Source organism: Streptomyces sp. NPDC101237 (assembly GCF_044767465.1).
GTDB lineage: Bacteria > Actinomycetota > Actinomycetes > Streptomycetales > Streptomycetaceae > Streptomyces > Streptomyces gramineus.
In genome coordinates, this window is sequence record NZ_JBIWNY010000018.1 from 112,057 (window position 1) to 167,907 (window position 55,851).

Annotated in this window: 47 protein-coding genes and 1 pseudogene (2 of these 48 cut by a window edge); 15 read left to right on the forward strand and 33 right to left on the reverse strand. The window is 73.5% G+C overall.

Annotated elements, in window-relative coordinates; translation table 11 throughout:
- Positions 1-108, reverse strand: a pseudogene (locus ACIRQ9_RS26345) (alkaline phosphatase family protein) (its annotated part extends 1,407 nt beyond the left edge of the window); the annotation flags it as partial.
- A gap of 179 nt (positions 109-287) precedes the next feature.
- The gene (locus ACIRQ9_RS26350; RefSeq protein ID WP_404178252.1) at positions 288-701 is read right to left on the reverse strand and encodes an SsgA family sporulation/cell division regulator; all 414 of its coding nucleotides are present in this window, start codon (positions 699-701) and stop codon (positions 288-290) included.
- Positions 702-1,049: 348 nt separating this feature from the next.
- On the opposite strand from ACIRQ9_RS26350, the gene ACIRQ9_RS26355 reads away from it, so the two are divergent.
- Positions 1,050-2,480 carry a PP2C family protein-serine/threonine phosphatase gene (locus ACIRQ9_RS26355; protein WP_404178255.1) on the forward strand — a complete coding sequence of 477 codons (1,431 nt, stop codon included), beginning with the start codon at positions 1,050-1,052 and terminating at the stop codon, positions 2,478-2,480.
- A gap of 53 nt (positions 2,481-2,533) precedes the next feature.
- Here ACIRQ9_RS26355 and ACIRQ9_RS26360 read toward each other — a convergent pair whose 3' ends face one another.
- Entirely contained in the window at positions 2,534-4,033 is a 1,500-nt protein-coding gene (locus ACIRQ9_RS26360) for a hypothetical protein (protein WP_404178258.1), read from the reverse strand.
- 267 nt (positions 4,034-4,300) lie between these two features.
- Here ACIRQ9_RS26360 and ACIRQ9_RS26365 point away from each other — a divergent pair, with 267 nt between their 5' ends.
- A complete protein-coding gene (locus tag ACIRQ9_RS26365; protein ID WP_404178261.1) occupies positions 4,301-5,440 on the forward strand; it encodes an aminoglycoside phosphotransferase family protein in 1,140 nt (379 codons plus the stop codon).
- A 254-nt stretch (positions 5,441-5,694) separates the two neighbouring features.
- The gene (locus ACIRQ9_RS26370) at positions 5,695-7,683 is read left to right on the forward strand and encodes an N-acetylmuramoyl-L-alanine amidase (RefSeq protein ID WP_404178264.1); all 1,989 of its coding nucleotides are present in this window, start codon (positions 5,695-5,697) and stop codon (positions 7,681-7,683) included.
- A gap of 10 nt (positions 7,684-7,693) precedes the next feature.
- Here ACIRQ9_RS26370 and ACIRQ9_RS26375 read toward each other — a convergent pair whose 3' ends face one another.
- The 8 genes from ACIRQ9_RS26375 to ACIRQ9_RS26410 all read right to left on the reverse strand — a co-directional run bounded on the left by ACIRQ9_RS26375 (position 7,694) and on the right by ACIRQ9_RS26410 (position 16,501).
- Positions 7,694-8,191, reverse strand: coding sequence for a hypothetical protein (locus ACIRQ9_RS26375; RefSeq protein WP_351936193.1), 498 nt, complete (start codon positions 8,189-8,191; stop codon positions 7,694-7,696).
- A gap of 113 nt (positions 8,192-8,304) precedes the next feature.
- Positions 8,305-10,980 carry an ATP-binding protein gene (locus ACIRQ9_RS26380; protein WP_404178267.1) on the reverse strand — a complete coding sequence of 892 codons (2,676 nt, stop codon included), beginning with the start codon at positions 10,978-10,980 and terminating at the stop codon, positions 8,305-8,307.
- Positions 10,981-11,118: 138 nt separating this feature from the next.
- Positions 11,119-12,021 carry a universal stress protein gene (locus ACIRQ9_RS26385; RefSeq protein WP_404178270.1) on the reverse strand — a complete coding sequence of 301 codons (903 nt, stop codon included), beginning with the start codon at positions 12,019-12,021 and terminating at the stop codon, positions 11,119-11,121.
- 151 nt (positions 12,022-12,172) lie between these two features.
- Positions 12,173-12,415, reverse strand: coding sequence for a DUF397 domain-containing protein (locus tag ACIRQ9_RS26390; RefSeq protein ID WP_365802600.1), 243 nt, complete (start codon positions 12,413-12,415; stop codon positions 12,173-12,175).
- Between the two features lie 83 nt (positions 12,416-12,498).
- Positions 12,499-13,665 (reverse strand): thiolase domain-containing protein, encoded by a 1,167-nt coding sequence (locus ACIRQ9_RS26395; RefSeq protein ID WP_404178273.1) that lies wholly within the window; start codon positions 13,663-13,665, stop codon positions 12,499-12,501.
- Complete coding sequence (locus ACIRQ9_RS26400) at positions 13,662-14,738, reverse strand: thiolase domain-containing protein (RefSeq protein WP_404178461.1); 1,077 nt, start codon at positions 14,736-14,738, stop codon at positions 13,662-13,664. The genes ACIRQ9_RS26395 and ACIRQ9_RS26400 overlap by 4 nt, the downstream gene beginning before the upstream one ends.
- Before the next feature lie 8 nt (positions 14,739-14,746).
- Positions 14,747-15,688, reverse strand: a complete 942-nt coding sequence (locus ACIRQ9_RS26405) for a Zn-ribbon domain-containing OB-fold protein (RefSeq protein ID WP_404178276.1) — start codon at positions 15,686-15,688, stop codon at positions 14,747-14,749.
- A gap of 12 nt (positions 15,689-15,700) precedes the next feature.
- Complete coding sequence (locus ACIRQ9_RS26410) at positions 15,701-16,501, reverse strand: crotonase/enoyl-CoA hydratase family protein (RefSeq protein ID WP_404178280.1); 801 nt, start codon at positions 16,499-16,501, stop codon at positions 15,701-15,703.
- 189 nt (positions 16,502-16,690) lie between these two features.
- Here ACIRQ9_RS26410 and ACIRQ9_RS26415 point away from each other — a divergent pair, with 189 nt between their 5' ends.
- Positions 16,691-18,301, forward strand: coding sequence for an acyl-CoA synthetase (locus ACIRQ9_RS26415; RefSeq protein WP_404178283.1), 1,611 nt, complete (start codon positions 16,691-16,693; stop codon positions 18,299-18,301).
- A gap of 49 nt (positions 18,302-18,350) precedes the next feature.
- Here the strand turns inward: ACIRQ9_RS26415 and ACIRQ9_RS26420 are convergent, their stop codons facing one another.
- The 4 genes from ACIRQ9_RS26420 to ACIRQ9_RS26435 form a co-directional block, all read right to left on the reverse strand.
- Entirely contained in the window at positions 18,351-19,187 is an 837-nt protein-coding gene (locus ACIRQ9_RS26420; RefSeq protein ID WP_404178286.1) for an alpha/beta fold hydrolase, read from the reverse strand.
- Between the two features lie 62 nt (positions 19,188-19,249).
- Positions 19,250-19,969, reverse strand: coding sequence for a class I SAM-dependent methyltransferase (locus tag ACIRQ9_RS26425; RefSeq protein WP_404178289.1), 720 nt, complete (start codon positions 19,967-19,969; stop codon positions 19,250-19,252).
- Positions 19,970-19,978: 9 nt separating this feature from the next.
- Entirely contained in the window at positions 19,979-21,517 is a 1,539-nt protein-coding gene (locus ACIRQ9_RS26430) for a metallophosphoesterase (RefSeq protein WP_404178292.1), read from the reverse strand.
- 82 nt (positions 21,518-21,599) lie between these two features.
- Positions 21,600-23,102, reverse strand: a complete 1,503-nt coding sequence (locus ACIRQ9_RS26435; RefSeq protein ID WP_404178295.1) for a fatty acyl-CoA synthetase — start codon at positions 23,100-23,102, stop codon at positions 21,600-21,602.
- A 275-nt stretch (positions 23,103-23,377) separates the two neighbouring features.
- Between ACIRQ9_RS26435 and ACIRQ9_RS26440 the strand changes: the two genes are divergently transcribed.
- From ACIRQ9_RS26440 to ACIRQ9_RS26450, 3 genes are all read left to right on the forward strand, one after another.
- Positions 23,378-24,835 (forward strand): cytochrome P450, encoded by a 1,458-nt coding sequence (locus ACIRQ9_RS26440; RefSeq protein ID WP_404178298.1) that lies wholly within the window; start codon positions 23,378-23,380, stop codon positions 24,833-24,835.
- Positions 24,810-25,835: a (-)-alpha-amorphene synthase gene (locus ACIRQ9_RS26445; RefSeq protein WP_404178301.1), complete on the forward strand. Its 1,026-nt coding sequence runs from the start codon at positions 24,810-24,812 to the stop codon at positions 25,833-25,835. The genes ACIRQ9_RS26440 and ACIRQ9_RS26445 overlap by 26 nt, the downstream gene beginning before the upstream one ends.
- 176 nt (positions 25,836-26,011) lie before the next feature.
- Positions 26,012-28,921 carry an ATP-binding protein gene (locus tag ACIRQ9_RS26450; protein WP_404178303.1) on the forward strand — a complete coding sequence of 970 codons (2,910 nt, stop codon included), beginning with the start codon at positions 26,012-26,014 and terminating at the stop codon, positions 28,919-28,921.
- Between the two features lie 15 nt (positions 28,922-28,936).
- Here ACIRQ9_RS26450 and ACIRQ9_RS26455 read toward each other — a convergent pair whose 3' ends face one another.
- The 6 genes from ACIRQ9_RS26455 to ACIRQ9_RS26480 all read right to left on the reverse strand — a co-directional run bounded on the left by ACIRQ9_RS26455 (position 28,937) and on the right by ACIRQ9_RS26480 (position 37,789).
- Positions 28,937-30,490, reverse strand: coding sequence for an acyl-CoA synthetase (locus ACIRQ9_RS26455; RefSeq protein ID WP_404178306.1), 1,554 nt, complete (start codon positions 30,488-30,490; stop codon positions 28,937-28,939).
- Positions 30,487-31,596 carry an NAD(P)H-dependent flavin oxidoreductase gene (locus ACIRQ9_RS26460; protein ID WP_404178309.1) on the reverse strand — a complete coding sequence of 370 codons (1,110 nt, stop codon included), beginning with the start codon at positions 31,594-31,596 and terminating at the stop codon, positions 30,487-30,489. The genes ACIRQ9_RS26455 and ACIRQ9_RS26460 overlap by 4 nt, the downstream gene beginning before the upstream one ends.
- A 110-nt stretch (positions 31,597-31,706) precedes the next feature.
- Positions 31,707-33,272, reverse strand: a complete 1,566-nt coding sequence (locus ACIRQ9_RS26465) for a phytoene desaturase family protein (protein WP_404178312.1) — start codon at positions 33,270-33,272, stop codon at positions 31,707-31,709.
- A 150-nt stretch (positions 33,273-33,422) separates the two neighbouring features.
- Positions 33,423-35,639: a tetratricopeptide repeat protein gene (locus ACIRQ9_RS26470; RefSeq protein ID WP_404178315.1), complete on the reverse strand. Its 2,217-nt coding sequence runs from the start codon at positions 35,637-35,639 to the stop codon at positions 33,423-33,425.
- Between the two features lie 116 nt (positions 35,640-35,755).
- The gene (locus ACIRQ9_RS26475; protein WP_404178318.1) at positions 35,756-36,601 is read right to left on the reverse strand and encodes an oxygenase MpaB family protein; all 846 of its coding nucleotides are present in this window, start codon (positions 36,599-36,601) and stop codon (positions 35,756-35,758) included.
- A 9-nt stretch (positions 36,602-36,610) separates the two neighbouring features.
- Complete coding sequence (locus ACIRQ9_RS26480; protein ID WP_404178321.1) at positions 36,611-37,789, reverse strand: acyl-CoA dehydrogenase family protein; 1,179 nt, start codon at positions 37,787-37,789, stop codon at positions 36,611-36,613.
- 243 nt (positions 37,790-38,032) lie between these two features.
- Between ACIRQ9_RS26480 and ACIRQ9_RS26485 the strand changes: the two genes are divergently transcribed.
- Positions 38,033-38,533 (forward strand): MarR family winged helix-turn-helix transcriptional regulator, encoded by a 501-nt coding sequence (locus tag ACIRQ9_RS26485; RefSeq protein WP_404178324.1) that lies wholly within the window; start codon positions 38,033-38,035, stop codon positions 38,531-38,533.
- 81 nt (positions 38,534-38,614) lie between these two features.
- Here ACIRQ9_RS26485 and ACIRQ9_RS26490 read toward each other — a convergent pair whose 3' ends face one another.
- Both ACIRQ9_RS26490 and ACIRQ9_RS26495 read right to left on the reverse strand, forming a co-directional pair.
- The gene (locus ACIRQ9_RS26490) at positions 38,615-39,730 is read right to left on the reverse strand and encodes an ABC transporter permease (protein WP_404178327.1); all 1,116 of its coding nucleotides are present in this window, start codon (positions 39,728-39,730) and stop codon (positions 38,615-38,617) included.
- A gap of 186 nt (positions 39,731-39,916) precedes the next feature.
- Positions 39,917-40,702: an SDR family NAD(P)-dependent oxidoreductase gene (locus tag ACIRQ9_RS26495; protein ID WP_404178330.1), complete on the reverse strand. Its 786-nt coding sequence runs from the start codon at positions 40,700-40,702 to the stop codon at positions 39,917-39,919.
- Between the two features lie 258 nt (positions 40,703-40,960).
- Between ACIRQ9_RS26495 and ACIRQ9_RS26500 the strand changes: the two genes are divergently transcribed.
- The gene (locus ACIRQ9_RS26500) at positions 40,961-41,626 is read left to right on the forward strand and encodes a TetR/AcrR family transcriptional regulator (RefSeq protein ID WP_404178333.1); all 666 of its coding nucleotides are present in this window, start codon (positions 40,961-40,963) and stop codon (positions 41,624-41,626) included.
- A 202-nt stretch (positions 41,627-41,828) separates the two neighbouring features.
- Positions 41,829-42,488, forward strand: a complete 660-nt coding sequence (locus ACIRQ9_RS26505; protein WP_404178336.1) for an MSMEG_1061 family FMN-dependent PPOX-type flavoprotein — start codon at positions 41,829-41,831, stop codon at positions 42,486-42,488.
- Between the two features lie 55 nt (positions 42,489-42,543).
- Here ACIRQ9_RS26505 and ACIRQ9_RS26510 read toward each other — a convergent pair whose 3' ends face one another.
- On the reverse strand, positions 42,544-42,918 hold the full coding sequence (locus ACIRQ9_RS26510) for a ferredoxin (RefSeq protein ID WP_404178339.1): 375 nt from the start codon (positions 42,916-42,918) through the stop codon (positions 42,544-42,546).
- Positions 42,919-43,070: 152 nt separating this feature from the next.
- Between ACIRQ9_RS26510 and ACIRQ9_RS26515 the strand changes: the two genes are divergently transcribed.
- Positions 43,071-43,775: a TetR/AcrR family transcriptional regulator gene (locus ACIRQ9_RS26515; RefSeq protein WP_404178342.1), complete on the forward strand. Its 705-nt coding sequence runs from the start codon at positions 43,071-43,073 to the stop codon at positions 43,773-43,775.
- A 96-nt stretch (positions 43,776-43,871) separates the two neighbouring features.
- Here the strand turns inward: ACIRQ9_RS26515 and ACIRQ9_RS26520 are convergent, their stop codons facing one another.
- Positions 43,872-44,297, reverse strand: coding sequence for an SsgA family sporulation/cell division regulator (locus tag ACIRQ9_RS26520; protein WP_404178345.1), 426 nt, complete (start codon positions 44,295-44,297; stop codon positions 43,872-43,874).
- 169 nt (positions 44,298-44,466) lie between these two features.
- Positions 44,467-44,808, reverse strand: a complete 342-nt coding sequence (locus tag ACIRQ9_RS26525; protein WP_404178349.1) for a hypothetical protein — start codon at positions 44,806-44,808, stop codon at positions 44,467-44,469.
- Positions 44,809-45,094: 286 nt separating this feature from the next.
- On the opposite strand from ACIRQ9_RS26525, the gene ACIRQ9_RS26530 reads away from it, so the two are divergent.
- Positions 45,095-45,463: a DUF6479 family protein gene (locus tag ACIRQ9_RS26530; RefSeq protein ID WP_404178352.1), complete on the forward strand. Its 369-nt coding sequence runs from the start codon at positions 45,095-45,097 to the stop codon at positions 45,461-45,463.
- A 3-nt stretch (positions 45,464-45,466) separates the two neighbouring features.
- Here ACIRQ9_RS26530 and ACIRQ9_RS26535 read toward each other — a convergent pair whose 3' ends face one another.
- Both ACIRQ9_RS26535 and ACIRQ9_RS26540 read right to left on the reverse strand, forming a co-directional pair.
- On the reverse strand, positions 45,467-45,922 hold the full coding sequence (locus tag ACIRQ9_RS26535) for an RpiB/LacA/LacB family sugar-phosphate isomerase (RefSeq protein WP_404178355.1): 456 nt from the start codon (positions 45,920-45,922) through the stop codon (positions 45,467-45,469).
- A 9-nt stretch (positions 45,923-45,931) separates the two neighbouring features.
- The gene (locus tag ACIRQ9_RS26540) at positions 45,932-46,861 is read right to left on the reverse strand and encodes an NAD(P)-dependent oxidoreductase (RefSeq protein ID WP_404178358.1); all 930 of its coding nucleotides are present in this window, start codon (positions 46,859-46,861) and stop codon (positions 45,932-45,934) included.
- Between the two features lie 262 nt (positions 46,862-47,123).
- On the opposite strand from ACIRQ9_RS26540, the gene ACIRQ9_RS26545 reads away from it, so the two are divergent.
- The 3 genes from ACIRQ9_RS26545 (at position 47,124) to ACIRQ9_RS26555 (ending at position 49,376) form a co-directional block, all read left to right on the forward strand.
- Complete coding sequence (locus ACIRQ9_RS26545; protein WP_404178361.1) at positions 47,124-47,930, forward strand: class I SAM-dependent methyltransferase; 807 nt, start codon at positions 47,124-47,126, stop codon at positions 47,928-47,930.
- 209 nt (positions 47,931-48,139) lie between these two features.
- Positions 48,140-48,919, forward strand: a complete 780-nt coding sequence (locus tag ACIRQ9_RS26550; protein ID WP_404178364.1) for a hypothetical protein — start codon at positions 48,140-48,142, stop codon at positions 48,917-48,919.
- 190 nt (positions 48,920-49,109) lie between these two features.
- Positions 49,110-49,376, forward strand: coding sequence for a hypothetical protein (locus ACIRQ9_RS26555; protein ID WP_404178367.1), 267 nt, complete (start codon positions 49,110-49,112; stop codon positions 49,374-49,376).
- 139 nt (positions 49,377-49,515) lie between these two features.
- On the opposite strand, the gene ACIRQ9_RS26560 is transcribed toward ACIRQ9_RS26555, so the two are convergent.
- From ACIRQ9_RS26560 to ACIRQ9_RS26580, 5 genes are all read right to left on the reverse strand, one after another.
- Positions 49,516-50,223, reverse strand: coding sequence for an SDR family oxidoreductase (locus ACIRQ9_RS26560; protein ID WP_404178370.1), 708 nt, complete (start codon positions 50,221-50,223; stop codon positions 49,516-49,518).
- Between the two features lie 157 nt (positions 50,224-50,380).
- The gene (locus tag ACIRQ9_RS26565; RefSeq protein ID WP_404178373.1) at positions 50,381-51,409 is read right to left on the reverse strand and encodes an LLM class flavin-dependent oxidoreductase; all 1,029 of its coding nucleotides are present in this window, start codon (positions 51,407-51,409) and stop codon (positions 50,381-50,383) included.
- A 45-nt stretch (positions 51,410-51,454) separates the two neighbouring features.
- Positions 51,455-52,873 carry an MFS transporter gene (locus ACIRQ9_RS26570; RefSeq protein WP_404178376.1) on the reverse strand — a complete coding sequence of 473 codons (1,419 nt, stop codon included), beginning with the start codon at positions 52,871-52,873 and terminating at the stop codon, positions 51,455-51,457.
- Positions 52,873-55,659, reverse strand: a complete 2,787-nt coding sequence (gene lanKC, locus ACIRQ9_RS26575) for a class III lanthionine synthetase LanKC (RefSeq protein ID WP_404178379.1) — start codon at positions 55,657-55,659, stop codon at positions 52,873-52,875. Before lanKC ends, ACIRQ9_RS26570 begins: the two co-directional genes overlap by 1 nt.
- A gap of 109 nt (positions 55,660-55,768) precedes the next feature.
- On the reverse strand, positions 55,769-55,851 hold the final stretch of the coding sequence (locus tag ACIRQ9_RS26580) for a hypothetical protein (RefSeq protein ID WP_404178382.1). It continues 109 nt past the right edge of the window; 83 of the gene's 192 nt are visible here — the last part of the coding sequence; its start codon lies off the right edge, out of view; the stop codon is at positions 55,769-55,771.

A 55,851-nucleotide genomic window follows, 5' to 3' on the forward strand; every position in this document is an offset into this window, starting at 1 on the left:
GGTCAGGCCCGACTCGTCGCCGCCGTCGTAGCTGGCGGAGTCGACCTTGCCGCTCCACAGGTAGGTGCGGTTGGGGCCGGTGGCGCTGAGGGTGGAGCAGAAGTAGGCGCCCAGCCCCACGAAGCCTCTTCGGCTGATCGGTGTCATTCGCCCCGTCCTCGTCACGGGTGTGCCCGGGCGGCACACCACGCGCCAGGGTGCACGAGGCGTCCGTCAGGCTCCGGTCCGCGGCGGTGAGGCGGGAGTGAACACCATTCAACGTGCGTGCCGTGCCCGAGGGACCGCGCTCACACGCCCCCGAACAGAGCGCTCAGACCCCGTTCCACGACTCCCTCGACGTCCTCCTCCCCCGGTGCCACCACCTCGTGGGTGCGCTGCAGGAAACGCACGAGTGCCTGGGTGTCGAACTGGAGCAGGGCGAGCCCGTGCGGCGAGTGGAACTCGACCGCCGTGCGGCCGCGGCCGCACGGCCAGATGTGCACGTCCCCGCGCCCGGCGGGGACGTCGAGCCCCTGGTCCAGGAGCGAGCGGGCGAAGGTCCAGGTGACCTCCTCGCCCCCGAGCGTGACCTCGGCCGGGAAGTCGAGGAACACGGCGAGCGGATCGCCGGAGGTGTACCGGAGCGTGGCGGGCACCGGGACCTCCTGGTCCTCGGCGGTGATCAGCCGGGCGCGGGCGGGTTGCTCGAAAGTGATGTCCATGCCTGTAGGACTCCACATGTGTCCTTCGCATGACGCGAAATCCGGACAGAGTTGCCGCGGTTGGCCGAGACCGCGACACTGGGCGCTCGGACGCCTCGAACAGCCGCCCGAGCGCGACACGGAAAGTCTTGAAAATAGGTCAAGTCGCGTAGTCCGCCTACGTCTTGGCCCACCCGGCCGCGTACGTCTTTCATGGCGGTCCACCTGCCCGAAAAGACTCTGGCATATGCCGGAAGCACCACCGTATCGGGTGTTGCCAAATCCCTTACGACGCGTCGCAGGCTGTGCAACAGTCGTAACCGGTCCCCCGCCCGTCCTGGCCGTACCGTCCCCGCATCGGAGTGCGTCATGCCGTCCCATGTCTCCGCGGACCGCCCCGCCGCCCAGCCGCCCGGACGCGGCTCGGTCGAGGCGTTGATATCGCAGACACGGCGGCTCAAGGGCGAGGTGGACGCCGTTCGGCGGGACGCCCGCGGCGACGGCTCGGACCCCCGGGACCGCTGGCAGCGCGCGCTGTACGACCTGGCACTGCATCAGCTCAACGACCTCGACGAGCACCTGGCGCAGCTGCGGGACGGCCCCGCGCCGCCCGCGCCCGGCCCGGACACCGGACCGGCGGGCCGGCCGGCCGCCTCCGGCATCCCGCACGGCTCCCTGCTCAGCCGGGTCGGCAGCGCGGAGTGGAACCTCCTGACCGACGAGGCCAGCTGGTCCGGCGAGCTGTACCAGATCCTCGGCCGGGACCCGGCCGTGCCCGCGCTCGGCCTCGACGAACTGCCCGCCCTGGTGGTGGACGAGGACCGGCCGGGACTGACCGCGATGGTCACCGCCTGCCTGGTCGACGCCAAGCCGATAGACGGCGAGTTCCGCGTCCTGCGGCCCGACGGCACCGTCCGCACGGTGCACATGATGGGCGAGCCCGTGCTCGGCGGCGACGGCAGCACCGCCTCGATGTGGGCCGTCCTGCGGGACGTCAGCGAACTGCGGCGCAGCCAGCGCACCGTGCGCGAGCGGCGTGACTCGCTGCGCCACCGGCAGCGCGCGGCCCCGGCCGGGCAGCCGCCCGTGCCCGGACCGCGGGAGACCGCGCGGCCGCCGGAGCCGGACCCGCTGCGGCTGAAGCGCTGCGGTCCGGGCACGCTCGACGTCGCCGCCCGCCTCCTGACGTCGGGCACCGGCACCCCGCTCGGCGGCGACTGGTACGACGCGCTGGACCTGCCCGACGGCGACACTTTGCTCGGCATCGGCGGCCTCACCGGGCACGGGGCCGGCGTCGCCTCGGGCATGACGATGCTGCTGGGCGCCGTACGCGGCATGGCGATGGCCGGCTCCGCGCCGGGACAGCTCATGTCCCTGCTGAACCAGCTGATCGACGCGACCGTGCAGCCCGCCCTGGGCAGCGCCGTCTGCTGCCGCTACCGACCCGCGACCCGCACCCTGTCCTGGGCGCAGGCGGGACACCCCGCCCCGCTGCTGTTCCGCGACGGGACGGGGTGCGTACTGAACGCGCCGGACGGCGTCCTGCTGGGTGCCACCACGGGAGCCGGTTACGGGCAGGCCGAAGTGACCCTGGAACCGGGCGACCTGCTCCTGCTGCACACCGACGGGCTGTTGCCCGGGCACAGCGCGGCGGACTCCCTTGACCGTCTCCTCGGCCTGTCCCCGCGGTTCGGGGCGGCATCCACCGCCCAGGACGGTGTCAGGGCCGTGATCGAGGAGTTCGGCGAGACCGAGCGCGAGGACGAGGCCTGCGTGCTCGTCGCCAAGGTGAGTGAATAGGGGCGGCTGCCGCCACCCGGATCAACCAGATTCTGGTGTCGCGCCCAGGCCTTCTACGCCTGTGCGCTGTTGTCCGACCCCCTGTTCCTGGTCTTGGGCAGCGCGAGTTTGATCTCGTCGCGGAGATCCTGGATCTTCGGGTAGCCGGAGTACTCGGCGGTGAGCCGGTACATCTGGCGCAGCCGGTCCCAGGTCCGGTGGGACGAGTTCGACCCCATCGACACCAGCGCCAACCGCGCGTAGTGACCCGCCTGTTCGGGGTCGTCCGCGATGAAGCAGGCGGAGGCCATGGAGAGGAAGTCGAAGATCTTCGACCGCTCCTGCTTGCTGTCGGCCCTGAGGGTCAGCGCCTTCTCGGCGTAGTGCCGGGCGTGCGCGGCCGCGCTCGGGTCGTGATCGGCCAGCGTGCGGTACGCCAGGGCCTGCATGCCGTACAGGTCCGCCTCGTTGAACATCTGCATCCAGCTCGGCGGCGGCACGTCGCTGCGGTCCGAGACGAACAGGCTCTCCGCCTGGCCGAGGGTGCGGCGCATCGCCTGGCCCTTGCCCATGGACGCCTGCGCCCACGCCTCGATGGTGTGGAACATCGCCTGGGTGCGCGGCAGCACCTCCTGTCCCGAGCCGGACTGGGCGAGTTTCATCAGATCGAGTGCTTCGTCGGGCCGGCCGATGTGCACCATCTGGCGAGCCGCCCTGGAGAGCGCCTCCCCGGCACGCGGCCGGTCGCCGCCCTCACGGGCCGCGTGCGCGGCGATGACGAAGTACTTCTGGGCCGTGGGCTCCAGGCCGATGTCGTGCGACATCCAGCCCGCGAGCACGGCCAGGTTGGCGGCGACGCCCCACAGGCGCCGCTGGAGGTGGTCGGGGTGGCGGTAGGCGAGCATGCCGCCCACCTCGTTGAGCTGTCCCACGACGGCCTTGCGCTGCAGCCCGCCTCCGCGGGCCGCGTCCCAGGCACGGAACACCTCGACGGAACGCTCCAGTTCCTCGATCTCCTCGGACCCGATGGGGGCGGCCTCGTAGCGGTCGAACCCGGCGGGGTCGGCGTGCAGAGGGTCGTCGAGGGCGGGGGCGTCGGCCTTCAGGGTGGGGTCGGTGTGCAGCCAGTCGTACATGGCGCTGCTGAGTACGGATCCCGCGGTGAGCGCGGCACCCGCGCCCACCAAGCCGCGTCGGTTGAGCATGAGGTCCATTCCCGTGAATTCGGTGAGGACCGCGGCGGTTCGTTCGGGCGCCCACGGCATGCCGTCGGGATGTTCCGCCATCCCGTCGTCCGGCCGTTTTCCCGCACGCCCGTGCCGTACCAGACCGAGGTCCTCGATGGTCACGACACGGCCGAGACGCTCGGTGAACAGGACCGCCAGCACCCGCGGCACCGGATCGCGCGGGATCTCTCCCGTGTCGATCCACCGCCGCACCCGTGAGGTGTCGGTCGACAGCTGGGGGTGGCCCATGGCCGCCGCCTGCCGGTTGACCAGCCTCGCGAGTTCGCCCTTGGACCAGCCGGCCAGGCCGAACAGGTCCGAGAGACGGGTGTTGGATTGTCCGCTCACGTCAAGCCCCCAGGTTCTCGGCTGAGTTGACAGTAGCCCCGTGCAGGTTGCCGGGCGACTATTCGCCACGGTTCGCCAGGGTGCGCCAGATGGTGTGCCACTGGGCGACGGGTGTCAGGTAGGAAAGCGCCACCCCGACCCGGTCGCCACTCGACGGGCAGACTCCCCAGGGTGTGTCCGGGCGGCCGGGCCGGGTGGGCGCCGAGGACCTCTTCGCAGGACTTCTCAGGCAGGCACCGCAGGTACACGAAGGGATCTGTATCGCCCATGTACGCAGCATCGTCCTCCGTGTCCGCTCCGCCCCGGACGCTGCGCCCCCGCCCGGCGGGCAGCGGACCCTATCTCGACCCGGCGCGAACCGGGGCCGCCGTACCGGTCGTGGGCCGGCCCCGGCGCGCCATGGTTCCCGGCTCCCAACCGCTCAGCGGGAGACTGGACCTGTCCGGCCCGCAGGGCGCGCAGTTGCGCACCGCGATCGCGTCGGTGCACCGGATCTGCCCGGAGTTCGCTCCGGTACAGGTGCTGCGGCGCTCCGGACGGTCCGTGATCCTCGTCGGGACGACGGGACGCAGCACGGCCGTGGCCAAGTGTCTTCTGGACCACTCCCCCGCCTGGGCGGAGCGGATCCGCCACGAAATAGCGGCATACCGTTCCTTCGTACGGCAGCGGCCTCCGATCCGGGTGCCGCGGCTGATCGCGGCGGACCCGGACAACTGCACGCTGGTGATCGAGCGGATGCCGGGCCGGGTGGCGGCGGTCCAGCGCCATCCGGCGGAGGCTCCCCCGCGGGCGGACATCCGGGCCGCCCTGGGCGCGATCTGCCGCCTGAACGCCTGGCGTCCCCCGGCCGGCACCTTCGACGCGCCGGTGGACTACGCGGCCCGCATCTCCCGGTACCACGAACTGGGCCTGCTCACCGACCGGGACATGGGTGACCTGCAGAAGCTGCTGCACGGCATCGCGGTCGCGGCGGGCCGCCAGGGAATGGGCCAGTTCTGCCACGGCGACGCGCTGCTGTCGAACATCCTGCTCTCGCCGGCCGGTCCGGTGCTGGTGGACTGGGAACACGCGGGCTGGTACCTGCCGGGGTACGACCTGGCGACGCTCTGGTCGGTGCTGGCGGACGCCCCGGTGGCGCGTCGTCAGATCAGCCAGATCGCACAGTCGGCGGGGCCCGCGTCCCGGGACGCCTTCCTGGTGAACCTGATGCTGGTCCTCACCCGGGAGATCCGGACCTACGAGACCGCCGTGCAGCGTTCGATGCACGACGCGACCCCGGCGGCACCGGGTACGGCCCATCCGGGGGCCGCGCCGACCGGCGAGGAACAGCGGCTGCTGCTCCGGCGGCTGCACGACGACTGCCAGCTGGCCCGCCGGGCCGTGCGCGCGGCGGTCGGGACTCGCTGACGGGGACGAGAGTCCGCGGTGCGCTCAGGGCAATCGCGCGCCGCGGATTTTCCGGACGGCCCGGCCGTTCAGAGGTGTACGCCACTGACGCCACGCAGGCCGGAAGCCTCCTGCGCGAAACTCCCACGATCATCGGATGACATGGGAATTCTCAGCCTCCTGGGCATGATTGACGGATCGTCGGCAAGCCGGTACCACTGAGCCACGCTCAGCCCCGCACGCCCCGCCGCGCTCGATCGCCCCAGGAGGCCGCATTGCGAGGATCCGTCACCGAGACAGCGCCCACGCCTGGCGGCAGACACCTGCGGAGGGCGGCGGCCGCCGCCGTCGCCTCCGCGGCACTGGTGCTGCCGCTGCTGGGGGCCGCTCCGCCGCCCGGCGAGACCACGTCGTCCGCCGCGCTGCTCCAGCGCGCGTTCGCGTCCGCCGCCGCCGACTACCACGTGCCGCAGAGCGTCCTGCTGGCCGTCTCCTATCTCCAGTCCCGCTGGGACACCCACGGCGGCGCGCCCAGCGTCACCGGCGGCTACGGCCCGATGCACCTCACCGACGCGCGCACCGCACTGGCCACCACCACCGAGCACTTCGCCGACGGCACCGAGGACGCCCGCGGTGACAGCGCCCGCCCGGCCCTGCACCCCCGCGTCGCGGTCCCGGCCGACTCCGCGCTCCCGGCACGGCTCACGACCCTCGTCCGCGCCGCCGGACTCACCGGCATCCCGGCGGCCCGGCTGCGCACCGACCCGTCCTCGAACGTGGCCGGCGGCGCCGCCCTGCTCGCCTCCGCCCAGCGGGCCCTGCACCAGCCGCTCAGCACCGACCCCGCCGACTGGTACGGCGCGATCGCCCGGTTCTCCGGCGCCGACGACGCGGCCACCGCGGCGGCGTACGCGAACGACGTGTTCGACGTCCTGCGCACGGGCGAGCAGCGGGTCACGGACGCGGGACAGGCCGTCGCCCTCGCCGCCCGGCCGGAGCTCAGGGCGGACACGGCACAACTGAGGCTGACCGGACTGCGGACCGTGCGGAGCGACGACACGGAATGCCCGTCGACGGTGTCGTGCGAATGGATCCCGGCGCCCTACGCGCAGTTCGGGGACGACGACTACGGCAACCACGATCTCGCCGACCGGCCGGCCGCGCAGAGCATCAAGTACATCGTCATCCATGACACCGAAGGCGCCTGGGACGGGACCATCAACCTGGTCCAGGACCCGACCTACGTGTCCTGGAACTACACCGTTCGCTCGACCGACGGTCTGATCGCCCAGCACGTCAAGGCCAAGGACGTGGCCTGGCACGCGGGCAACTGGTACATCAACGCCAAGTCGATCGGCATCGAGCACGAGGGCTTCCTCGCCGCGCCGGACGCCTGGTACACGGAGGCGATGTACCGCTCGTCGGCCCGGCTGGTGAAGTACCTGACCGCCGAGTACGGCATCCCGCTGGACCGGCAGCACATCCTCGGCCACGACAACGTGCCGGGACCGACCACCTCCACGATCCCCGGGATGCACACCGACCCCGGCCCGTACTGGGACTGGCGGCACTACTTCGAACTGCTGGAACACCCCTTCAAGCGCACCGCGGGCAAGAAGGGCGGTCTGGTGACGATCCTGCCGGACTACGCGGCCAACCAACCGTCGTACACCGGCTGCGTGACCAGCGGCCGGCCGTGCGCCGCGCACGGGTCCAGCGAGGTGCGGCTCTACTCCGACCACGACGAGAACGCGGCCCTGATCAATGACATCGGCTACGGCAGGCCCCCGACGACCGACGTGAACGATCTCTCCTCGCGGGTCTCCACCGGCCAGCAGTACGCGGTCGCGGACACCTGGGGCGACTGGACGGCGATCTGGTACCTGGGGCAGAAGGCCTGGTTCAGGAACCCGGCGAAGGCGCCGACGGCGGTGAATGCCACCGGCCTGGTGGTGACACCGAAGGCGGGCCTGACCAGCGTCCCGGTCTACGGCCGCGCCTATCCGGAGGCGGCGGCCTACCCCTCCGGGGTACCCGCGCAGGCGGTGTCGCCGCTGCCGTACACCATCCCGGCGGGCCAGGAGTACGTGATCGGTGACGTGCTGCGGGGCGAGTACTACTACGCGGTCACCTTCGACACCGACACGCACCGGGTGGTCGCCGGCAAGGACCTGTACTACGAGATCCAGTACGGCCACCGGATCGAGTTCGTCCGCGCGGCCGACGTGACCGTGGCGCCGGCGAGCCGGTGGGCGCGGCGGTAGCGGCCTGACGTCAGCCCTGCTGGAACAGCTCCGCCGGGAGCGGCTTCAGCAGGGCGTACAGGTCGTCCGTGATCGGTCGGTCCCAGGCGGCGATGGTCACCAGGACACCGTCGCTGCGGTCGAACTGGACGCAGGAGATGCGGCTCTCGGAGAGCTTGAGACGGCGCACGATCAGCAGGTTGTCGCCCTGCAGCACCGGCATGTCCTCGGTGCCCACGACGGTGACGTCCTCGTCGTTCTCCAGCGCGAGCAGGAGCTGGCCCACCTCGAAGGGGACCTCGTCCGCGGCGACCTCGCGGGCCGGGGAGCCCTCGGGGAGGTTGCCGATGATCATCGCGGGGCCGCGGCCGCCGAAGAGGTCGTAGCGCAGGAAGACGCCCTGGCAGGTGCCGTCGGGAGCGGGCAGCAGCCCGGCACCGAGGTTGCCGGGCCAGTCGCCCGGGTCCATGGCCAGGACGTCGAAGTCGGGGCCGGCGGGAGTGGCGCTGCGGCGACGGAGGAACGACATGCGGTCCATGGTACGGGTCGGCGGCACCGTGCCGGGCCGAAGCCGTCGCGGCAGGTGGCGGTGGTGCGGTGGGTGCCGCGCCGCGGTGGCCGTCCGCGCGGTTCCCCGCGCCTCTAGGGAGTCGCGTCCTCCGTCTGCTTCGTGGCCGCGGCCAGTGCGGCGCGCGCTTCCTCGGCCAGGCCGTCGGCGCCGCACCGCTCGGCTGTCTCCAGGCCCCTGCGGAGGTGACGGGCGTCGTTCAGTTCCGTCCCCAGGGCCACCAGGGCGCAGGCCAGTTCGTAGGCGGCGGGAGAGCGATCCAGGTGGGCGACGGCCTCCTTCAGGCAGGCCAGGCGGGCCGGGCCCGTGGTGACCTCGGCCGCGGTGCGCAGGGCCTGGCCGATCGCCGACGGGGCGCCGAACCGGCGGGCCCGGCCGACCGCTTCCAGGGCCGTGGCCGAGGCGCGGTCGGGTGCGTCGTGGCTCTGGGCGCGGGCCAGGTGGAGCTGCCACGGGCACCACGCGGGGTTGCGGATGCCGCGCGGCTCCAGGCGGCGGCCCGCCGCCGCCAGCTCGGCCGCCGCCTCCTGGACGTGGCCGCGCGCGAGCAGCAGCTCGCCGTAGACCGACTGCGCGTCCGGGAAGACCACGGCCGCGGGGAACGGCTCGTGGAAGGAGTGCTGCTCGGCGACGCGGGTGGCCTCGTCGGTGCGGCCGCGGGCCAGCAGGGTCTGGACGAGGGTGCCGACCGCGTACCAGTAGACGGGGGTGCCGGGGCCGACGCGTTCGGCGATCCGCAGTCCGGAGCGGACCAGGTCCTCGGCCTCGGCGAGGCGGCCGCGCCGGTAGCGGACGTACCCGAGCAGGGTGTAGCCGAAGGAGAGGTGCGCGCCGCGCCAGCCCTGGCGTTCGAAGTCGGCGGTGCCGGCGGCGAAGAGTTCCTCGGTGCGGTCGGGCCGGTCGGCGTACATGAAGGCGAGGGCGACCAGCACGGGCACCTCGAAACCGCGGTCCGGCTCGGCCCAGCCGAGGCCGCCGGCGAGGGCGCGCTCGGCGTGGTGGAGCGCGACCTCGGCGGGTTCGCCGCGCTGGACCGCGTCCCAGGTGCGCAGGCCGATGATGTACCGCTCGGTGAGGTCGCGGCCCTGGAGCCGGTCGGCGAGCCGGGACAGCCGACGGGAGCGGGAGGGGTGGTCGGGTTCGTCGGCGCGGAAGGCGTCCCACATGAACTGTTCGGAGAGCATCCGAAGCCGGACCCGGGCGTCGCCGGTCACCCGGATCTCCCGGGCCAGGGTCTCGGAGGCCTCGGCCAGCCGGTCGCTGTGCGCGAGGACCTGGGAGAGCCGGTAGACGATGTTCTGGCGCAGGCCGGGTTCGGCGATGGGTTCGGCGAGGGCCGCGCGCAGGTGGTTGACGGTGGTGGCGGGCTCGGTGAGCAGGGAGGCGCTGCCTAGTTCGTAGAGGACGGCGGCGCGGTCCTCGGCGGTCGGGGGTTCGCGCAGGGCGCGGGCGAGGTAGCGGCAGGCGGCGTCGGGGGCGCCGGCGCGCAGGGTCTCGCCGGCGGCGGCGCGCAGTCGCTGGACGACCCAGGGGTCGCCCTCGGGGTGGGTCTCCAGGAGGTGGCGGGCCGCGGTGGCGGCGGCCTGGCCGTCGTCGGTGACGCACCAGGCGGCCTGGCCGTGCAGGGCGACCCGGAAGCCGGGCGGGATGGCACGGTAGACGGCGGTGGCGATCAGCGGGTGGACGAACTCCAGGGTCTCGGCGCCGGTGAGGACGCGGGCGCCGCGCAGGGCGTCGGCGGCGTCGGCGGCCTCTTCGTGGCCGAGGCCGGCGACGGCGGCGGCGAGCGCGGGATGGATCTCGGTGCCGAGCACGGCGCAGGCCCAGGCGAACCGGACGGTGGAGGGGCCGAGGCGTTCGAGGCGGGCGATCAGTCCACTGCCCTTGACGGCGGCGGCGAGATCGCGCAGCAGCGGCGCGCCGGCCTCGGTGGGGTCGAGGCCGCGGTCGTGGACCTTGGCGGTGAGTTCGACGGTCTCGAAGGGGTTGCCCGCGGTGACGGCCCAGCACTCGTGGCAGAAGGCGTCGTCGGCGTGCGCGCCGAGGCGCTCGCGGACCAGGCCGGCGACGGCGTCGGCGCTGAGTGGTTCGAGGTCGTGCGGGCGGCCGCCGGCCCGGCTGGGCAGGCCGCGCAACGCCTCGGCGTGGTCGGGGAGTTCGTCGGGCCGGTAGGCGACCACGAAGAGCAGCGGGAGCTGTTCGGCGCGGGGCGCGAACGCGGCGAGCCAGCCCAGGGATTCGGGGTCGGCCCAGTGGGCGTCGTCGAGGACGAGGACCACCGGGGCCTGGCGCACCACGAGGTGGGTGAGCACCCAGTCGAGCCCGTCGCGCAGGCCCTGGAGGTCCGGCGGGGCGCCCTCGGTGGGCGCGCACAGACCGAGGGCGGGGCCGACGATGTCGTACCAACTGCCCAGTGAGGCGCGGAGTTCGGCCTCCGGTGCGCCGGCGAGGCGGGGCTGCAGGAGCTGGCGGGCCACGTGGAAGGCGACGCCCTGTTCCTGTTCGCCGCCGCGGGCGGAGAGCACGGTGCAGCCCTGGGCGGCGGCGCGGCGGCGGACCTCGGTCAGCAGCGTGGTCTTGCCGATGCCGGCGCGGCCGGCGAAGGCGAGCAGCGCGCCGAGCGCCCGGTCGGCCGGTGCGGCGCCGTCCGCGCTCAGGCCGGTGAGTTCCGCCAGCGCCTCGTCGACCGTGGCGAGTTCGCCCTCACGTTCGTAGAGCGTGCGCCGGTTGCGAAGGACCCGCTGCCCCATGACCACCCCCCGCCACGGTGATGCGCGAGCGCGGGGAGCGGGCGCGGACCGTGGCTTGCAGGCAGCTCAGCGTACGCCTGATGAAAGTGATCCGCCCCCTACTGACGGTTACTCACCCCAAGCGCTTGACAGGACACTTCAGGACTCTTCGGGCGGCGGCGGAATGACCGCGACCGGGCTCACCGCGTGCAGGAGGACGGCCTGGGTGACCGAGCCCATCATGCGGGCCGGTGCCGACAGGCGCCTGCGGTGCCGTCCCACGACGACCAGTTCGGCGTCCTGGGAGGCGGCGACGAGGGCGCCCGCCGCGTCGCCGGGCAGCGCGAGGGCCTCGGCGGTCACGTGCGGCTGCTCCTTGAGGTACGGGGCGAGGAAGCCCTCGGCGAGCGTGCGGGTCTCCTGCTCGACCTCGCCCTGGTCGACGGTCTGCGGGGCGAGTTCCCCGGCGGTGGCCCAGAACCTCACCGGCCACGGGTAGGCGGCGATCACCTGGAGCCGGGCGCCGCGCCGGGCGGCCTCGGCGAACGCGAACGCCAGGGCGGCCTCGTCGGGGCTGTCCACGTCGACGCCGACCACGACCCGGGGGCCGGGTGCCACGGGCAGCGCGTCGGGGACCTCGCGGCCGGGCCTGGGCACGACGGCCACGGGGCACCGGGCGTCCCGTGCGGCGGCCAGCCCGTTGGAGCCCAGGATGAGGCTGGCGAAGCCGCCGCGGCCCCGGGAGCCGAGCACCAGCAGCTGTGCGTCGGCGCCCAGTTCGGGCAGCAGCGCGGACGGGGCGCCCTCCATGGCGACGTACTCGACGGTCACGTCCGCGGTGTCCGCGGCCAGCCGGTCGCGGACCTCGTCGAGCACGGGGTCGCCGGCCTCCTCGGGCTCCCCGGCCACCATGACGTCCGGCTGTCCCCAGGCGGCGTACTGGCGCACGTGCACCACCCGCAGCGGCGCGTCCCGCCGCCGGGCGGCGTCCAGGGCCCAGTCAAGGGCGCGCAGGCTGTCGTCCGAACCGTCCACCGCGGCGATGACCGGCACAGTGCTCATCGTTGCTCACCTCCGGAATGCGACCTTCCCTGTCCGGGGCCAGCCTGTCTCAGGCGGCGGCCCCGGACGGGCGCTGCAGGTCACGTGTCCGGAAATCCTGGCGGAACACCCCCCGGTTCACCTCTCTGCCGCGCGGCCGGGGGGGTGGCGCTCAGGTCAGGTCGAACTCGCCCTCCCTGGCCCCCGAGACGAAGGCGCCCCATTCGGCGGGGGTGAAGATCAGGGAAGGGCTCTGCGGGCGGCCGCTGTTGCGCATCGCGATGAATCCCTCGACAAAGGCGATCTGGACATCCCCCAGGCCACGGCTGCTGGACTGCCACTCGGCCTCGCTGAGGTCCAGCTCCGGCTTGTCCCAGCCCAGTACCGACTGCTGCTGGATGGTGCTCTCGGCCACGTCCGTGCTCCTCCCGAACTCGTCGTCCGCGGCCAGCCTAGCTTTCGGTCCGGGCACTCAACAGGCCACGTGAGGGGGTCCTTTCAGGAGTCGGGGGCCTCGGCGCCGACCAGCCACATCGCGAAGAACTGGGAGCCGCCGCCGTAGGCGTGCCCGAGCGCCCTGCGGGCGCCGTCCACCTGGTGTTCTCCGGCCAGGCCGCGGACCTGGAGGGCGGCCTCGGCGAAGCGGATCATGCCGGAGGCGCCGATCGGATTGGTGGAGAGCACGCCGCCCGACATGTTGACGGGAAGGTCACCGTCGAGTTCGGTGACACCCGATTCGGTGAGTTTCCAGCCCTCTCCCTCGGCGGCGAAGCCGAGGTTCTCCAGCCACATGGGCTCGTACCAGGAGAACGGCACGTACATCTCGACGGCGTCGATGTCGCGGCGCGGGTCCGTGATCCGGGCCTGCCGGTAGACGTCGGCCGCGCAGTCCTTGCCGGCCTGCGGCGACACGGCGTCCTTGCCCGCGAACAGGGTGGGTTCGCTGCGCATCGCGCCGCCCAGCATCCAGGCGGGCGGCTTCGGCGAGCGCGCCGCCCCGGCGCGGTCGGTGAGGACCATGGCGCAGGCGCCGTCGGAGGAGGGGCAGGTCTCCGAGTAGCGGATGGGGTCCCACAGCATCGGGGACGCCTGGACCTTCTCCAGGGTGATGTCGTGTTCGTGCAGGTGGGCGTAGGGGTTCTTGAGCGCGTTGCGGCGGTCCTTGTAGGCGACCAGCGAGCCGACGGTGTCGGGTGCGCCGCTGCGCCGCATGTAGGCCCGCACGTGCGGGGCGAAGAATCCGCCGGCGCCCGCCAGCAGCGGCTGCTGGAAGGGGATCGGCAGGGACAGGCCCCACATGGCGTTGGACTCGGACTGTTTTTCGAAGGCGAGGGTGAGGACGGTGGAGTGGACGCGGGCGGCGACGAGGTTGGCCGCGACCAGTGCCGTGGAGCCGCCGACCGACCCCGCCGTGTGGACCCGCAGCATGGGCTTGCCGACGGCCCCGAGCGCGTCCGCCAGGTACAGCTCGGGCATCATCACGCCCTCGAAGAAGTCGGGCGCCTTGCCGATGACGACGGCGTCGACGTCGGCCCAGCCCAGCTCGGCGTCGTCGAGGGCGCGCCGGGCGGCCTCCCGGACCAGCCCGGCGATCGACACGTCCCGGCGGGCCGCCACGTGCTTGGTCTGGCCGACCCCCACGACGGCCACGGGCTCCTTGCTCATCGCGGATCCCCTTCCTGGGCGGGGCTCTCCAGCGGGTCCCCTTCGAGTACGGCGACCAGGTTCTGCTGCAGGCAGGGCCCGGAGGTGGCGTGGGCGAGGGCGCGGTCGCAGTCCCCGCGGTGGATGCGGGCGGCGGCCTCGCCGATCCGGATCAGCCCGGCGGCCATCACCGGGTTGGCGGCGAGGGCTCCGCCGGACGGGTTCACCCGTACCTCGTCGCCGAGCCGGAGCGCCTTGCGGAGCACGACCTCCTGCGAGCTGAAGGGCGCGTGCAGTTCGGCGGTGTCGACGGGCCGTTCGAAGGCGCCGGCCCGCTCGGCGGCGAGGCGGGCCGAGGGCGCGTCGGTCAGGTCGCGGACGCCGAGGCCGTGTGCCTCGATCCGGTGGTCGATGCCCCGGATCCAGGCGGGCCGGGAGCACAGCTCGCGGGCCCGCTCCCCGGCCGCGAGGATCACGGCGGCGGCCCCGTCACCGATGGGCGGGCAGTCGCCGGTGCGCAGCGGCCGTACGAGGTAGTCGCCCTGCGGCACCGCACCCCTCAGCTGGGCGTGCGGGTTGGCGGCGGCGTCGGCCCGGCTGCGGGCGCCGACCGCGGCCAGTGCCGGCTCGTCGGTCTCGCCCGCGTCCAGGAGGGCCTGCGCCTGGAGCGCGGCGAGGGCCACCGAGTCCGGCCACAGCGGCGCCAGGTAGTAGGGATCGAGCTGGCGGGTGAGGACGTCGCGGACCGGGCCGGGCGAGGACTTGCCGTAGGAGTAGACGAGCGCGGTGTCCGCGTCCCCGGTGAGCAGCTTGGTCCAGGCCTCGTACAGCGCCCAGGCCCCGTCCATCTCGACATGCGACTCGGAGATCGGCGGCCAGGCTCCGACACCGTCCAGGGCGAGGGTGAAGGAGAAGGCGCGGCCGGCCAGGTAGTCGCTGGAGCCGGAGCAGGTGAAGCCGATGTCGGCGGTGCGCAGGCCGGTCTGTGCGAGGACGTCGTGCAGCACCGGCATGAGCATCTCCACCTCGGAGAGCTCCTCGCTGGTGCGCCGGTGGTCGGTCTGCGCGAAGGCGACGACCGCGATGTCCCTCATCGGTGCGGTCACAGCAGCTCCTTGTAGGTGTCGTAGTCCGCGTCGGGTTCGCCGGTGGGCCGGTAGTGGTCCGGGTAGCGGGCCCCCTCGGTCCACACCGGTTCGACCCTGAGGCCCATCCGCACCTGGTCGTAGGGGATGCCGCCGATCCGGCCGTGCAGGGCGAGGCCGGCCCCGTCCAGCGCGATGTGGCCGTAGACGTAGGGCACTTCGATGTCGAGGTTCTTCGCCTTGATGTTGACGATGCAGAACGTGGTGACCGTGCCGCGGGGGCCCACCTCGACCTGTTCGGTGGTGGCCACCCCGCAGGTGGGGCAGGCGCCCCTCGGAGGGACGTACACCTTCCGGCAGGAGGGGCAGCGCTCGCCGCAGGTCCGCCGGGTGGACAGGGCCTCGATGTAGGCGGCCTGGGCGCGGCCGGGCGAGTAGGTGTAGTCGAGGCGGGCGTGGGCGACGATGCCGTGCACGGCGTCCTCGAACGCGCCGCTGTGGCCGTGGGGTTCGGCCCGCTCCCCGTCGTAGGGCTCGAAGCAGGCGATGTCGGTGATGGCTCCGGACCGCTCCTCGGCCCAGCGCACGCGGACCCGCATGCCGGTGCGGACGGCCGCGGGGCCAGGGGCGTCCAGGGCGTGCAGCAGGGCGGTGTCGGCGCCGTCGAGGCGGACCAGGACCCAGGCGAACGGGGTGTCCAGGGGCTGGCCGCGGCGGGGTTCGTGGTTCCAGGCCCAGGTGGTGACGGTGCCGGTGGGGGCGACCTCGACCAGGTCGCGGATCTCCTCGGCGGTGACGGGGTCGTACTCGACGGGCGGGACGAGGACGCGGCCGTCCCCGGTGCGCACGCCGAGGACGACGCGTTCGCGCAGTCCGGTGAGGAAGGCGCTCTGGACCGGGCCGAGGGAGCGGGTGAAGGGGAACTCGACGACGAGGGGGGCTTTGAGGACTTCGGGCATGCCCGGTCTCCTTCAGTGACGCTGGTAGAGGGGAGTGCGCTTCTCCGCGAAGGCGCGGGCGCCTTCCTTCGCGTCGGCGGTGTCGAAGACCGGCCAGCCGCGTTCCAGCTCCGCGGCGAGTCCGTCGGTCTCGGTCATCTCCGCGGTCTCGTACACCGACGCCTTGACCGCCTCGACGGCCAGCGGGCCGCACGCGTTGATCCGTTCGGCGATCTCCAGGGCCTTGCCGAGCGCGCCGCCGTCCGGGACGACGTGGCCGACCAGTCCGACGGCGGCGGCCTCGCGGGCGGTGTACGGCCGTCCGGTGAGCAGCATCTCCAGGGCGTGGGTGCGGGGGATCTGGCGTTGCAGGCGGACCGTGGAGCCGCCGATCGGGAAGAGTCCGCGCCTGACCTCGAACAGGCCGAACGTCGCGGACTCCCCCGCGACCCGGATGTCGGTGCCCTGGAGGATCTCGGTGCCGCCGGCCACGCAGTGTCCCTCGACGGCGGCGATCACCGGTTTGCGCGGGCGGTGATGGCGCAGCATCGCCTTCCAGTGCAGGTCCGGGTCGGCCTTCAGCCGGTCGCGGTGCCGCTCGCCCGCCATGCCCTCGCCGGCCAGCGCCTTGAGGTCCATCCCGGCGCAGAAGGCGCCGCCGGCCCCGGTGAGCACGACCGAGCGGACCGTGTCGTCCTCGTCCGCCTCGATCCAGCCGTCGTACAGGCCGACGAGCATGGAGATCGAGAGCGCGTTCTTGGCCTCGGGCCTGTTGAGCGTGAGCACCAGTGTGGCGCCCTCGCGCCGTACGGTGAGGTGTTCTGTCCCACCCATGGAACCTCTCCCCTCTGCCGGAACGAGAACAGGTTGCAGGAGGGCGGGAGGCACTTCAAGGGTTTTCTGACAGACAGTCAGATTTCTTCGCGCGAACCCTTCCCACTTGTCGCCCCCTTTGCTCTGATGACCGGCGAACCGACACGTGCGCCTTTTCTTCGCCATGGTCTGCCGGGGTCAGGAGGAGCGGTGGAGTACAACCTTGCCGATCTGTTCGAGTCGGTCGTCGACGTGGCCGCGGACCGCGAGGCGCTGGTCTACCTCGACCACCCCGGCACCGGCGCGGAGCGCCGGCTGACCTACGCGGAACTGGACGCGGCCGCCGACCGCATCGGCCACCACCTGGTCGACAGCGGGATCCGACCGGGCGAGCACCTGGGACTCCACCTCTACAACGGCGTCGAGTACCTGCAGACGGTGCTCGGCTGCCTGAAGGCCCGGGTGGTGCCGGTCAACGTCAACTACCGCTACGTGGAGGACGAACTGGCGTACCTCTACCAGGACGCCGACCTGGTCGCGCTGGTCTTCGATGCGGAGTTCGACGAGCGGGTCGCGGCGGCGCTGCCGCGGGCCCCGAAGCTGCGGCACCTGGTGCGGGTGGGCGGGCCGGGAGCGGGTCCGAAAGCGGTGCCCTTCACGGAGGCGGAGGCGTCCGGCTCCGTCGGACGGGACTTCGCGGCGCGCTCGGCGGACGACCAGTTCATCATCTACACCGGCGGCACCACCGGCATGCCCAAGGGGGTGATGTGGCGTCAGGAGGACCTGTTCTTCGCCGGACTGGGAGGCGGCGCGCCGACCGGCGAGCCGGTGAAGCGGCCTCAGGAGCTCGCGGAGCGGGTCGCGGCGGGCGGCACCGGCATCACCTTCTTCCCCACTCCCCCGCTGATGCACGGCACGTCGACGCTCACCTCCTTCATCGGCTTCAACTTCGGCCAACGGGTCGTCATCCACCGCAAGTTCGTGCCCGAGGAGGTGCTGCGGACCGTCGAAAGGGAGAAGGTCACCAGCATGTCGCTGGTCGGTGACGCGATGCTGCGCCCGCTGATCGACGCGTTGCGGGGGCCGCTGCGGGGCACCGACTGCTCCTCCCTGTTCAGCGTCTCCTCCTCCGGCGCGGTCCTCTCCGAGACCGTGCGCCGGCAGTTCGGCGAACTCGTCCCGAACTGCCTGCTGCTGAACAACTTCGGGTCCTCGGAGTCCGGCTTCAACGGCACCGCGACCGACGACTCCGGTGCCGGCAGCCGGTTCCGGGTGCGCGTGAACTCCCGTACGCAGGTGGTCGATCCGGTCACCCACGAGCCGGTGCCGGCGGGCGGGACCGGCCGGGTCGCGCAGTGCGGCCACGTCCCGCTCGGCTACTACAACGACCCGCGCAAGACGGCCGAGACCTTCTTCGAGAAGGACGGCACGCGCTGGGTGCTCCTCGGCGACATGGGCACGGTCGACGAGGACGGCGTGATCACGGTCCTCGGGCGGGGCTCGCAGTGCATCAACACCGGGGGCGAGAAGGTGTACCCGGAGGAGGTCGAGCAGGCGCTGAAGTCCCATCCGGACGTGTACGACGCGCTGGTGGCCGGGGTGCCGGACGCCCAGTGGGGCAGTCACGTGGCGGCCGTGGTGCAGCTGCGCGAGGGCGCGGAGCGGCCCTCCCTCACGGACATCCAGAACCACTGCCGCGCCCAACTGGCCGGTTACAAGATCCCCCGCCAGCTGGTGATCGCCGAGTCCGTCCAGCGTTCGCCGAGCGGCAAGGCCGACTACCGCTGGGCGCGGGAGGTCGCGGTCGCCGCCGACCGGTAGGCCCCGCGGACCAGCTCGCGACGGCGCGCGCCGGACGGGCCGGCGCGGTTCAGGCGTCGAGGAAGGCGACGGTGCGGCGGACGAACTCGTCGGGGTCGTCGAGCCAGGGGTAGTGGCCGGCGCCGGGCTGGACGGTCACCTCGGCGTTCGGGAAGGCCTCGGCGGCGCGCCGGACCAGCGCGGGTCCGGGACCGCCGTCGAGCGCGCCCGCGTACAGCAGCACGGGAGCAGCGAGAGCGCGCAGGGCGGTCCGGGTCGCCTCGGGCGTGAAGGCGCCGTCGGCGAAGTACCGGTCGGCCGCCTCGTCGTTGGTCTGCTCCTCGGCCGCCGCGTCGTGGGCGCGGGCGGTGTCGTCCCAGCGGCCGTGGAAGAACGGCAGGAACGCCTCGTCGAAGTCGCCGGTGCCGTTCAGCCAGGCGGCGAAGGCGGGATACGCGGCGCCGAACCAGGGCTCCGCCGTCCGCAGCCGGGCCGCCGCCAGCCGGTCCTCGGGGGTGGTCCGCAGACCGAGGGCCGAGGGGTTGCCGGTGATCAGCGCGAGCCGCCGTACCCGGTGCGGACGGGCCGCCGCGTACAGCGTCGCCAGGCTCGCGCCCGCCGAGTGGGCCAGCAGGTCCATGCGGTCGAGCCCCAGCTGGGCCCGGAACGCCTCGACGTCCTCGACCTGCCGGTCGCAGCGGTAGGACGCCGGGTCGGCGGGCGCGCCGGATTCGCCGGTCCCGCGCGGGTCGAGCAGGATCAGCCGGCGGTGGGCCGCGAGTCCCCCGAGGTCCCCGAGGTAGGCGGAGGCGCGCATGGGTCCGCCGGGCAGCACGACGAGGGGTTCGCCCTCGCCCCTCTCGTGCCAGGCGAGGCGGGTCCCGTCCCCGGCGGTGAAGGTGGGCATGGCGTCGATCATCGGGTACGGCGGTGCCGCGCCGCAACGGAGTTCGGCGGACGGCGGCCCGGTCACCCGTGCGCGTGCGGCTTGCTCACCCGGAACGCGAACTGGCCGCAGAAGGTGAGCTTGCGCAGGTTCACCAGGGCGGTGTGGCGTCCGCTGCGGCGCGCCCAGGTGTCGATCTCCGAGTTGAGCGGCGACTCCTGTTGCCAGAACCGGCCGTACTCCTTCTTCCGCGTGGAGTGGTAGGTGCGCATGATCAGGGTCACGCCGTCCAGCGAGGGCCGGATCTCCTCCAGGGCCAGACCGGCCTCCTCGACCAGCACCCGGAAGCCGTACGGGGTGTAGTTCCAGAGGCTGAAGGAGTGGTAGGGCTCGAACTGGGAGGTGCTGCCGATGAACAGGCCGCCCGGTCGCAGCACCCTGGCGACGTCGGCGAGCAGTTCCCTCGGCCGGGCGACGTGCTCGAAGACCTGGTGCGAGTAGACGAGCGGCACGGCGCCGGAGCGGAAGGGCATGTTGACGCCGTCGAAGTACACGACCGGGTCGCCGCCGGGCGTGCGCTGCGCGGCTTCCGGCGAGTCGTGGATGTCGAGCCCCACCCACCGCACGTGCGGGACGTGCTGCCGGAAGAGCCCGGCCGAGGTGCCGCGCCCGCAGCCGAGGTCGACCACCCGGTCCGGCGCCCGCGGCGAACTCATGGCCTCGTCGAGGTAGTAGCGGGAGGTGACCTGGCGGGCGTGGTCGTCAGGGATGCAGTCGTGCATGAGGTCCCACAGGGTCGACATGCGGCCACGCTACGGAGGCGGCGTGCCCCCGGCCACATCCCGGCGGGGGTTCGCCGCGGCCGTCATCCCTTGGGGCGAACGGGACGGCGCGGACGGCTGTGCGAGGCGGCCGACGCCGGACAGGTCGCGCACGGCCACGCTGTTGCGGTCGGCGACGGTGCGGCCGAGCGCGTGGTACGGCCACAGTCCGCCGGCCTGCCGCCGGCTGCGCTCGTTCCACTCCAGGGCCTCGGCGGGGCGGGCCCGGAAGAAGTTGAGGGCGTAGCCGCCGGAGTGGATCCGCAGCAGGAAGAAGCCGCCGGGGTACTCCTTGGCGGCGCCGACCTCCTGGAGGGTGACCTGAGGGGCCTGGGGCACCTGGGACCGCTTGTTGCGGTGGGTGTGTCCGGCGTGGTGGAGGAAGACGCCCGGGGCGGCGGCGTAGGCCCGCAGGATCGCCCGTGCCTGGCGTCGGCCGAGGCGCTGTCCGGGGCTGACCGGGAAGAGGGCGTCCCGGACGGTGAGCGGGTGGTGTCCGAAGACCACCGTGGGCCGGTCCCGGTCGGCCCGCAGGCGGCGGCCGAACCAGGACAGCTGCTCGGCACCGAGTCCGCCCGCGTCGCCGCCGTCGCCCTCCTTGTCGTAGGTGTCGAGGCCGATGATCCGCAGTCCGCCCACGTCGTGCTCGAAGAAGCCGGGGCCGTCCGGGGCACCGAAGGCGCGGCGGAAGCCGGCGCCACCTGCCGCGCCGCGGTCGTGGTTGCCGCGGACCACGAAGTAGTCGCGCCGGTGGGTGCCGAAGCCGTCCAGGATCGCCCGGGCCTCCGCCAGGTCGCGCGGCCGGCCGCCGGCAGAGATGTCGCCGGCGGCCAGCAGCAGCTGGGCGCCGCGGCCGCGGGCCTCGTCCACCACGGCGCGGCTCATCAGCTCCGGGTAGGCGCCCAGTCCGGCCTGCTGGGCCACTCCGCGCAGGAAAGGCACGCCGGCGACCAGTCCGGCGACGGTCTCGCCGATGTGCAGGTCGTTGCAGAGGGCGACGGAGAGCAGGTGGCGGCCGGGCGGGGGCTGCGGGGTGGTGAAGGAGTAAGGGCCGCCGGGCGTGCCGAGGCCGTGCCGGGAGGTGCCGGCGGCGTTGCCGTGCACCAGGTGCAGTGCGGTGGGGGTGGCCGCCACGCCTCGGGAGCGCGCCTGGTAGTAGTACGTCTGGCCGGGTTCCAGGCCGGTGAGTTCGACGTGGTGGTGTGCGGTGGGACGGTCCTCGCCCGCCGTGCGGTTCAGGCGGCCGGGACGGGTGCCGTAGACCACCTCGCCCTCCGTGACGGCCGGCAGCGGGCGGCCGGTGCCGTCGTCGGTGCCGGGCTGTGCGGTGTGCCAGGTGAGGACGGCGCGGTTCTCGGTGAGGGTGACCAGTTCCAGGTGGACGGCGGCCGGGGAGCGGGAGTGGCGGGGCGCGGGGGCGGTGGCCGACCTGAGCAGGGCGGGTGCGAGCAGGAGACCGGAGCGGAGCATCTCGCGGGGTCCGGGGATGCCCGCGAGTGCGCCGAGGGGGACGGGGAGGCAGCAGCGCATGTCTGCTAGGTGCACATCACCGGTGAACGGCGGTGGTGGCGCCGGAAGCCGCGCGGGGTAGGGAACCGGACGTCTTGGGGCATCAGGTGGCCTCGCCGAACCGCTGCCGCAGTTCCCGTTTGAGGATCTTCCCGCTGGCGTTGCGGGGCAGCGCGTCCACGAACAGCACCCGCTTGGGCGCCTTGAAGGCGGGGATCCTCTCGCGCACGTGGGCGATCAGGTCGGCCTCGCCGATCTCGCCGCGGGCCACGACGACCGCCGTGACGGCCTCGACCCACCGCGCGTCGGGCAGGCCGATCACGGCGGCCTCGGCGACCGACTCGTGGGTGTAGAGCGCGTCCTCGACCTGCCGTGAGGCGACCAGTACGCCACCGGAGTTGATGACGTCCTTCACCCGGTCGACGATGGTGAAGTAGCCGTCGGCGTCGCGCACCGCGAGATCCCCGGAGTGGAACCAGCCGTCCCGGAAGGCCTCCTGGGTCTCCTGCGGCTTCTCCCAGTACCCCTCGCACAGTTGCGGTGACCGGTAGACGATCTCGCCGGGTGTGCCGTCGGGCACGTCCTCGCCGTCCTCGCCGACCACCCGGGCCTCCACGAACAGCACGGTGCGGCCGCAGGAGTCGAGGCGCCCCTTGTGCTCCTCGGGCGCGAGCACGGTGGCCAGCGGCCCGATCTCGCTCTGTCCGAAGCAGTTGAACAGGGCCAGGTGCGGCAGGCGTTCGCGCAGCCGCTCCAGGACCGGCACCGGCATGATCGACGCCCCGTAGTAGGCCTTGCGCAGTCCGCCGAGGTCGCGTGCGCCGAAGTCGGGCCGGTCGGCGAGGCCGATCCACACGGTGGGCGGCGCGAAGAGGCTGTCCACGCGTCCGCTCTCGATCAGGTCGAAGAGGGTGTCGCCGTCCGGGCCGTCCAGCACGATGTTGGTCGCGCCGACCGCGAGGTAGGGCAGCAGGAACACGTGCATCTGGGCGGAGTGGTAGAGGGGCAGCGCGTGGGCGGGACGGTCGCCCGCGCTCAGGTCGAGGGCGGCGATCGCGCTCAGGTACTCGTGCACCAGGGCCCGGTGGGTCATCATCGCGCCCTTGGGCAGCGCGGTGGTCCCCGAGGTGTAGAGCAACTGCACCAGGTCCTCGGTGCGCGGTTCGGGGCCGTCGTACGGCGGCGCGTCCGCGAGCCGGTCCAGGAGCGAGCCGTCGGCGTCCCGCAGCGGCAGGACCCGCACCGCGCCGGGGAGCCGGCCGGCCAGTCCGGGGTCGGCGAGCGCCAGGGAACTGCCCGACTGGCCGATGAGGTAGGCGAGGTCGTCACCGGTCAGGTTCTGGTTGACGGGCACGTGCACGAGGCCGGCCCGGGCGCAGGCGAGGAACGCGATCAGGTAGGCGTCGGAGTTGTGCCCGTAGGCGGCGACCCGGTCGCCCGGGGTCAGGCCCTGGCCGAGGAGGACGCTCGCCGCCCGGGAGACGGCGTCGTCGAGTTCCTGGTACGTCCACCGGCGTTCGCCGTACTCCAGCGCGACCCGTGCGGGGGTGCGCCGGGCGCTGCGGCGCAGCACCCCGTCGACCGTGCTGCCCTGTCCGTGCGTCATGACCCTTGATCCTCGGTCCGTCGCCGGGAGAGGTCAAGCGCCGCGGCACCGGGTCCGGCCGCGGCCGGATCCGACGGCTTCGTCCCGGTCGGCGTCTCGTGCCACAGAAGGCGTGCGGGCCTGGCGGGATTCTGCCTCCGCGTGCTTCCGTGCGCCCCTTGGAAGAAGGGTTTCGGAAGACCTCTGAACGTGGAACCTGGGCAGGACTTGTCTCGGGCGCTCAACCCGAAGCAGGTTCAGTCGATTTCACGTGAAGCATCGGGCAGGAGGTTTTCATGAACCGCGCTGCGCCTGAGCAGAAACGGGCATGGACAGCAGGTACTGCTCCCGGCATATTCCCTCTCCTTGGTCACGGTATCGCCTTCTACCGTCGGCCGCTGGCGTTTTTGAATTCTTTACCGGCATACGGAGATCTGGTCGAGTTACGCCTGGGTCCGCAGCGCGCCTGGATGGTGTGCCATCCGGAACTGACGCACGAGATGCTCATGGACCCGCACACCTTCGACAAGGGCGGCCCGCTCTACGACCGGCTCGGGAAACTGATGGGCGACGGTCTGGTCACGTGCCGCCAGCCGGACCACCGGGACAGCCGGCGGCTGCTGCAACCTGCCTTCCGTCCCTCCCGGATCGCCGCCCACACGGACCTCGTCACCGAGGAGGCCGCGGCGGTGTGCGAGGACTGGCGGCCCGGCGGGACCGTGGCCGTCACCGAGGCGATGACGACCCTCACGACCCGGGTGATCAGCCGGGTCCTGTTCTCCGACTCCCTGGACGACCGGACGACCGCCGAGGTGCGGGACTGCCTCGCGGCCGTCGTCCGGGGCCTGTTCCTGCGCACGGTGGTCCCGGTCGACGCCCTCTTCCGCCTCCCGACCCCCGCCAACCGCCGCTACCGGCGGGCACTGGCCCGCCTGCACGCGATCATCGACACGGCGATCGCGCGGCGCGGGCCGGACGCCGGACACGACGACGTGCTCGGCACGCTGCTGGCGGCCGCCGGGGACGACCGGCGGCCGGCACCGGTCACCGACCAGGACGTCCACGACCACCTGATCACCCTGCTGCTCACCGGTGCCGAGACCGCCGCGCTGGCGCTGGCCGCGGCCTTCGGGCTGCTGGCCCGCAGTCCGGAGGCCGAGCGCCGGCTGCACGCGGAACTCGACGCCGTCCTCCCCGGCGGCCGCCGTCCCGGCACCGACGACCTGCCGCACCTCGTGTACACCCGGTGCGTCGTCTCCGAGACGCTGCGCCACTCCTCGCCCGGCTGGCTCTTCACCCGGGTCACCACCCGGGAGACGGAACTCGCAGGCCGCCGCCTGCCCGCGGGTGCCACCGTCCTCTACAGCCCCTACCTGCTGCACCACGATGCGTCGTGGTTCCCCGACCCCGAGCGCTTCGACCCGGACCGCTGGCTGCCCGGACGGCCCACGGCCGCACAACGCCGCGCGACCATGCCGTTCTCCGCGGGCAACCGCAAGTGCCTGGGCGACGAGTTCGCCATGGCCGAGATCACCCTGGCCCTCGCCACCATCGCCGGCCGGGTGCGCCTGCGCCATCTGCCCGGCGCCGCCGACCGGGCCCCGCGCCCCGCGATCACGCTGGGCCCGCGCTCCCTCGTCATGGCCTGCGAGGCCCGCTCCCGCCGACAGCCGGACACCGCGCCCCGGGCCGGTGCCGCCCCGCGCGTCCCCGACTCCCGAACGGCAGGTGATCACGTTGTCGGCAACCCATGAGGACGTCACGGTCGGTGTCCTGGCCGGCCCCCCGGCCGCCGATCTCCGGGACCTGATCGACACCCACCTCCACATGCCCTTCCCCTTCCGGAGCAACCCGCACGAGGCCGAGGCCGAGGCCGCCGTCGACGCCTGGCTGAGCACGTGGGGCCTGACCGGCGAGCCGGGCGTGGCGGCGATGATCGCCCGCACCCGGCCCGCCCGGCTCGCGTCCTACAACGGCCCGGCCATGGACGCCGGCCTGCTGCGCGTCGTGGCCCTCCAGATCGCCTACCAGTTCGTCTTCGACGACCGCGCGGAGGACGTCGGCGGGCGCTCGCCGGGCGGTCTCGTGCCCATGCTGTGCGAGAGCGTCGCGGTCCTGCGGGACGACCGGCCACCCGCCACCCCGCTCGGCGCGGCCCTGGCCGACCTGTACCGCCAGGTCCGGGAACGGTGCACCCCGGGACAGGCCGCGCGATGGTCGTGGACCAGCCGTGAGTACGTGCACGGCCTGCTCTACGAAGCGGTGGCGCAGGCTCAGCCCCGTCTCGTGCGGACCGGTGACTGCACCTCGATCCGGTCGCTGACCGCGGGCGTCGAGCCGTTCTACCCGCTGTGCGAGGCGGCCCAACGGGACGAGCTGTCCGACGCCGAACTCCACCACCCCGCCGTGCAGCGGCTGCGCCGGCTGTCGGCCGACGCGGCGGTGTGGATACCCGACCTGTTCTCCGCGGTGAAGGAGCAGCGCTCCGGCGGCATGATCAACCTGGCCCTGGCCCACCAGCGCGCGCACCACTGCTCGCTGCAGACCGCCGTCCTGCTGGCCATCCGCCAGATCAACGCGACGATCGAGGAGTTCCAGCGCCTGCACGCCGAGGTGAAGCCGGAGCTGAGCCGCGCGGGCGTCGGCTACGTGGAGGGCATGATCGGCTGGATCCGCGGCTGCTACCACTGGTCCCGGACCGTGCCGCGGTACGCGGACACGGTGTCGGTGCCGGCCGTCCCACCGGCCCCCTGACCCGGCCGCCGACGGCACCGCCGGGGACCCGGCCATCGGAGCCCCATACCCGAAGACCGGTCATTATCCCGCCCGCAGCCCGTGATTCACCCTAAGGTGCGCAATCCGGTCGGGCGTGCCTGCTCCGGGCGTACGCTCGGCTCCCCCGGGCCGAACGACAGAAAGCGACACGGCACATGGCGACGGAGCAGCGCCAACCGATCACCGACAGAGGGAGGTTGATCGAACGCCAGCGGGAACTGGAGGCACTCGACGCCGCGTTCCGTGAGCTGCGGGGTACCGCGGACGGTGTGCCGCGGGTCCGGCGCAGGGGAATGCTCGCCCTGACCGGCCGGGCGGGGCTCGGCAAGACCGCACTCGTCACGGAGGCACGGGCCAGGGCCGCGGCGGCCGGTCTCACCGTGCTGTCGGGCCGGGGCGGCGAGTCGGAACAGGGTTCGGCGTTCCGCCTCGTACGGCAGCTGATGCAGCCCCCGCTGGCGCGGATGGACGAGGCGCAGCTGCACGGGTTCCTGGGCAGCTGGTACGACGTCGTGGCCGCCGTGCTCGGCCTGGAGGCGCGCGGAGCCGTCCCGGCGCCGGACCCGACCGGGGTCCGCGAGGGCCTGGACTGGGTCATGACGCGTCTGACCGTGCAGCAGGCGCCCGTCGTCCTGCTCCTGGACGACCTGCACTGGGCGGACACCGAGTCCCTGACCTGGCTCGCCTCCTTCGCCGCACGCGTCGAGGACCTGCCGTTGCTGATCGTCGTCGCCTACCGGCCCGACGAACTGCCGCCCGAGGCGAGCGGCCTCCGCGCCATTCTCGCGGACCACGGGGAGCGGCCGCACGGTCTGGCGCCCCTGACCGCCGACGGCGTGGCGCGGATCGTCAGGAACGAGATCGGCGAGACGGCCGAGGACCGGTTCTGCAAGGAGTGCTGGCTGGCCACGGGCGGGAGCCCCTTCGAAGCGGTGGAGCTGGCCATCGGGCTCGCCGAGCGGAACCTCGGCGGCACGGGCGAGGACCTGCCGACGATGCGGGAGCTCGCCGCGGCGATCAAGGGCCCGGGGCTGATCGCGCGGCTGGAACGGCTGGGCACCGCGACCGTACGTTTCGCGCACACCGCGGCCGTGCTGGGGTCGCCCTTCTCGCCCCGGCTCGCCGCCGCCGTCGCGGTGCTCGGCGAGCAGGCCGCGGCCGAGGCGGTCCGCAAACTGCGCGCGGCCCGGATCCTGGCGGAGGGTCACGGTCCGCAGGGCGAGCTGGAGTTCGTCCATCCGCTGATCGCCACGACGATCTACCAGTCCATCGGCACGGACTTCCGCGCCGGGCTGCACGAAGCCGCCGCGCGGGCGGTCCTGGCCGCCGGGTACGGTGCCGCCGCGGCGGCCCGCCATCTGCTGGAGGTGCCCTGCGACGGCAGTACCGAGACGGTCGAGTCCCTGCGGGAGGCGGCCCGCGGGTACCTGCGCGCGGGAGCCACCGAGGCGGCCGGGCGGCTGCTGGCCCGTGCGCTGCAGGAGCCGCCGCGTCCCGGTGACCGGGCCGCGATCCTGCACGAACTGGCCTGCGCCACCTTCCTGATCGAGCCCACGGCCACCGTCCGGCATCTGCGGCAGGCGCTCAGGGAACCCGACGTCGACCCCGATCTGCGCGCCTCCCTCGTCTTCCGGCTGACCCAGGCACTCGCGCACACCGACCAGATGGCCGAGGCGGAGCGGGTCGCCACCGAGGAGGCGCGGCAGGCCCCGAATCCCCGCGTCAAACTGCGCATGCAGGCCGACCAGTTCGTCTGGGGCATGTTCCGCACCGACGACCGGGACTCGCCGGCCCGCTCCCGCACGCTGACGCGGCTGGCCGGGAAGCTGCCGGGCCGCCGCCTCGAGGAGCGGTACATCCTGGGGCTGCGGGCCTGGGACGCGGTCATGCGGGGCGAGCCCCGGCGGACCGCGCTCGGGTACGCCGAGCGGGCCCTGCGCGGCGGCATGAGCTGGACCGACGAGAACCGGGGCTTCGAGGTGCCCGCCTCGGTCGCGCTGGTCTTCATGTACGGCGACCGGCCGCGCCGGGCCGAGGAGCTGTTCGGCGCGGGGATCGCCGAGTGCGCCGCCAAGGGGTGGTGCGGCTCGCATCTCGCCCTCGGGCAGACCCTCGCCGGCTACATCCGCTACCGGCGCGGCTGCCTCGCCGAGGCCGAGGACCTCGAACTGCGGGGGCTGCGGATCGCGGACCGGGTCGAAGGGGCCGTGCCCGCCCAGTGGTTCGCGGTCGGCATCCTGATCCAGACCCTGCTGGCGCGTGGCCGGGTGGGTGAGGCCCGTGCGCTGGCCGACCGGCACCACTTCGGGGAGACGGTCCCGAACGCCGTCATCTATCCCGACCCGCGCACCGTGTACGCCGAGCTGCTGCTGGCGGAGGGGCGGCACGCGGAGGCGGCGCCGCTGCTGGCCGCGGTCGGGGAGTGGCTGGACGGGCGGGCCTGGCGCAACCCCTCCTGGTGCCCGTGGCAGCTGCGGCTGGCCACCGCGCTGGCCCCGGCCGCCCCGCGGGAGGCGGTCGGGCACGCGCGCGAAGCTGTGCGGCGGGCGCGGGAGTTCGGCGCGGTCTCCACGGTCGGCCAGGCTCTGCACACCCTGGCCGAGGTGACCGGCGGTCCCGCGGCCGTCGAGCTGTACGCGGAGGCCGTGGCCCACCTGGAGCAGTCGCCCGCCGCCTACGAACTCGCCCGCGCCCAGGTCGGTCACGGTGCCGCGCTGTCGCGTGCCGGGCGCGTGCAGGAGGCCGCGGACCGGCTCTACCAGGGGCTGGAGGGAGCCGTGCACTGCGGTGCCGACGCGCTCGCCGCCCGGGCCAGGGGTGAGCTGTCGGCGGCCGGGCTGCGGCCGCTGCCGCTGCGCTACCCGCAGGCGGACACGCTGACCGCCCAGGAGCACAGGACCGCCGAACTGACCGTGCGGGGGCAGTCGGTGGCCGTGGTCGCCAAGGAACTGCACCTGACCGAGCAGGGCGTACGGCAGTTGCTGTCCCGTGTCTACCGCAAGATCGGCACCGACGCCTCCGGTCTCGCCGAGTTCCTGGACGGCGGTCCGGGCGGACTGGTCTGACGCCGCCGCCCGGTGTCACACCTGACGGGTGCGGCCCTCCCAGTACGGGTCGCGCAGCCGTCGTTTGTACAGCTTGCCGTTGGGGTCGCGGGGCATCTCGGTGATGAAGTCGACGGTCCTGGGCCGTTTGTAGCCGGCGAGGCGTTCGGCGCAGTGGGCGAGGAGGGCGGCGGCGAGGGCGGGGCCGGGTTCCTGGCCGGGCGCGGGTTCGACGACGGCCTTGACCTCCTCGCCCCAGTCGTCGTGCGGGATGCCGAAGGCGGCGGCGTCGGCGACGGCCGGGTGGGACAGGAGCGCGGACTCGATCTCGGCGGGGTAGATGTTGACCCCGCCGGAGATGATCATGTCGATCTTGCGGTCGCGCAGGAAGAGGTAGCCGTCCGCGTCGAGGTAGCCGAGGTCGCCGACGGTGAAGAAGTCGCCGATCCGGTTCTTCGCCGTCTTGGCCTCGTCCTTGTGGTAGGAGAAGCCGCCGGTGTTCATCTTCATGTAGACGGTGCCGAGTTCACCGGGAGGCAGCCGGTTGCCGTCGTCGTCGAAGACCGCGAGTTCGCTGATCGGCCAGGCCTTGCCGACCGTGCCGGGCTTCTTCAGCCAGTCCTCGGCGGTGGCGAAGGCGCCGCCGCCCTCGCTGGCCGCGTAGTACTCCTCGACACTGGGCCCCCACCAGTCGAGCATGGCCCGTTTGACGTGGTCCGGGCAGGGGGCCGCGCCGTGAATGGCGTGCCGCATGGAGGAGACGTCGTAGCGGGCGCGTACCTGTGCGGGCAGGGCGAGCAGGCGGTGGAACTGGGTGGGGACCATGTGGGTGTGGGTGCAGTGGTGGGCGTCGATCAGGCGGAGCATCTCCTCGGGTGTCCACTTGTCCATGAGGACCAGCCGGTGGCCTATGTGGAGGGACGCGCCCGCGAACTGCAGGACGGCCGTGTGGTAGAGCGGCGAGCAGACCAGGTGGACGTTGTCGCCGAAGGGCCGGATGCCGAAGATGCCGAGGAAGCCGCCGAGGTAGGCCTCCTCGGGGAGCCTGCCGGGCAGCGGGCGGCGGATCCCGCGAGGGCGGCCGGTGGTGCCCGAGGTGTAGTTCATGACCCAGCCGAGTTCGCGGTCGGCGGGCGCCGACTCGGGCTGCTGGTCGAGGAGTTCGGCGTACGGTCTGAAGCCCTCGATCTCGCCGACCGCGTACCGGTGGCCGGCCGGCAGACCGGCCTCGTCGGCGGCCTGGCGGACGGCGCCGGCGAAGCGTTCGTGGGCGAGCAGCACCTTGGCGCCGGAGTCGGCGACGATCCAGGCGATCTCCGGGCCGACGAAGTGGTGGTTGACGGGGACCAGGTAGAGGCCGGCCTGGCTGGCGGCCAGGTAGGCGGTGAGGAACTCGGGTCCGTTGGGCAGGACCGCCGCGAAGGCGTCGCCGCGTTCCAGGCCCGCGGCGCGCAGTCCGTGGACGAGCCGGTTGGCGGCGGCGAGCAGCCGGCCGGCGGTCCATTCCTCGCCGTCGGGTGCGACGAGCACCGTGCGGTCGGGCTCGGCGGCGGCCTGGGCCCAGAATCCGGCGGGGGGTGTGCTGGTCACGTGGCGCTCCTTCCGGCGATGCGGTTGATGCGGTCGACGGCGCGTTCGAAGCCTCGGGTGAGGTCGTCGAAGACGGCCTGGACGCTGCGTTCCTCGGTCATGCGGCCGACGATCTGGCCGACCGGCGTGCCCAGGAGGGGTTCGACCTCGTACTTCTGGATGCGGGAGACCGCCTCGGCGACCAGCAGGCCCTGCAGCGGCATCGGGAGGGTGCCGGGGCCGTCCGGGTCGTCCCAGGCGTCGGTCCACTCGGTGCGCAGCTGGCGTGCCGGTTTCCCGGTCAGGGCGCGGGAGCGGACCGTGTCGCCGGAGCCGGCGGCGAGCAGTTTGCGGGTCACGGCGGGCGAGGAGAGGTCGGCCTCGGTGACGGTCAGCCACAGGGAGCCCAGCCACACGCCCTGGGCGCCGAGGCTCAGGGCCGCCGCCACCTGGGCGCCGCTGCCGATGCCGCCGGCCGCGAGGACGGGCAGCGGGGCCACGGCGTCCACGACCTCGGGGGTGAGCACCATGGTGGCGATCTCGCCGGTGTGGCCGCCGGCCTCGTAGCCCTGTGCCACGACGACGTCGATGCCGGCGTCCCGGTGTTTGACGGCGTGCCGGGCGCTCCCGGCGAGGGCGGCGACCAGGACGTCCTGGTCGTGGGCGCGGTCGACGACGTCGGCGGGCGGCGAGCCGAGGGCGTTGGCGAGCAGCCGGATCGGGTAGTCGAAGGCGACGTCGAGCTGGGTGCGGGCGACCTGTTCCATCCAGCCGGTGATGCGCCATCCGGAGGCCTCGCCGGCGGCCAGCTCGGGCACCCCGTACCTGGCGAGGGTGTCGCGCACGAACTGCCGGTGCCCTTCCGGGATCATCGCCTCGACCTCGGCCTCGGTGACGCCGTCCACCTTCTTGGCCGGCATCACGACGTCGAGCCCGTACGGCTTGCCGCCGACGTGTTTCTCGATCCAGTCGAGGTCGCGTTTGAGGTCGTCGGGTGCGGTGTAGCGGACCGCGCCGAGCACGCCGAAGCCGCCGGCGCGGCTGATGGCCGCGGCGACGGCCGGGAACGGCGTGAAGCCGAAGACGGCGTGCTCGACTCCGAGGGTCTGGCTCAGCTCCGTCTGCATGGGCGCAGGATGCCGCAGTCGTCCGGCAGGCGGAAGAGATTTCCTGATGCTCCGTCAGATTTCTGCGGCGGCGGTTCGCCCGCGGCCCGGCGTCCGGGGCGGGACGCCCGTCACTCCCCCTTCAGCACCGCCATCGCCGCGTTGTGCCCGGGCACGCCGCTCACTCCTCCGCCGCGCACCGCGCCCGCCCCGCACAGCAGGACGTTGGCGTGCCGGGTCTCCACGCCCCAGCGGCCCGCGCCGTCCTGCGCGTAGGGCCAGGACAGGTCGCGGTGGAAGATGTTGCCGCCGGGCAGGCGCAGGTCGCGTTCGAGGTCCAGGGGGGTCTTGGCCTCGATGCAGGGGCGGCCGTCGGCGTCCAGCGCGAGGCAGTCGACGAGGGGTTCGGCGAGGTGGGCGTCGAGCTGGGCGACGGTGGACTTGAGGAGTTGCGCGCGCACGCCGTCGTTGTCGGCGTCGAAGAGCCGGGCGGGGGTGTGCAGGCCGAAGAGGGTGAGGGTCTGGTAGCCGCGCTCGACCAGGTCGCGGCCGAGGATCGTGGGGTCGGTCAGCGAGTGGCAGTAGATCTCCGAGGGCGGCGCGGACGGGAGCCGGCCGGCCGCGGCCTCGGCGTGGGCGGCGGCCAGTTGTCCGTAGCCCTCGGCGACGTGGAAGGTGCCGGAGAACGCCTCGCGCGGGTCGACGGCGGTGTCACGCAGCCGGGGCAGCCGCTTCAGCAGCATGTTCACCTTGAGCTGGGCGCCCTCGGCGGGCTCCGGGGCCGGATCGCCGGTCAGGGCGGCGAGTTCCTGCGGGGACGCGTTGACCAGGACGTTCCGGGCGCCGACGGTGCCTTCGCCGTCGGCGGTGCGGTAGGCGACCTCGGCGGTGTCGCCGTCCGTCTCGATCCGTACCGCCTCGTGCCCGGTGGCGAGCACCGCGCCCGCCGCGCGCGCGGTCGCGGCCAGCGCGTCGGTGAGGGCGCCCATGCCGCCGACGGGCACGTCCCAGGCTCCGGTGCCGCCGCCGATGACGTGGTAGAGGAAGCAGCGGTTCTGCCGCAGGGACGGGTCGTGGGCGTCGGCGAAGGTGCCGATCAGGGCGTCCGTGAGGACGACCCCGCGGACCAGGTCGTCGGTGAAGTTCTCCTCGATGGCGACGCCGATCGGTTCCTCGAACAGGGCGCGCCAGGCCGCCTCGTCGTCGATCCGGCGGCGCAGCTCCTCGCGCGTGGGCAGCGGCTCGGTGAGCGTCGGGAAGACGCGCTCGGCGACCCGGCCGGTCATGCCGTAGAACCGCTGCCAGGCCTGGTACTCCTCCTTGCCGCCGGTCAGCCGTTCGAACGCCTCGCGGATGCGGCGTTCGCCGCCGCCGACGAGCAGCCCGGTCGGCCGGCCGCCCCGCTCCACGGGCGTGTACGAGGAGATGGTGCGGCCGCGGACCCGGAAGTTCAGGCCCAGATCGCGGACGATCTTCCTGGGCAGCAGGCTGACCAGGTAGGAGTAGCGCGACAGCCGTGCGTCGACGCCGGCGAAGGGGCGGGTCGAGACGGCCGCGCCCCCGGTGCGGGCCAGCCGCTCCAGCACCAGTACGCTGCGCCCGGCCCGGGCCAGGTAGGCCGCCGCGACCAGGCCGTTGTGGCCACCGCCGACGATGACGGTGTCGTAGGTCCGGGATGTTTCGGAGGCAGGGGGCATGCTTCTTCGTAACACATGATGATCTAGTCAGGTAAGAGGCGTGCCGGATCGCCGCGCGGGGAGGGCCGTTCGGAGAGCGCCGGTGGTGTGCGGACGGCCCCGCCCACCCGGCGGAGCGCACCCGGCGGCGCCGCGCGCCGTCGGGGCGGGTCACATCTGTCCGCTCGGTGCGCGCTGTTGCCTCCGTACCGCGACCCCGCGGTACAGCTCCGCGGCCTCCTCGCCCCGGCCCAACCGCTCCAGGCAGTGCGCCTCGTCGTTCCTGCCCGCGAGGGTGTCGGGGTGGTCGGGGCCGAGGACGTGCTCGCGCGCGCGGGCGACGTACCGGTACTCGGCCAGCGCGTCCGGCCACCGGCCCAGCCAGCCCAGGCCGACCGCGACCTCCCGGCGGCTGACCAGGGTGTCGGGGTGGTCGGGTCCGAGGACCCGGGCGCGGGCGGCGCACACCTCCCGGGACTCCGCGAGGGCTTCCTCCCAGCGGGCGAGGCGGCCCAGGTTGACGCCGAGGCCGTGGCGGGCCCGGAGCGTCTCGGGGTGGTCGGGGCCCTGGACGCGGGTGCGGTCCTCGATCAGGGCCCGGTAGACGCCGAGCGCGTCGGCGCAGCGCCCGAGGCGGCCGAGGCTGATCCCCACCTCGTAGCGGGCGGCGAGGGTGTCGGGGTGGTCCGGGCCGAGGGCCAGCGCGCGTGCCTCGGCGACCTCGCGATAGGTCGCCAGGGCCTCCTCCCAGCATTCCAACCGGCTCAGCGCGTAGGCGACTTCGTAGCGGGTGACCAGCGTGTCGGGGTGCCGCGGGCCGAGCACGCGGGCGCGGGCGAGTGCCACGTCGTGGGCCATGCGGTACGAGTCCTCCAGCCGGCCCAGCCGGCTGAGGTTGAAGGCGAGGTTGTGGCGGCAGCGCAGGGTGTCGGGATGGTCCGGGCCCATCAGCCGCCGCCGGTCGGCGAGTACGGAGGTGTACGCCTGGTGGGCCTCGAAGTGGCGGCCCAACTGGCCGAGCACGTAGGCCGTTTCCTGGCGGGCGGCGAGGGTGTCGGGGTGGTCGGCGCCGAGTGCGCGCTCCCGGGCCCTGGCGACCTCGGTGTACTCGCGCAGGGCCTCGGCCGCGCGGCCGGTGCGGCTCAGCGTGAAGGCGATCTCGTAGCGGCTGGCGAGGGTGTCCGGGTGGCCGGGGCCGAGGAGGCGGGCGCGTTCGGCGGCGACCTCCCGGTGCACCTGACCGGCCTCGGTCCAGCGGCCGAGCCGTCCGAGGCCGAGTCCGGCCCGGTGGCGGCCGGCCAGCGCGGTGACGGTCCACGGATCGGGGACGGCGGCGGCGAGGAGGGGTTCGGTGGCGCGGGTGGTCCACTCCCGGGTGAGCCCGGCCGCGGGATCGGGCGGGGTGGAGCGCGGGCCGGTGCCGGTCGCCTTGGGGCCGGTGGTCATGGACCGGGTCCAGGACGGCGGCCGGGGCTCGCGCAGCGCCGGGGACCGCAGCCGGGGTGCGGCGGTGACGACGGTCGGGACGTACCCGGGTGCCGCCCGTCCGGCGGTGATCCGCCGGCTCAGTTCCCGTGCGTCGTAGGGCCGTTGCTCGGGCCGTTTGGCCAGCAGGTCCAGGACGAGTTTCTCGAACCAGCCGGGCAGTTCCGCGCGGAGGGTGCGCGGCGGGGCGGGCGGGGTGTCGCGGTGGCCGATGAGGACCGCCCAGGCGTCGACGAGGTCGAACGGCGGTGCCCCGGTGGCGATCTCGTACAGCACGCAGCCCAGGGAGTACAGGTCGCTGCGCCGGTCGACCTCGGCCCCGCCGATCTGCTCCGGTGACATGTAGTGCGGGGTGCCCATGGCGATGCCGGTGCCGGTCAGCCGGGAGGTGGGTCCGATGTCGTGGCCGAGGCGGGCGATACCGAAGTCGCACAGCTTCACCGTGCCGTCGGAGAGCATCACGATGTTGGCGGGTTTCAGGTCCCGGTGCACGATGCCCTGCCGGTGGGTGTAGGCGAGGGCGGCGGCGACCTGCTCGGCGATGTCGACGACGTCGCCGACGGGCAGCGGACGCTGCCCGTTGTCCGCCATGAGCCGGCTCAGGTCGCGGCCGTCCAGCAGTTCCATGACGAGGTAGAGGACGTCGTCGTACTCGCCGAAGTCGTGGACGACGGTCACTCCGCGGTGGGAGAGGGCGGCGGCCACCCGCGCCTCACGGCGGAACCGTTCACGCAGCACGGGGGCGAGGGCCTGGTCGTGGTGCGGGCCCGGCGGGGTGAGGCACTTGACCGCGACCTGCCGTCCCAGGGACTCGTCGCGGGCGCGCCACACCTCGCCCATCCCGCCCCGGCCGATCAGGTCGAGCAGCCGGTACCGCCCCTGGACCAGCCTGGTGTCAGCCATCGCGCGCCGCCGCCCCCCGTCGTACAGCTCCGCCCTCCCCCGGGGTCGCCGTCAGGATGCGGCCGCGCCGAACCGGCCGTTCCGTGACACACTCCCCCGTCGGCCAGTATGGCGGCCTAACGCCCGATTTTGTACGGTGCCGGGCGCGCGTGCGGACCGAGCCTCGCCATGGCGCGCAGGATGTGTTTGGGCGGGAGTTGCCAGCGCAGACGTGCGGGAACGCAGCGCAGCAGGGTGCCGGTGGCGCGCAGCCGCCGGGTCACGACGGCGGGTTCGGGGGCCGGTCTGCCGTACAGCTCGTGGGCGTACGGCGGCAGGGAGGCGTACGCCAGGTGGGCCACGCGCCGCCACAGCACCTCGCGCGCCGGTATCAGGAGCGGGTGGGCCGGGGGGCGGAGCAGGAAGTCGTCCACCGCGCGCGCGTCCGCTCCGACGGCGAGCTGCGGCCGCACCTCGCGGAAGTAGGCGGCCATGGACGCCCGGTCGCCGGGGACGGCCGCGGGCTCCAGGCCCACCAGGCGGGCGCTGACCCGGTGCTCGGCGAGGTAGCGGTCGGCCTGGGCGTCGGTGAGCGGGAAACCGGAGCGGCGCAGGACGTGCAGGTACGAGTCGATCTCGGCGCAGTGCACCCACAGCAGCAGGTCCGGGTCGTCCACGCCGTACCGTTCGCCGGTGTCAGGGTCGGTGGCGCCGAGCATGCCGTGGATCCTGCGCACCCGGGCCCCGGCACGCTCGGCCGCCTCCGTCGTGCCGTAGGTGGTGGTGCCGACGAAGGACGCGGTCCGCATCAGCCGGCCCCAGGCGTCCTTGCGGAAGTCGGAGTTCTCCATCACGGCGCGCACCGCGCGCGGGTGCAGGGCCTGGAGGTAGAGCGCGCGGATGCCGGCGATCCACATCATCGGGTCGCCGTGCGCCTGCCAGGTCACGGAGTCCGGGGTGAACAGACCGGGATCGCCCGCCATGACCGCAGACTAACGCCGCACCCGCGGCATCCCCAGTCCGATCCACGCGATGATCTCGCGCTGGATCTCGTTGTTGCCGCCGCCGAAGGTGAAGATGACCGCCGAGCGGTAGCCGCGTTCCAGTTCGCCGTGGAGGACCGCGCCGGCCGACCCTTCCTTCAGCGGGCCCGCCGCGCCGGCGATCTCCATCAGCCAGGCGTAGGCGTCACGGCGGGCCTCCGAGCCGTAGACCTTGACGGCGGAGGCGTCCTGCGGGGTGAGGGTGCCGTCCTGGACGGCGGTCACCATCTGCCAGTTCAGCAGTTTCATGGCGTCCAGGCGGGTGTGGGTGCGGGCGAGGTTGCGGCGCACCCAGGGCAGGTCGACGACGCGGCGGCCGTCGGCGAGCTTGGTCTCCACGGCCCAGCGCTGGACGTCGTGCAGGGCGCGGATGGCCATGGTGCCGTGGGCGGCGAGGGTGACCCGTTCGTGGTTGAGCTGGTTGGTGATCAGCCGCCAGCCCTGGTTCTCCTCCCCGACCCGGCGGGAGACCGGGACCCGGATGTTCTCGTAGTAGCTGGCGGTGGTGTCGTGCGAGGCGAGGGTGTTGATCACGGTGCAGGAGTAGCCGGGGTCGGTGGTCGGCACCAGCAGCATGGTGATGCCCTTGTGCGGCGGCGCGGCGGGGTCGGTACGGGTGGCGAGCCAGACCCAGTCGGCGGTGTCGCCGTTGGTGGTCCAGATCTTCTGGCCGTCCACCACGTACTCGTCGCCGTCCCGCACGGCCCGGGTCTTCAGCGCGGCCAGGTCGGTGCCGGCGTCGGGTTCGCTGTAGCCGATGGCGAAGTCGATCTCGCCGGAGAGGATGCGGGGCAGGAAGTACGCCTTCTGCTCGTCCGTGCCGTACCGCATGATCGTCGGCCCGACGGTGTTCAGCGCCATCAGCGGGAGCGGGACGCCCGCCTGCGCGGCCTCGTCGAAGAAGATGAACTGTTCCATCGCGGTCAGGCCCCGGCCGCCGTACTCCTCGGGCCAGCCGACACCGAGCCAGCCGTCGGTGCCGAGCCGGCGGACCGTCTCCCGGTAGAAGCGTTTCTGCGCGGCGGGGTCGGCGTAGCGGGCGTAGGCGTTGTCCGGCACCAGGCCGGCGAAGTAGGCGCGCAGTTCGGTGCGCAGCCGCTGCTGCTCGGGCGTGTGGTCGAGGTGCACGGCGCCTCCAGGCTCCCCACGGGCGGTCCTGACGGCGCACACCGTAGAACGTGTTCCAGAAATTGGGAATGGCGACGCGGGTACGGGCGTCGGAGCCACGCCACGCGGGTGCGCTCGGGCCGGTGTGCGCGGTCGCGCGGTGGGCGCAGCAGGCACCCCCGCCGGTTCGGGGCCCGGATCGGGGCGCGCTTCGCGGCAGCCTCCAGCCGTTCGGTCACCTGCGCAGGTCACGCGAGGAATCCCATGAGCCAGCCGGAGTACGGCGCCGACACCGCGGCACCGGCGGACGTGCACATGCCGGACGCGGTCACGGCCGGGGCGCTCGACCACGCGATCTTCCGGGTGGCCCGCCTGCACCGCATGCTGGCCGGTCAGCTGCTGCGCCGGGTGGGCCCGCATCCGGGCCAGGAACCGGTCACGAGGCAGCTGTGGGACCGCGGCCCGCAGCGGCAGACCGATCTGGTCCGGCCGCTCGGCTCCGACCCCGCCGCCATGACCCGTACCGTCCGGCGGCTGGAGAACGCGGGGTTCGTGCGCCGCTTCCCGTGCGCCACCGACAAGCGGGTCACCGTCGTCGAGCCCACGGCGGCGGGGACCGCCCTGCGGGCCGCGGTGGAGCGGGTCCGGCTGGACCTGGAGGCCGGCGCCACCGAGGGCACGCCCCCCGAGCGACAGGCGGACGCCCTTGAGGTCCTCCGGCGCATCGAGGAGAGCCTCGCCCGCGCCACCTCGCGGCAGACCTGAGCCGGCTCGGGGGCCACGACCGGGGCGGGGCCGCGCGGTCTGCGGCGTCCGGGCCGGGACGGGAGGCCGCCGGCGCGGCCGTCAGCGCGCCGTCGCGAGGTTCTGGGGGCGGGCGGCGAAGCGGTCCAGCAGGTACTGGAGGGCCAGGCAGCCCAGACCCCAGCCGGCCAGGGTCGCGACGGCGCCCGTGAGGTGCGCGTCGTGGAAGTAGGCGGCGCCCCGCAGCCCGCGTACCGCCGCGGCCGGCGGCAGCACCGTGGCGAGCGGGGAGAGCCAGGCGGGCAGGAAGGTGGCCGGCAGGATGCCGCCGGAGGTGGCGTTGCCGAGGATCAGCAGCACCACGGAGGCGACCGGCATGCCGAGCGGGCCGAACACCCGCAGCAGCACCCCGGCGGCCGCGGCGGCGGCCCACGCCAGCAGGCCGACCACGAGGGTGACCACGGCGAACGGCGCGGGCAGCGCGCTCAGGCCGGTGTGCGCGATCAGTGCCACCATCAGGCCGGAGGCGACGGCGAAGACCAGCGTCGAGGCGACGCGGACGGCCAGCCGCAGGCGGGGCGCGATCTGGTAGGAGGAGACGGCGAAGAGGAACCCGGCGAGTACGACACCGAAGGCGGCGTAGAACACCGACAGTCCGCGGGCGTCTCCCGCCGCCAGGGGCAGTATGTCCTTGACCGGGACCGGCTTGCCGACGGCGGAGGTCAGCGCCGTGGCGAGGCTGGACACGGTGGACGGCCCCTCGGCGCCGGCGACCAGCAGGCGCGTGCCCTGGCCGTCCGCGACCAGTGCGGCCGGCACCTGGTCGTGCGCGATGGCCCGGCGGGCGGCAGCGGCGTCCTGGTAGCGGTAGAACGTGTAGCCGTCCGGGGCCGCGTTGTTCAGGGCGAGTTCGGTGCGTGCGGCCACCTTGTCGGAGGCGGCGATGCCGACGGGCTGGTGGCGGGCCGAGGGGGCGTGGAAGGCGGCGAGGTACACGGCGACGAACACGGTGCCGATCGCCAGCGCGGTGAGTACCGGCACGAGGACCGCCTTGCGGGTGCCGGCGGCCGCCGCGAGCACCGGGGCGGGCAGCCCGGGTTCGGAGTCGACCAGTGCGTGCCGGGCGTGCCGCACGTGCGCGACGGGCGGCTCGGTGTCCGGGTCGTACGGGGCCGCGTGGGGCGGGACGCTGACGGAGGGCTGTATGCCGTGGTGCATGGGGCGGGTGCTTTCCGGATCTGAGGGGGGCGCGGGCGCCGGTGCGGTCTGCCGCGGTGGGGTCAGGGGGTGGGCGGGATCATCGGCGGACGTTCCCGGCGGGTGGGCCGGGGCCGGGGCGGCCGCCCGCGGAGGTCCTGGCCGGTGGTCCGGGACCGGGGCTTGCGTCCGGGCAGGGCCGTCGTCCTAGAACATCCCGCCGTCGAGTTCGAGCGTGCGGCCGGTCATGTAGGACGCGTCGGCGGAGGCGAGGAAGGCGTATCCGGCGGCGATCTCGGAGGGCTCGGCGAGCCGTCGCAGCGCGACGCCGACCCGGAGCCAGTCGTCCAGGTCCTGCTTCCCGGCCAGGTCCGGGTGCAGATAGCTCGCGCCGTGCTCGCGGGCCATGTCCGTGGCGGTGCCGCCGGGGGCGATGGCGTTGACGGCGATGCCCCTGCGGCCGAGCTCCGCGGAGAGGTTCAGGACCATCGACTCCACCGCCGCCTTGCTCGCGGCGTACAGCGTGTGCCCGAAGAACGCCCTCGACGCGCTCACCGACGAGGTCAGCACGATCCGGCCGCCCTCGCGCAGGTGGGCCGCGGCGTGCTGGACCGCGAACAGTTGTCCGCGCGTGTTGACCGCGAAGATCCGGTCGAAGTCGGCCGGGGTGATCCTCTCCAGCGCGTCGAAGTGCTCGACACCGGCGCAGGACGCGAGCACGTCCAGCCGGCCGAACGCGCCGACCGCACGCTCGACCAGCGCCCGGGTCTGCTCCGGGTCGGCGACGTCGGCCCGGAAGGCGAGGGCCCGGCCGCCGCCGTCGGTCAGTTCGGCGACCAGCGCGGCCGCGGCCTCCTCGTCGCCCCGGTAACCGACGGCCACCGCAGCACCCTCCTGGACCAGCCGCCTGGCGACGGCCGCGCCGATGCCGCGGCTGCCGCCGGTGACGACCGCCACCTTGCCTTCGAATCGTGCCTGCTGTGCGGATGACACCACTGCTCTCCTCCAAGCAAAGGGGACGGCTGGCTCTGTGGCCTGCGGCCGCGGTGTCCGGTTCCGACGGGAGGTCCGCACCGCGCCCGGGGCGTGGGCGTCAGGACGCCGCCGAGCTGCGGCGACATACCCACCGTAACATCAAGCGCAGGAAATCCTTCGTTTAGCGGGGTACGGGAATCCGGCTGACGTAGTCTCGACGCGTCGGCCCGCGATGATCACGACCGGTCGGCGCGATCGGGAAAGGACGGGCTCACGGTGGCTTCCGGCACGCCTGGCGGCAGCGGCGCACCTCGACTGCGGGCGGACGCGGCCCGAAACCGTGCCCAGATCCTCACCGCCGCACGGACCGCCTTCCGCGAACTGGGCACCTCCGCCCCGCTGGACGAGATCGCCCGGCGTGCCGGCGTGAACATCGCCACGCTCTACCGCCGCTTCCCGGACCGCGAAGCCCTCGTCCAGCAGGTCGTCCTCGACGGGTTCGCCACGGTGGCCGACGCAGCCCGACACGCGCTGGACACCGCTCCGCGGGATCCGCTGGCGGCCGTCGAGGAGTTCCTGCTCCGCCTGGTCGACGAACGGGACACCCTGGTCCTCCCACTGCTCGGCGGACCGGTCGCCTCCAGCCCCGAGGCGATCGACCTCCAGGGCCGCATCGCGCCGCTGCTCGACGAGGTGCTCGCGCGGGCCCGCGCGCGGGGCGCGATCCGGCCCGGCGTCACGCACATGGACCTGATCACCACCGGCGCGATGGTCTGCCGCCCCATGCCGTACCTGCCGACCGAGCAGGCCAAGGCCCTGGCCACCCGTCACGTGCGCATCTTCGTGGACGGTCTGCGCCCGAACGACTCCCGTCCCCTGCCGCCGTCGCCGACGCACGAGGACATCACCGCCCACCTGATCGACGGCACCGAGACCGACTGACACTCTTCCCGCCGGACCAGAAAACCTGTCCGTCGGCGATCGGCCAGGGCTTGGGCGGCCCGTACAGCACCCCTGACAGGTCGAGGAGTTTCGGCGGCGACCACACCGGCCACCCGGCCCTCGGCCGACCCGGCTCCGGAGCCGCCCGGGACGCCTCGCGGTCCATGGCCGGGGGCGTCGGCGGGCGCACTAGGGTCGGGGCATGACGCCACTTCTCGCCGGCAGCGCCTTCGACTCGCTGCGCCTGGACGCCGTGTCCGACCAGGAGACGCTGCGCCGGGTCTACGAACGCCCCAGCGACGCGGCCGTGCGCAAGCAGATGACCGAACTCACCGACCAGACGCGTAGGTTGATCGGTCTCTCCTCGTTGGTGCTGATCGCCAGCGCGGACGCCGACGGCACCTGCGACGTCTCGCCGCGCGGCGGCCCCGCCGGGTTCGTCGCCGTCCTGGACGAACGGACCGTGGCGATACCGGACGCGACCGGCAACAAGCGTCTGGACACCCTGCAGAACGTCATCGCCACCGGGCGGGCCGGGCTGCTGTTCGTCATCCCCGGGCGCGCCACGACGCTCCGGGTGAACGGGCGGGCCTGCGTCTCCGCCCGCCCGGACCTGCTGGCGCAGCTGACCCCGGTCGGCAAGCCGCCGGCCAGCGCGCTGGTGCTGGGCATCGAGGAGGTGTACCCGCACTGCCCCAAGTCGCTGCTGCGCAGCGGCGCGTGGCAGCCGGAGCAGTGGCTGCCGGCGGACGCCCAGCCGACCTCGGCCGAGGTGACGCTGGCCCAGCTCCGCATGCCGGGGCTGACGATCGCCGACATCGAACAGACGGAGGCGGACTCGCTGAAGTACCGGTACGAGTAGAGTCCGTAGGGGCGCGTGAGTGGGGGCCCGTGCGGGCGCGCGACGTTCGCGTCGCTCAGGCCAGGGTCGCCAGGAACTCCGTGCAGGCCACGGCGCACGCCCGGCACGCGGCCGCGCTCTTCTCGGCGCCGGGGCGGGTGTCGAAGGCCTGCGCGCCCTGGAGGCAGATCGTCCGGCACCACTCCAGCTGGACGCGCAGACCCGTCTCGTCCTGGTCGTTCTCCTCGGTCAGCGCCCGGCAGGTCGCGTCGCACACCTCGGCGCACATGATGCCGGTACGGCGCACCCGCTCCCGTTCGGCCGTTCCCTCCTGGTCGAAGACGCCGGCGCCCAGCGCACAGAGCCGAGCACACTCCGTACAGGCCTGGGCGCAGGCGAAGCGGTCTTCCAGGTATCCGTACAGCTCCTGCTGGGAACTCGGCGGCGTCATGGACCCCGGGTTGCCGCGCCACGAGGCGGCAAACCCGGCAGCGGGACCCCCGGCTCCTCAGGAAGGCCGGGGGCGAGGAGGCCACCGCCGGGACGGTCGTGAGCAGGGTCACGTCACCGAATTCGAGGGGCCCCTCATGTTAACCTCGGGGTATGAGCCACCAGCACGTCCTGCCCGCCTCCAAGGCGCCGGCCAAGGCGCTGCGCCGTGACGCGCAGCGCAACCGGGACGCGATCGTGGCCGCCGCCCGGACGGCCTTCGCCGAGCAGGGGCTGGACGCGTCGCTGGAGGGTGTGGCCCGCGCGGCGGGCGTCGCGATCGGGACGCTGTACCGGCACTTCCCGCGCAGACTCGACCTGGTCGAGGAGCTGTTCACCGCGAAGTTCACGGAGCTGCTGGCCACCGCGGAAGAGGCCGCGGCCATGGACGACGCATGGGAGGGGTTCTGCCACTACCTGGAGAAGCTCTGCCAGCTCCAGGCCTGCGACCGCGCCTTCAACGACCTGGCCTCGGCCCGGCTGCCGGTGCACGCGCTCGGCCGCGGCATGTTCGAGCGCTCCCAGGAGCGGGCCGCCCAGATCTTCCGCAACGCCCAGGAGCAGGGCGTCCTCCGCCCGGACGTCACGCCCCAGGACATCGCCTTCGTGATCTGGTCGCAGGCCGGGATCATCCGGGCCACGCGGGCCGTCGCACCCCAGGCCTGGCGCCGCCACCTGCACCTGCTGCTCGACGGCTTCCGGGCCCGGTGCGCCCATGAACTGCCCGAGCCTCCGCTCACCACCCGGCAGGTCGACCAGACCCTCACCACGCTGGAGTGCCCCGAGGAGGAGTGCCGCGAGTGCCAGGAGGACGCCTGAGCCACGGCCGGTGAGACCGCCGGCCGACGGGACGGCACGCGAGCGGGCCCGGTGCCGACGGTCGGCACCGGGCCCGCTCGCGTCCGGAGGCGGCGTTCAGCTTCCCGCCAGCAGCTCGGCCAGCTCGGCGTCCAGGTCGAACCGGTCGGCTTCGCGCCCCGGCCGCACCAGCGACCACGTCTCCCGCAGGAAGGCCCGCACGTCGTGCGCGGGAAACGTGAGCAGGGCCGATCCCTCCGGTGCGCGCAGGGCGACGTACACGACGTCGCGCCCCGCGTCGACGGCCGGCCACATGTGCACGTCCCCGCCCTGCCCGGTCCGCCCGCTCAGCGCCTGGGCGAGCATGTCGCGGCTGAAGAACCACTCGACGGTCACCTCCTGGCCCGGCGGATGGAAGACGGCACGGACGGCGTAGGGGTCCTCCGCCTCGTACCGCAGCGCCGCGTGCATGGGCACCGACACCTCGTGCGACAGGACGAACTCCACCGGGAGCTCGCACGCCACGGTTCTGACCGATCTCACTGTCCCTCACTCCCGCGTCCGGCTCGCCCGGCGCTGCGATCGCTCCCCCGGCACGTCGGACCCGGCCCGACGTCGGCCCGGCCGGCGGCCGGTTCGACGCGTCGCGGCGACGGCCCGCGGGCCGGGGCGCTGCGGCCCGTCGAACCGGCCGTGTCGGCCTGCGGCCGCATCAGTGCTGGTGCAGGTCCCAGGCGACCTGGTCCAGGTACCAGCCCTCGGCGCTGACGACGACCGCGGCGGTGGCCGCTGGCTGCCGCTGCCGGCCGTCGTGGTGCTGCCCGCCGGTGCGGTGCTGGTGGTGCCGGACGTCGTGGTGGGCGCTCCCGGATCCGTCCGCGCGGTGGCCGTCACGGTCACCGCCGTCCGCGAGGGCGGCGGCGGAGGACGTCGCGTGCGCGGAGGATCCCGGGGCCGTGGCCGCCGAGGCGGGGCCGACGGTCCCGAGCAGCGCTCCGCCCGCGAGGGCCGTGGAAGTGACAGCGATCGAGACGCGCCTGGTCCACCTGTTCATGGTCATTCCTTGCCATTTCCTGTGCTGCGCGGCCGTTCCGGTACGGCGGCCGCTGCGATGTCCGTGGGCCGGACCGGGAGGATCCTGAGGGACCCCTCATGTTCGGCGTTGCCCAGCGTACTTGAGGGGGGCCTCATGTTTGCGGTGAAGCCCGTCACAACGGATGGAAAGGACGTCAAGCAGCCGCAAGTCGAGGCGAATTCGCTCGCGCGACGATCGCGGAGCGGATACGACCGAACACGAAAAAAGTCCGGTTCATGCCGTTCTGGGCGGGTATTCACTAGGCATGAGCACGGTATCGACGATGGAGCTGGCCGCTCCCAGCGGCCTCTTGAGCCTCGGGCTGTTCGTGGTCGCCGTGGCCGTCCTGGCGATGCTCGCCGGCGGCTTCTGGCTCGGCAGTCGCGTCAAGTCCCGGGAGTCCCCCCGCCCACGCCCCGACGAGCAGCCGAAGCTGCCGCCGGAGGGCGCCGTCCATGAGATCCGGGAGAACCGCGAGTCGGAGGAGATCCCGGTGATGCCCAAGGGCGGTCGTCCGCTCACTCCCTACGAACTGAGCAACCAGCAGACCAGACCGAGCACGTCGACGGACCGGCCACGCTGGAGCAACGGCAGCAGCGGCTCGTTCGGCGGCGGCGGCCTCGGCGCCCACTGACCCCTAGACCGCTCCCCGGCCCACGTCGAGACGTCCGACGTGGGCCACGTTCTCGAGATCCTCGGCGTCCTGGCTCGGCGTTGCCGCGAACCAGGCGTCGAGGATCTCCTTGAGCAGCGGCTGCGAGGTCAGGCGCAGGCTCAGGGCGAGGACGTTGGCGTCGTTCCAGCGGCGGGCGCCGTCGGCGGTGTACGCGTCGGCGCACAGAGCCGCTCGGACGCCGGGCACCTTGTTCGCGGCGATCGAGGCGCCGGTGCCGGTCCAGCAGCACACGACGGCCTGGTCGGCGGTGCCGGCGGCGACGTCACGGGCGGCCGTCTCCGAACAGACCGCCCACCGCGGGTCGGCCCCCGCTTCGAGCGCGCCGTACGCGCGCACCTCGTGGCCGCGTCGCCGCAACTCCTCCACGAGGAGGCGCGCGACGGGTTCGTCCATGTCGGAGGAGACGGAGATCCGCATGCCCGCAGCCTAGGCCGTGTCCGGGGCGGTGTCCGTACGGGTCTCGGTTCGGGCCTCGATGGCGGTGAGGACCGAGGACATGTCCAGGCGGGCGTTGCCGAGCCGCACGCTCTCGGCGTAGAGGTCGCTGCTGAGGTCGAGGAGCGGGGTGGCGATACCGGCGGCGCGGGCCGCGTCGGCGATCAGGCGGGTGCTGGCGTGGGCGTCGGCCGTGGCGGCCTGCACCGTGAAGTCGTGGGCGGCGAGCATCGGGACCTTCACCCGGGTCACGCCGCTGGCCAGCTGCCCGGAGTCCACGACGGCCCGGAAGGTCTCCAGGTCCAGGTCCTGCCGCGCGGCGAAGTGCACGGCCTCCGCGAGGGCCGCGACGGTCGTGTTCAGGTAGAGGTTGACGGCCAGCTTCATCAGCAGGCCGGTGCCGGGCCCGCCGCAGTGGACGGTCTCCCGGCACATCGGGGCGAGCAGCGGCCGTACCTCTTCCACCGTGTCCCGGTCACCGCCGAGCATCGCGACCAGTTCGCCGGCCTCGGCGGGCTTGCGCGATCCGGAGACCGGGGCCTCGACGAACCGGCCGCCGGCGGCCCGCACGTCGGCGGCGAGAGCGCGCGCGTACTCGGGTGACGTCGAGCCCGTCGACACGACGACACGGCCGGCCACGCGTTTCCCGAACCCGGGACCGCCCCGGCCCAGGACCGTGTCCGTCACCGCCTCGTCGACGAGCATGACGAACACGACTCGCGCCCGGGCGAAGACGTCCTCGGCGCTCGCCGCGACCCGCGCCCCGGCGGCGCGCAGTGCCTCCGCGCGGTCGGGCGTCCGGTTCCACACGATCAGCGGGATACCGGCGCGGGCGAGATTGAGCGCCATGGGCTGCCCCATCACACCGAGCCCCACGAAGCCGCACACGGGGGTGTCGGGGCCGCCGGTCTCTTGCGTCATCGTCGTAACTCCTGCTCGGCGTGCGGAAGGTGAGGACCATCGGCACTGTACGGCGCGCGGGTGCCGGTGCCGGCGACGGGTGGGGCCGATCGGGTCGGGTGCGGCGCGCCTCGGATGTGCGGGTGGCCGTCGGTGCAGGATCGGCCGTGCGGCCGCCTCGGGACGGGCCGCACCACCACGCGCAGAGGTCGGTCATGAACGTCTTCGACATCCTGTTGGCCCGGCGGCCCGGCGGCCGTCCCGGCGGTACCGCGGCGGCGGCATGACCACCGCTCGGGGCGGCGGCCGTTACGGCGAGGACGCCTTCCGTCCCGACCAGGCGGGCGAGGGCGAGCGCATCGACGTCGGTGCCCTCGTCTACGACGACATCACGATGGCCCGGCTGCGGGCGCTCGGGGCCGGGCCCGGCCTGCGCTGCCTCGACGTGGGCGCCGGGACGGGCACGGTCTCGCGGCGGCTCCTGGACGAGGCCGGGGTGGAGAGCGTGCTCGCCGTCGACCGGGACGTGCGTTTCCTCACCGCGAGGCCCGGGCTCGACGTCCTGGAAGCCGACGTCACCACCGCGCTGGACGAGATCCGCGGCCCGTTCGACCTGGTCCACGCCCGCTTCGTGCTGATGCACCTGCCCGAGCACGACCGCGTGATCACCGCGCTGGCCGGTCTGGTGGCGCCGGGCGGGGTGCTGGTGCTCAGTGACGCGGTCGACCTGACGAGCGACCGGACGCCGGACACGCCGTACACGACGGCGATGCGGGCGATGTGGCAGGGACTGCGGACGACCATCGGCACCGACGTCTCCTGGGTGCCGGCCTACCCGCAGTTGCTGCGGGGAGCGGGACTCGTGTCCGTCGCAGCCGAGATCCACGTGCCGCCGCTGGTGCCGGGCAGCCCCGTCAGCCGGTTCTGGGCGGACACCTGGGAGCGGAGCCGGGCGGCGATGCTCGCCACCGGCCTGGTCGACGACGCGGCCGTCGACGCGGCGATCCGGTACCTGTCCTCGGAGGAGTGCGCCGCGCTGTCCGCCGGGATGCTGACCGCGTGGGGCCGCAGGCCGCAGGCGGGAACCTGAACCGCCGGCCGGCGCACGCCCGCGGCCGGGTGCGACGGTGACTGCGCGTGCCGGTCCCGTCCACGGACCGCATCTGCGCAGAAACGGCACACAGACTGCACACTGCCTGGCCAAAGGGTCGCTACCGTTCAGGCCGTTCGATCCCGAGTGATCGAGATCAGGCCACGGCACAGGACGCCGCTGGCGCAGTCGAGTCAGGAAGACCTCCGATGGACTACTGCTCCTCGTGCCGTCGGCACCTCAACGGTGCCCTGGCGTGCCCAGGTTGCGGCGCCTACACCCCGAGCACCGCGCCCCGCGCCGTGGTGACGCCCTGGCGGGCCCCGGCGGCCGACACCCGGTACGACGACACGCAGGGCGACACCGCCGACGCGTCCCACGAGGGCTCCCCCGCCGTCGCGCCGACCGGCCGGGCGGCCCGGCGCCGTCAGCGAGCCCGCTGGAAGAAGACCCAGCGGCGTGCCCTGGTGGCCACCGCGGTCGCTCTGGTCGGCGGCGGCCTGACCGTCGCCTCGCTGGACCGCCAGTCCACCAGCCAGGCGCAGGCGGCCGGCGCCCCGGACAACCACCGGGCCATGGGCGTCGCCGGCCAGGAGGCCACCATGACCGTGCCCGTGTCGGCGGCATCGGCACCGACCGGCCGCCACCGGGCGCCCGGCCCCTCCGGCCCCGTCCGGGCGAAGGCGACCGCCGACGCGCCGCACGAGCAGACCACCGGCACTCCCCGCGCCACCACGACACCCCGTCGGCTCCCGCTCGTGTCGGCCCCGTCGACGGCGTCGTCCGCCGACACGTCCCAGGCGGCGGCCGCCACCTCGCCCACCGCCCCCGGCACCACCACCGCCCCGCAGACCCAGCCGTCGGCGGCCCCCGCCTCCACCGCCGCCCCCACCACCGGCGGCGACGGCACACCGGCGCCGACGACCAGCACCGCCCCTGCCCAGACCCCGCCCTCGCAGCTCTGCCTGCTGGTCATCTGCCTGGGCTGACCCGGCTCCTCCGGCCGGATCGTCGGCCCGTCCGCCCCTCCCGCTCCCGTCCGCCCGATGTGCCGCGTCCTCAGGTGATCCGTGAGGAGTCGCCGCCGAACGCCTTGGGCACAGTGATGAAGGAGCTACAGCGATGAAGGCGGGCGGGATCCACGATCCGGGTCCCGCCCTCGGAGGACGGAGACCTCTCGTGACGACGAAGCCCGCTCTGGACACGGCGGCGGACCGGCCACTCGCCCCGCTCGAACGCCTCGACGAGGAGATCATCGCGCTGCTCGCCCGCCGCCGCGCGATGGCGCGGCAGCTGGTGCCCCCGGCCCGCGCCCGCGCCGCCGACCCGGAGTTCGCGAAGACGGTGCGCGGCGTGACGGGCCGCTACCGCGAGGAACTCGGCGGCGCCGGCGAACTCGTCGCCCGCGCGGTCATGGTGCTGTGCGACCCCGGCCGCGCGTCCTGAAGAAAGCTTCCTCCTGGTGTGGGCGGCCGGTCCGGAGCCGATCGTCGTTCCGGAGGCGGCCCCGCCGTGCCAGGACGCCCGGGCGCCGGTGCCCCCGCGGGACACCGGCGCCGTCCGCGTCAGCCGTGGCGTCCTCGGCTCACCAGGCCAGCGGGCCGTTGACGTCGAAGTAGCCGCCGGTCGGTCCGTCCGGCCCGAGCTGTGCCATCCGGACGATGATCTCGGCGCCCTGCGCCACGGTCTGCGTGCCCGTGTTGCCGTTCAGGTCGGTCTTGGTGAAGCCCGGTTCGACGGAGTTGATCCGCATGTCCGGGAAGGCCTTCGCGAACTGCACGGTGAGCATGTTCACGGCGGTCTTGGACGTCGGGTAGGCGATGCCCGGGTAGAAGTGGGCCGGGTGGTCCGGGTCGGAGAGTGCCGTCAGCGAAGCCAGTCCGCTGCTGACGTTGACCACGACCGGTGCCGCCGAACGCCGCAGCAGCGGCAGGAAGGCGTGCAGGACACGGACCACGCCGAAGACGTTGGTCTCGAAGGTGTTCCGCATCTGGTCGGCGGTGACGGTCTCGGCGGTCGGCACGCTGTTGTCCGCGGTCCGGGACTCGATCCCGGCGTTGTTGATCAGGACGTCCAGTCCGCCGTCGGCCTCGATCGTCTTGGCGGCGGCCTCGACCGAGGCGTCGTCGGTGACGTCGAGGAGGACGAACCGGGCGCCGAGTTCCTCGGCGGCCCGGCGGCCGCGCTCGGCGTTCCTGGCGCCCACGTACACGGTGTGGCCCGCTTCGACGAGTCGGCGGGCGGTCTCGTAGCCGATGCCCTTGTTGGCTCCGGTGATCAGTGTTGTCGTCATGCGTCCAGCCTGCGCCGCGGTGGCACGGTCAGCCAGCACACCCTTCTTCCTGGGACCGCCGGTACCACCGTGAGCCGCGGGTGACGGGAATCGCGCGGGAAGGAGGGTTCGCGGACGTGGCCCGCACGGCCGGGAGCCCCTTCCGCGACCGCGACCGTCACGTCCGGGAGGTGACCGCCGGGAGCGCCGGTGCGGTGGGGTGGGGCCAGGCCTCGGCGGTCAGGCGCAGGGTGCGGGCGCGGGCCTCGGCGGTGATGTCGTAGGGGACCAGCATGATCTCGTCGGCGCCCAGGGCCGTGGCGAGCCGCCGCAGGCCGGCCGCGACGGTGGCCGGGGCGCCCCGGACGAGCTGCATCTCGTCCAGCATCCTGCCGACCAGATAGCGCTCGCGTGCCTCCGGCAGGACGACGCCCGGCGACGTGGCGGAGTGCTTCTGACGGAACCGGGCGGTGGTCGTGTCGTGTGCGAGGCGTTCCGCCTCCTCGTCGGTGTCGGCGCACTGCACGTTGACCGACGCGACGACGTAGGGGCTGGTCCCGAGCGGGCCGGGGGCGAAGGCCGACCGGTAGCGGTCCAGGGCCGCCGGGCGGGACTTGGGCCCGAGGTGGGCGCCGTAGGCGAAGGCCAGCCCGCGCGCGGCGGCGACCCGGGCCCCGTGCTCCGAGGTGCCGAGCACGAACACGTCCGGCGGCACCGGCAGCGCCGGGGAGAGCTCCAGCTCCTGGAAGTCGTGGCCGCCCGGCCAGCGGCCGTGGAGGAAGCCCACCAGTTCGTCGAGGAGTTGGGGGAACTCCGCCCGTGCCTGCGGCGGCCGGCGCAGGGCGCGGTCGAGCAGGGTGCTGCTGTCCGTGCCGCCGGTCGCGCGGCCGACGCCCAGGTCGATCCGGTCGTCGTGCAGCGACTGGAGAACGGCGAACTGCTCCGCGACGGTCAGCGGCGCGTGGTTGGTCAGCATGACCCCGCCGGAGCCGACCCGGATGCGACGGGTCACCGCCGCGATGTGCGAGATCAGTACGGCCGGGGAACTGCCGGCGCAGCGTGGTGAGTTGTGGTGCTCGGCGACCCAGAAGCGGTGGTAGCCGTACGTGTCGGCGGCCACCGCCGTGGCGACGACGTCGTGGAGTGCCTGCCGGGCGGTGCCGCCGGGCGCGACCAGCGCCACGTCCAGCACGGACAGCGAAACCATGAAACCTCCCTGGAGTGGGCGGGGGCGTGCGGCACGCGGTGGGTGTCAGGCGGCGGCCGTCTTCGCGTCCGCCGTGACCGGCGGTGACGGCATCAGCAGGGCGAGGGCCGCGAGCAGGGCGAACGCCAGGGCGAACAGCGCGGCGGTGCCCGACAGCGAGAAGTACGCGAGCAGCAGGCCCGCGGCCAGCGGACCGAGCGGCTGGAGGATCTCCGCGGTGAAGCCGAGGGCCGTCGTGGTGCGGCCGTAGATGTTCTCCGGGACCGTGGTCGCCAGGATGGTCCCGAACACCGCGCCATTGACGGGAGTCAGCAGGCACAGGGCGGAGTACCCGGCGGCGAAGGCGATGCCGCTGTCCGTGTACCAGGCGACGGCGAGCATGGCGGCGGCCAGCGCCGGTCCGGACGCCATCACCGTCTGCATCCGCAGTCTGCGTTGCAGGAACGGCGCGATCAGCGAGCCGGTCAGCCCGGTGACCGCCGCCGCGCTCATCGCGAGGCCGACGGCCGCGGCCCCGTCGTGCTCGCGGCCGATGCCCAGCAACAGGGCGTAGGCGAGGGCCTGGAAGGCGAAGTTCTCGCCCGCGGCCAGCCCGGCGATGGTACGGAGGAAGGGGTTGCGGACCACGTACCGCAGGCCCGCCGTCAGCCGGGGCAGGAACCGCTCGCGCGGCGCGGCCTTCGCTCCGGTGCCGCTCATGTGGGCCAGCACCGCCTCCGCGGAATCCTCCGCCTCCCGCGCCCGGTCGGCCCCGCTCGGAGCCGTCCCGCCGGTGCCTTCCGCTCTCTCCTCGGCCCCTGCCCCGGTGTCCTTCCTCGCGTCCCGGTCCGCCCGGCGCGCCGCCTCGGCGCGGCGCAGCGGGCGGTACAGGGCCAGCACGCACAGCGCGGACACCGCGTACGTCGCCGCGTCGATCGCGAACGGCAGCCAGAGCGACGCCGCGATGAGGAGACCGGCGACGGCCGGGGCGATGATCCCGGCGGCGTAGGCCCGCGCCTGGTTCAGCGAGATGGCCGTGCCCAGGTGGACGGCGGGGACGACCTTGCGGACGGTGGCGTTCTGGCTCGGCCGGAACAGCTCCACGCCCACCTGCGCCACGACGACCGTGATCACGGCCATCGCGATCGGCAGCCGGTCCAGATACGTCCAGACGGCGACCGCGCCGACCGTGACCAGACGGGCCAGGTCGGCGACGAGCATCAGGCGCCGGTGGCTGTAGTGGTCGGTCAGGTACCCGGCCGGCATCCGCAGCACCATCGCCGTCACCAGTACGGCCGTGCCGATGGTGCTGGTCGCCGACGTCGAGTACCCGCTGCGCAGCAGCACCAGCGGCAGCACGAGCGAGGTCATGGCCGTGCCGAAGTCGGAGAGGGCCTGCCCCACCCACAGCAGCCGGAACTCGCGGTTGGCCCTGAGGGGTGCGACGGCGGGGGCCGCCTCCGGGGCGGCCGGTGTCCCGTCCATCAGGCACCCGTCCGGCCGGCCGCGGGCAGCAGGTCGTCCAGGACGAAGTTGCCGTTGGTGCGCCCGCCGGGGCGGGCCGTGCGCAGCCGGTCGAGGAACAGCGCCACGCCCGCCGACCCGCTCGCGAGGTCGCAGCTCTCCCGCACGGTCTGCTCGCCGGGGAAGACGATCCCCTCGGGACGCTCGATCGCCATGCACAGCACCGTCTCGGCGACCCGCTCCGCCTCCGCCAGCAACTCGGCTTCGCCCAGGAACTCGTAGGCGTCGAGCAGGACGTTGCCGAGCCCGCTCGTGCCGTGGAACAGCTGGGGGAAGACGGTGTACTTGCGGCGGACGTCGGGCAGCAGTTCGTCGATGCGTGCCCGCAGCGCGGGATCGCCGGTGACGTGGTGGTAGCGCAGCAGGGTGGTGAGGACGCCCGCGGTGCCGTGGTCCCAGTAGTGCCGCACGACCATGGTCGGCTTGTCGTCCGTCGCCACCGTCGCGGGGAAGGACAGCCGCCCGCCGGCCCCCGCGACCATCTGGGACAGGTCGAAGTCCAGTGCGGCACGGCCGAGTTCGAGCACCGCCGGATCGCCGGTCGCGCCGTGCAGGCCGAGCAGGAACAGGGCGATGCCGGACGCACCGTCCGCGTAGCCGACCGGGGTCGGGCGGCTCGCGTCGGGCCACGAGGCCAGAGCGTTCTCGCGCCGCGCGGTAAGGGCGAGATGGGCGCCGACGGCGACGGCGCGGTCGAGGAACTCCGCCACCCCCGAGTCCCGCCACAGGCGCAGGCACGCCATGCCGTAACCGGCCGCCCCGGTCAGCACGCCGGGCTCGGACAGCAACTGCGGGTGGTCGTGCGCCCCTTGGAGCGTTCGTACGGCGATGTCGACGTGGCCGATGGCCGCCTGGGCCCAGGCCACGCCCGCCGTGCCGAGATACAGGCCGGCCGGCATCGCGTCGTGGGCGGTGGACTGCCGCAGTGCCCAGGCGTGCAGCTCGTCCGGTACCGAGCCGCGCAGCCGGTGCAGCGCGTACAGCGGGCCGTACGCGCCGTGGGCGAGCGAGAGCGGGTTCGTCCGGAACACCGCCACGTCGGCGGGGAACAGGCGGTCCTGCCGGTCCAGGTCCGCGGTCCCGGTCCAGAACTCGGCGACGCCCTGGAGGGTCGCCTCGACGCGCTTGTGCAGTTCGACGCGCGCCGCCGCGTCCGTCACCGGCGGCAGCCCCAGCGGCGGCGGCTGCCGCCAGGCGTCCCCGAAGGGCAGGGCCTCGATGCGTCCGCGCAGGACGTCCGGGTCCGGCAGGTCGGCGTCCTCGTCGTACAGATCGGTGATCAACCGCACCAACTCGGAGGGGAGTTCGAGATCGGCCGCGACCTCGGCGAGCAGCCTGCGCGGCATCGTACGGTCGATGAAGTCGGTCTGGTGGCAGAGCATGACGCAGCCCAGGATCAGGCCGCCGAAGGCGTAGTAGTCCGTGCGCCGGTCGCCCTGCCCGGCCAGCCTCGCGCGGCGGGTCACCATGCCGGGCGTGTACAGCCGCGCCCCGCGCGCGGGTCCCGCCGGGGCGTCCTCGTGGAAGGCCGACTCCATGTCGATCAGCAGGACCCGGTCGTCACCGGTGACCATGATGTTCGTCAGGGACAGGTCGCCCAGCACGATGCCGCGTTCGTGGCAGACCGCGATCGCGTCGGCGACCCGCAGCCACAGCGCGCGGAACCGCTCGTAGTAGTCGGTGAGGCGCTCGGCGCTCAGATCGAGGTTGTACACGGGGTTCTCGACGATGCCGAGGTGTCCCAGGTGGGTGCCCTCGATGAACTCCTCGACGAGGAAGGAGTGCTCCCACTCGGTGAAGAAGGCGACCGGGCGGACGAACAGGCCCGTGTCGGCGAGTTCGGTGAGGATGTCGTACTCGTGGCGCAGCAGCAGGACGGCGTCCGTCCCGTCCGGTCCGATCTGCACGCCCGGCCGTGCCTCGCGGATCAGCACGTCCGCGCCCGTCTCGTTGTCGATGCCGTGATAGATCCCGCCGCGGTTGCTGAACTTCATCGCGCTGACGACGGTGAAGCGGCCGTCCGCCAGCGTGATGCCGGTGTCCGCGGGGGCGTCGGCGCCGCTCTCCGCGGGCTCGGCCGGTGCCGCGGGCCGCTCCGGCGCCGACTCCCCGGTGAACGGGTCCCTGACCCAGGCCGGGAGGTGGAAGTAGGGATGGCGGATGTCCACGACCGGCTCCCCGTCCGGGGTGCGGATCAGCAGCTCCTTCATCCCGGAGGGTCGCATCCGGGAGATCGACACGAAGCCGCCGTAGCGGTAGTGGACCACCCGTGACCCCGGATAGCGCCGGTCGGAGAGGATGTGCGGGCCGTCGAAGCCCGCAAGGGCCGCGGTCAGCGCGTCGCCCACCGCCCGGAACTCCTGCTCGTCCTGCGGGTACACCGTGATGAACTTGCCGCTCGAACCCCGTGGGAAGGACTTGCCGTTGGACTCCAGCATGGCCGCGGGATCCATCAGGAACTTGAAGTGCACGGCGGCGTCGCGCAGCAGCGGCAGCGCCGCACGCAGCACCTCGGCGCTGTTCTCGGAGGTCGCGGAGACGTGCAGCTTCCAGCCCTGGGCGACGGCCGGCACCTGCGGCGGCGCGGTCAGCAGCCAGTAGCCCCGCCGCCACAGCCGCCACGACGGCGGCATCGCCGCGCGGTACTCGCGCAGATGTTCCCCGCTGGGCGCCCGGCGCTCGAAGTCCTCGAACCAGCGTGGGTGGTGCGTCATGTACGTCTGGATGATCTCCCACTCGAGCTGCATTCCGCCCGTCCCCTCTGCCGAGAACCCAAGTTGATGACGCGCCGCACCGCCGGCCCGGGGACACCCGGCCCCGGTCCGGCGGAACGGCGTGACGCGCGAACGCCGGCTGTCAGAAGCAGCTGATGTTGTGGCAGGAGCCACCGCTGCCCGCGGGGTCGCTGATGATGGAGGCTTCCTTCTCGGGGTTGAGTT

What these genes read in the sequence shown, in the direction of transcription:
- ACIRQ9_RS26350 (WP_404178252.1), bottom strand. Translation starts at nt 701, where the DNA reads ATGGACATCACTTTCGAGCAACCCGCCCGCGCCCGGCTGATCACCGCC.
- ACIRQ9_RS26355 (WP_404178255.1), top strand. Translation starts at nt 1,050, where the DNA reads ATGCCGTCCCATGTCTCCGCGGACCGCCCCGCCGCCCAGCCGCCCGGA.
- ACIRQ9_RS26365 (WP_404178261.1), top strand. Translation starts at nt 4,301, where the DNA reads ATGTACGCAGCATCGTCCTCCGTGTCCGCTCCGCCCCGGACGCTGCGC.
- ACIRQ9_RS26375 (WP_351936193.1), bottom strand. Translation starts at nt 8,191, where the DNA reads ATGTCGTTCCTCCGTCGCCGCAGCGCCACTCCCGCCGGCCCCGACTTC.
- ACIRQ9_RS26380 (WP_404178267.1), bottom strand. Translation starts at nt 10,980, where the DNA reads ATGGGGCAGCGGGTCCTTCGCAACCGGCGCACGCTCTACGAACGTGAG.
- ACIRQ9_RS26385 (WP_404178270.1), bottom strand. Translation starts at nt 12,021, where the DNA reads ATGAGCACTGTGCCGGTCATCGCCGCGGTGGACGGTTCGGACGACAGC.
- ACIRQ9_RS26395 (WP_404178273.1), bottom strand. Translation starts at nt 13,665, where the DNA reads ATGAGCAAGGAGCCCGTGGCCGTCGTGGGGGTCGGCCAGACCAAGCAC.
- ACIRQ9_RS26400 (WP_404178461.1), bottom strand. Translation starts at nt 14,738, where the DNA reads ATGAGGGACATCGCGGTCGTCGCCTTCGCGCAGACCGACCACCGGCGC.
- ACIRQ9_RS26405 (WP_404178276.1), bottom strand. Translation starts at nt 15,688, where the DNA reads ATGCCCGAAGTCCTCAAAGCCCCCCTCGTCGTCGAGTTCCCCTTCACC.
- ACIRQ9_RS26410 (WP_404178280.1), bottom strand. Translation starts at nt 16,501, where the DNA reads ATGGGTGGGACAGAACACCTCACCGTACGGCGCGAGGGCGCCACACTG.
- ACIRQ9_RS26420 (WP_404178286.1), bottom strand. Translation starts at nt 19,187, where the DNA reads ATGCCCACCTTCACCGCCGGGGACGGGACCCGCCTCGCCTGGCACGAG.
- ACIRQ9_RS26425 (WP_404178289.1), bottom strand. Translation starts at nt 19,969, where the DNA reads ATGTCGACCCTGTGGGACCTCATGCACGACTGCATCCCTGACGACCAC.
- ACIRQ9_RS26430 (WP_404178292.1), bottom strand. Translation starts at nt 21,517, where the DNA reads ATGCGCTGCTGCCTCCCCGTCCCCCTCGGCGCACTCGCGGGCATCCCC.
- ACIRQ9_RS26435 (WP_404178295.1), bottom strand. Translation starts at nt 23,102, where the DNA reads ATGACGCACGGACAGGGCAGCACGGTCGACGGGGTGCTGCGCCGCAGC.
- ACIRQ9_RS26440 (WP_404178298.1), top strand. Translation starts at nt 23,378, where the DNA reads ATGAACCGCGCTGCGCCTGAGCAGAAACGGGCATGGACAGCAGGTACT.
- ACIRQ9_RS26450 (WP_404178303.1), top strand. Translation starts at nt 26,012, where the DNA reads ATGGCGACGGAGCAGCGCCAACCGATCACCGACAGAGGGAGGTTGATC.
- ACIRQ9_RS26460 (WP_404178309.1), bottom strand. Translation starts at nt 31,596, where the DNA reads ATGCAGACGGAGCTGAGCCAGACCCTCGGAGTCGAGCACGCCGTCTTC.
- ACIRQ9_RS26465 (WP_404178312.1), bottom strand. Translation starts at nt 33,272, where the DNA reads ATGCCCCCTGCCTCCGAAACATCCCGGACCTACGACACCGTCATCGTC.
- ACIRQ9_RS26470 (WP_404178315.1), bottom strand. Translation starts at nt 35,639, where the DNA reads ATGGCTGACACCAGGCTGGTCCAGGGGCGGTACCGGCTGCTCGACCTG.
- ACIRQ9_RS26475 (WP_404178318.1), bottom strand. Translation starts at nt 36,601, where the DNA reads ATGGCGGGCGATCCCGGTCTGTTCACCCCGGACTCCGTGACCTGGCAG.
- ACIRQ9_RS26485 (WP_404178324.1), top strand. Translation starts at nt 38,033, where the DNA reads ATGAGCCAGCCGGAGTACGGCGCCGACACCGCGGCACCGGCGGACGTG.
- ACIRQ9_RS26490 (WP_404178327.1), bottom strand. Translation starts at nt 39,730, where the DNA reads ATGCACCACGGCATACAGCCCTCCGTCAGCGTCCCGCCCCACGCGGCC.
- ACIRQ9_RS26505 (WP_404178336.1), top strand. Translation starts at nt 41,829, where the DNA reads ATGACGCCACTTCTCGCCGGCAGCGCCTTCGACTCGCTGCGCCTGGAC.
- ACIRQ9_RS26510 (WP_404178339.1), bottom strand. Translation starts at nt 42,918, where the DNA reads ATGACGCCGCCGAGTTCCCAGCAGGAGCTGTACGGATACCTGGAAGAC.
- ACIRQ9_RS26515 (WP_404178342.1), top strand. Translation starts at nt 43,071, where the DNA reads ATGAGCCACCAGCACGTCCTGCCCGCCTCCAAGGCGCCGGCCAAGGCG.
- ACIRQ9_RS26525 (WP_404178349.1), bottom strand. Translation starts at nt 44,808, where the DNA reads ATGAACAGGTGGACCAGGCGCGTCTCGATCGCTGTCACTTCCACGGCC.
- ACIRQ9_RS26530 (WP_404178352.1), top strand. Translation starts at nt 45,095, where the DNA reads ATGAGCACGGTATCGACGATGGAGCTGGCCGCTCCCAGCGGCCTCTTG.
- ACIRQ9_RS26535 (WP_404178355.1), bottom strand. Translation starts at nt 45,922, where the DNA reads ATGCGGATCTCCGTCTCCTCCGACATGGACGAACCCGTCGCGCGCCTC.
- ACIRQ9_RS26540 (WP_404178358.1), bottom strand. Translation starts at nt 46,861, where the DNA reads ATGACGCAAGAGACCGGCGGCCCCGACACCCCCGTGTGCGGCTTCGTG.
- ACIRQ9_RS26545 (WP_404178361.1), top strand. Translation starts at nt 47,124, where the DNA reads ATGACCACCGCTCGGGGCGGCGGCCGTTACGGCGAGGACGCCTTCCGT.
- ACIRQ9_RS26550 (WP_404178364.1), top strand. Translation starts at nt 48,140, where the DNA reads ATGGACTACTGCTCCTCGTGCCGTCGGCACCTCAACGGTGCCCTGGCG.
- ACIRQ9_RS26560 (WP_404178370.1), bottom strand. Translation starts at nt 50,223, where the DNA reads ATGACGACAACACTGATCACCGGAGCCAACAAGGGCATCGGCTACGAG.
- ACIRQ9_RS26565 (WP_404178373.1), bottom strand. Translation starts at nt 51,409, where the DNA reads ATGGTTTCGCTGTCCGTGCTGGACGTGGCGCTGGTCGCGCCCGGCGGC.
- ACIRQ9_RS26570 (WP_404178376.1), bottom strand. Translation starts at nt 52,873, where the DNA reads ATGGACGGGACACCGGCCGCCCCGGAGGCGGCCCCCGCCGTCGCACCC.
- lanKC (WP_404178379.1), bottom strand. Translation starts at nt 55,659, where the DNA reads ATGCAGCTCGAGTGGGAGATCATCCAGACGTACATGACGCACCACCCA.